Raw genomic sequence first — 57170 nt, 5'->3', positions numbered from 1 at the left:
CAGTTCGTTGACGTGCATGAAACGGTTCTCGAAGATCGTCTCGCTGATCACGCCCACGCCCTCGGCAATGCAGTTGAGCGCCATGAACTGCGCCTGCATGTCGGTCGGGAACGCCGGGTACGGCGCGGTGGTCAGGCCCACCGCCCGCGGCCGCCTGCCGTGCATGTCCAGGGTGATGCTGTCGGCGGTGGTGGAGATCTCCGCGCCGGCCTCGGCCAGCTTGACCAGCACCGCATCGAGGGTGTCGGCGCGCGCGCGGCGCGCGGTGACGCAGCCGCCGGTCATCGCCGCGGCGACCAGGAAGGTGCCGGTCTCGATCCGGTCCGGCAGCACGGTGTGGCGGCCACCGGACAGGCGCTCGACGCCGTGGATGGTGATCCGCGAGGTGCCGGCGCCCTCGACCCGCGCGCCGAGCGCGTTGAGGCACTCCGCCAGGTCGACGACCTCCGGCTCCATCGCCGCGTTCTCCAGCACCGTGGTGCCCTCGGCCAGGGCGGCGGCGGCCATCACGTTCTCGGTGCCGGTAACGGTGACCATGTCGAACACGAAGCGCGCGCCCTTCAGGCGTGGCGCGCGGGCCTTGATGTAGCCGTTCTCCACCGCGATCTCGGCGCCCAGCGCCTGCAGGCCGCGGATGTGCTGGTCGACCGGGCGCGAGCCGATCGCGCAGCCGCCCGGCAGCGACACCTCGGCCGCGCCGTGGCGCGCCAGCAGCGGCCCGAGCACCAGGATCGAGGCGCGCATGGTCTTGACCAGCTCGTACGGCGCCACGTGCTGGTCCACGCTGCGCGGGTCCACCACCAGGCTGCTGCCGCGCGAGAGCGTGCCCTGGTCGAACTCCACCCCGGCGCCCAGTTCGCCCAGCAGCTTGATCGTGGTGACCACGTCGTGCAGGTGCGGGACGTTGAGGATCTCCACCGGCCCGTCGGCCAGCAGGGTCGCGCACAGGATGGGCAGGACGGCGTTCTTGGCGCCGGAAATGGCAACTTCGCCACGGAGCGGCGCGCCGCCGCTGACTACGATCTTCTGCATGGGGATCCGGAAGGGAATGGCGGCGGGGACGGGCTCAGGCCGCCTCGTCGGGAGTGACGGTCTTCAGGGCCAGGGCGTGGATCGCCCCGCCCATCAGCTCGCCCAGGGTCGCGTAGACCATGCGGTGGCGGGCCAGCGGCAGCTTGCCGCGGAAGGCCTCGGCAACGACCGTGGCCTCGAAGTGGACGCCGTCGTCGCCCTGTACCTGCGCGCGGGCGCCCGGTAGGCCGTCCTCGATCATGCGGCGGATGGTGTCGGCGTCCATGGAGCGCTTGGCCTAGAATGAAGCCCCGCATTCTAGCGAATCCGGACGCTCCGGACCGAGCCCGCATGAGCCAGTCCCCCCTTCCGGCGGCACCTGCCGCGCCGGTTCCCGCAGTCGCCGACCCGGCCGGCCTGGTCGCCAGCGGCCGCCGCGTGCTCGAGATCGAGGGCCAGGCGCTGGCGGCGGTCGGCGCGCGCATCGGCGAGGACTTCGCCCGCGCCTGCGCGCTGGTGATGGCCGGCCGCGGCCGGGTGGTGGCCACCGGCATGGGCAAGTCCGGGCACATCGCGCGCAAGATCGCCGCGACCCTGGCCTCCACCGGCACGCCGGCGTTCTTCGTCCATCCGGGCGAGGCCGGGCACGGCGACCTGGGCATGATCACCGACGCCGACGTGGTCCTGGCGATCTCCTATTCCGGCGAATCCGACGAGATCCTGATGCTGCTGCCGGCGCTGCGCCGCCAGGGCAACACCGTGATCGCGATGACCGGCCGCCCGCAGTCGAGCCTGGCGCGCGAGGCCGACGTGCACCTGGACGTATCGGTACCGGCCGAGGCCTGCCCGCTGCACCTGGCGCCGACCTCCAGCACCACCGCCACCCTGGCCCTGGGCGACGCCCTGGCCGTCGCGCTGCTGGAAGCGCGCGGCTTCACCGCCGACGACTTCGCCCGCTCGCACCCGGCCGGCAGCCTCGGCCGGCGCCTGCTGCTGCACATCGACGACGTCATGCACGCCGGCGAGGCGCTGCCGCGGGTCGGCGCCGGCGCCAGCGTGGCCGAGGCGCTGGTGGAGATGAGCCGCAAGCGCCTGGGCATGACCGCGGTGGTCGACGACGCCGGGACGCTGCTGGGCATATTCACCGACGGCGACCTGCGCCGCGCCCTGGACCACGGCGTTGACGTGCGCCAGACCCCGATCGCCGAGGTCATGACCCGCGACCCGCGCACCGTCCGTGCCGGGCGGATGGCGACCGAAGCCGCGCACCTGATGGAGCAGCACCGGATCAACGGCCTGATCGTGGTCGACGCCGACAACCGCGCGGTCGGTGCGCTCAACATTCACGACCTGTTGCGTGCGCGCGTGGTTTAACGGCCCATTCCAGCAAGGTCCCTCCGTGCCCTACGACCCCCTCGCCCACGTCGATGCCGACATCCGCGAACGCGCCGCGCGCATCGGCCTGCTGTGCCTGGACGTGGACGGCACCCTGACCGACGGCCGCCTGTACTTCGACAGCGACGGCAGCGAACTGAAGTCCTTCAGCGTGCTCGACGGCCAGGGCCTGACCCTGCTGCGCCGTTTCGGCTTCCAGGTCGCGCTGATCACCGCCCGGCACAGCGTGGTCGCGCAGAAGCGCGGCGCCGAACTGGGGCTGGAGACCCACATCGGGGTCAAGGACAAGCTGTCGTGCATGGACGCTCTGGCTGCGCGCCACGGCCTGGACCGCGAACGCACCGCCTTCGTCGGCGACGACCTGCCCGACCTGGACTGCCTGCGCGCCGTCGGCCTGGCGGTGGCGCCGGCCAACGCCCACCCTTGGATCGCCGAGATCGTGCACTGGCGCACCCGCGCCCGCGCCGGCGAAGGCGCGGTGCGCGAGGTCTGCGACGTGCTGCTGGCCGCCCAGGGCCACGTCGAGACCCTGCTGCGCGGCGCGCACGCGCACGACGGAAGCCGCGCATGAGCTGGCGCACCGGCCTGGGCCTGGTCCTGCTGGTGGCGGCGATCGCCACCGGCTGGTCGGCCTGGCGCATGCGCGACCGCAGCGAGCCGCCGGCCACGGTCGGGCAGCGCTCGGACTACGTCCTGCGCGACTTCGAACTGGTGGTGCTGCGCGACGACGGCACCGAGTCGCTGCGGCTGCAGGCCCCCGAACTGCAGCGCAACCGCGAGGACGAGAGCGTGGCCATCGTCCAGCCGCTGTTCCTCATGCCCGGCGAGGAAGGCGGCTGGGAACTGCGCGCCGACCGGGGCTGGGTCAATGCCGACGCCAGCCTCGCCCGGCTGGAAGGGAACGTGGCGGGCGACAGCGCCGAAGGCCACGCCGTCCCGACCACCTTCCGCACCGATCGGCTCGAACTGCTCCCCGACCAGCACCTGGCCCGCACCGACGACCGCGTCACCCTGACCCGGCCGGGTATCATGCAGACCGGCGTCGGCTTCCAGGCCAACCTCCAGACCCGGCAATACCAGCTCCTATCCCAGGTCCAGACCCGCTATGACCCTCCCACGCGCCGCTAGCCTGCGGATCCTGCTGGGCTCGGCCCTCCTGTCGGCCGCGCTGCTGCCGGCGCTGGCCCTGGCCAAGGCCTCCGACCGCAACCAGCCGATGACGCTGGACTCGGACCAGTCGGACTGCAACCAGGCCGAGGCGAATGCGCGCTGCGTGTTCACCGGCAACGTGGTCATCACCCAGGGCACGCTGGACATCCGCGCCGACCGCGCCGAGATCGTGCAGCGCAACGGCGAGATCGACCAGGTGCTGCTGACCGGCAAGCAGGCCAGCATGAAGCAGCAGATGGACGACGGCACCACGATGAACGCGCGCGCCGACCGCATCGTCTTCGAACCGCGCAAGGACCTGCTGACCCTGACCGGCAACTTCCAGGTCGAGTCGCCGCGCGGCAGCAACAGCGGCCAGAAAATGGTCTACAACCTGGGCACCGGGCAGATGCAGAGCGGTGGCGACGGCACCCGCGTGCGCACCGTGATCCAGCCGCGCAACGCTGCGCCCCAGCCCGGGAGCGGCAACTGATGCTGGTCGCCGAAGGCCTGCGCAAGCGCTACAAGCAGCGCGAGGTCGTGCGCGAGTTCGGCCTGAGCCTGGACGCCGGCGAGGTGGTCGGCCTGCTCGGCCCCAACGGCGCCGGCAAGACCACCTGCTTCTACATGATCGTCGGCCTGGTCGCCGCCGACGCCGGGCGGATCGTCCTGGACGGCCGCGACATCACCGCCGAGCCGATGTACACCCGCGCCCGCCTGGGCGTGGGCTACCTGCCGCAGGAAGCCTCGGTGTTCCGCAAGCTCAGCGTGGCCGACAACCTGCGCCTGGTGCTGGAGCTGCGCCAGGACCTGGACGGCGACGGCATCGAGCGCGAGCTGTCCTCGCTGCTGGACGAACTGCAGATCGGCCACGTCGCCGACCAGCTCGGCGCCAGCCTGTCCGGCGGCGAGCGCCGCCGCTGCGAGATCGCCCGCGCGCTGGCCGCCCGGCCGCGGCTGATGCTGCTGGACGAGCCGTTCGCCGGCGTCGATCCGATCTCGGTCGGCGAGATCCAGCGCATCGTGACCCACCTCAAGAACCGCGGCATCGGGGTTCTGATCACCGACCACAATGTGCGCGAGACCTTGGGAATCTGCGACCGGGCGTATATCCTCGCCGAGGGAAGCGTACTGGCGCAGGGGGCGCCGGACGCACTGCTGGCCGATCCGGACGTGCGCCGGGTCTACCTGGGGGACCAGTTCCGCCTGTAGGTTCCTGTCCTGGAACCCTCCCCCCAGCCAGCAGTCCCGTCGATCCATACCTGGTAGGGACATGAAGGCACGGCTGCAGACATCGCTCGGACAGCACCTGGTCATGACGCCGCAGCTGCGCCAGGCCATCCGCCTGTTGCAGATGTCCACCCTGGAACTGCAGGCCGAGGTCGCCGAGGCGATCGAGACCAATCCGCTGCTGGAGTGGACCGAGGACGCTCCCTACGATGCGCCGACGCCCACCGACGGCAAGTCCGCCGAGGCGCCCACGGAGGCCGGCGACGGCGCCGACGAGGTCCACGACCGGCGCGACGACGACTGGATGCCCGACGAGGGCGGCTGGGAAGGTGGCAGCGGCGGCGGCGGTGGTGGCGGCACGGACGACGACCGCGAGGACGCGGCCGAACGCATGGCCGAGCCGGAGAACCTGGCCGACCACCTGCTCTGGCAGCTGCACCTGTCGCACCTGTCCGAACGCGACCGCCGCATCGGTGCGGCGCTGATCGACGCGCTGGACGAGGACGGCTACCTGCGCGAGCCGCTGTCGGCGATCGCCGAGACCCTGCTGCCGGAGGTGCATGCCGGCGAGGACGAGATCCTGACCGTGCTGCACCAGCTGCAGCGCTTCGACCCGGTCGGGATCGGCGCGCGCAACCTGGGCGAATGCCTGCACCTGCAACTGGAAGTACTGCCCGACTGTACGCCCGGCCGCGAACTGGCGCTGCGCATCGTCGACGGCCCGCTGGAGCGGCTGCCGCGCAGCGGCATCGCCGGCATCGCCCAGGAACTGCGCTGCCCGGTCGACGAGGTAGAGCAGGCGGTGCAGCTGGTGCGCTCGCTCGACCCGCGCCCCGGCAAGCAGGTCGGCGAGGTGGCCCAGGACAGCTACGTGATCCCCGATTGCGTGGTCTGGCGCCAGCGCGGAGTTTGGAAGGTCGCGTTGTCGCAGCAGGCGATGCCGCGCGTATCGATCCATCGCGGCTACGAGCAGATGATCCGCCGCTGCGGCGAGAGCGACGCCGGCTACCTGCGCAGCCACCTGCAGGAGGCGCGCTGGCTGCTGAAGAGCCTGGAGGCGCGCGGTGAGACCCTGCTCAAGGTGATGCGCTGCCTGCTGCGGATGCAGTCCGGATTCCTCGAGTTCGGCGAACAGGCGCTGCGCCCGCTGACCCTGCGCGAGATCGCCGGCGAGGTCGGCCTGCACGAATCCACCGTCTCCCGCGCCATCGCGCGCAAGTACGTGCGCACGCCGCGCGGCACCCTGCCGCTGAAGGCGTTCTTCGCCTCCGGCATCGACACCGACGGCGGCGGCGAGGCCTCCAGCACCGCCATCCAGTCGATGATCCGCCGTCTCATCGACGACGAGAATCCGCGCAAGCCACTGTCTGACGCCAAGCTGGCCGACCTGCTCAAGCAATCCGGGATTCCGGTGGCGCGGCGGACCGTGGCGAAGTATCGTGAAGCCATGAACATTTCGGCTTCGCACGAGCGGGTCCGGATCGGCTGAGACGAAGGCACGACCGAAGCACCCGCCTGGGGCGGAGCCGCCAACGCGGCAACGACCAAGGAGGTTCATGATGCGCATCGAAACCTATGGCCAGCAGTTGGAGGTCACCCCGGCGCTGAACGATTACGTCGAGACCAAGCTGCAGCGCCTCGATCGCCATTTCGACCAGCCCATCGAGGTCCGCGTCCAGCTCGGGCTGCGCAAGCCGGCGCACCACGCCGAAGCCAACCTCACCGTGCCCGGCCGCACCCTGCACGCCGACGCCGAGGGCGAGAACATGTACGCGGCCATCGACCTGCTGGCCGACAAGCTGGACCGGCTGATCCTCAAGCACAAGGAAAAGCAGCAGGACCACCACGCTCCGCGGGTGGCCGACGTCCTCTGAGGCTCCCCGCCCCGACGGCACCGGTGGCCCACGCGCCACCGGTTTGGGCCACAATGCGGCGCGAACCCCCAGCCGAGGCCCGGGCCGCATGAGGAACGCCAGCATCACCGCGCGCGAACTGTTCGACCAGCAGCAGGAGAAACTGGGCCTGCGCTGGCTGGCCGGCCAGAAGGGCGAGAACCGCGGGATCGAATCGGGCGACACCAACGCGCGCCGCCCCTCGCTGGCCGGCTACCTCAACGCGGTGTACCCGAACAAGGTGCAGATCCTCGGTAGCGAGGAACTGGCCTGGCTGGATTCGCTCGACGCGCGCCTGCGCTGGGAGACGATCGAGAAGATCATCCAGTTCCGCCCGCTGGCGCTGGTGATCAGCAAGAACCAGTCCTGTCCGGAAGACCTGCGCACCGCCGCCGAGGAGAGCGATACCCCGCTGTGGATCTCGCCGCGCCGCGGCCACGAGCTGCTCAACCACCTCTCCTACCACCTCGCCCGCCACCTCGCCCCGCGGGTGACCCTGCACGGGGTGTTCATGGAGATCTACTCGATCGGTGTGCTGATCACCGGCGAGGCCGGATCGGGCAAGAGCGAGCTGGCGCTGGAGCTGCTCAGCCGCGGCCACCGCCTGGTCGCCGACGACGCGCCCGAGTTCACCCAGATCGCGCCGGACGTGCTCGACGGCACCTGTCCCGAACTGCTGCAGGACCTGCTGGAGGTCCGCGGCCTGGGCGTGCTCAACGTGCGCGAGATGTTCGGCGACACCGCGGTGAAGAAGAACAAGTACCTGCGCCTGATCGTGCACCTCACCCGGCCGATGACCGAACCGAACCCGCACGGCTACGAGCGCCTGACCGGCGATTCGGGCACCCGCCACGTGCTCGACCTGGACGTGCCGCTGATCACCCTGCCGGTGATGCCCGGCCGCAACCTGGCGGTGCTGACCGAGGCGGCCACGCGCTTGCACATCCTGCGCACCAAGGGCATCGACCCGGCGGCGATGTTCATCGCCCGGCACAGCAACCTGCTGGAGCGGCGCGGGACATGAGCACGCCGCGGCCCACGCTGGTGATCGTCAGCGGCCTGTCCGGTTCGGGCAAGTCGGTGGCGCTCAAGACCTTCGAGGACCTGGACTACTACTGCGTCGACAACCTGCCGGTGGAACTGCTGCCGGCCTTCGCGCGCAGCATGATGCGCGAGGACGGCCTGCTGCCCGAGCGGATGGCGGTGGGGATCGACGTGCGCAGCCGGCACAGCGACCTGAGCCGCCTGGCCGAATGGCGGACCACCGCCGGATCCCTGGGCGTGGACGCGCGGCTGCTCTATTTCGAGGCCAGCGACGAAGTGCTGCTGCGCCGCTTCGCCGACACCCGCCGCCGGCACCCGCTGAGCCGGCTCGGGCTGTCTTTGCCCGACGCGCTGGCGCGCGAACGCGTGCTGACCACGCCGCTGCGCGAGGAGGCCGACGCGGTGATCGACACCAGCGCGCTCAACGTGCACCAGCTGCGGCGCCAGGTCATCACCGAATTCGCCCTGAGCCATGCGCCGGGGCTGTCGCTGCTGTTCGAGTCCTTCGCCTACCGGCGCGGCGTGCCGGCCGACGCCGACTTCGTGTTCGATGCGCGGGTGCTGCCCAACCCGCACTGGGACGCCGAGCTGCGGCCGCTGACCGGCCGCGACGCGCGGGTGCGCGACTACCTGGACGCACAGCCGGAGGTGGAGGCCTACGTCGCCCAGGTCGCCGGGTTCCTGGACACCTGGCTGCCCGGGCTGCGCAACGAGACCCGCGCCTACGTGACCGTGGCCTTCGGCTGCACCGGCGGCAAGCACCGCTCGGTCTACCTGGCCGAACGGCTGGCCACCCATGCCCGGGCGCAGGGCTGGGACCAGGTCGCCACCTACCACCGCGAGCAGGACTGAGCGGGCCGCCGCCCGCTCCAGCCACGGCGGGGGATCCATGTAGGAGCGGGCATGACCGCGACCCGACGCCTCGACACAGGCGACGCCGCCGTGGTTCCGACGCCCGTGTCGCGGTCATGCCCGCTCCTACAGGAGAGCCCCCAGCGCGCCTTCCCTGGCAAGCTTGCCCGCGACCCGACGCCTGTGTCGCCAGCAAGCTGGGCTCCTACAAGGGCCGGCGGTGCCGGTCCCTGCGCCCCTGACCGGGCTTGTCCCGGGCCGTCCCGGGACCTGCCGCGGGAAAAGCGACACCCCGCGCTGACGCCGGTCATAGCGCTCTGTTAACTTTCCGCCATGGCCTGTGGCATTCTCCTGATCACCCACCCCGGAGTCGGCAGCGCATTGCTGGCGGTCGCCACCGCCCTGCTGCGGAACCTGCCACTGCGGGCGGAAGCCTTCGAAGTGCCGTTCGATGCCGATCTCGACCAGCTGCTGCCGGCCGCCTCCGCGGCGCTGCGCCGGGTCGACGGCGGGGACGGCGTGCTGGTGCTGACCGACCTGTACGGCGCCAGTCCCAGCAACTTGGCCGCGAAGGTGGCCAGGCTGGGGACGCCGGTGCGGCGGGTGGCGGCGCTGAGCCTGCCGATGCTGCTGCGGGTCATGAACTATCCGGAACAGGGACTGGACGACCTGCCCGCCACCGCGGCGGCGGGCACGCGCAATGGAGCGATCATCGACGATGCTTGAACGTGAACTCACCGTCTCGAACCGCCTGGGCCTGCATGCCCGGGCCACCGCCAAGCTGGTGCAGGAACTGGCGCCGTTCCGCTGCGCGGTGACCCTGCAGGCGAAGGGGCGCGAGGTCAACGCCAAGAGCATCATGGGGGTGATGCTGCTGGCCGCCGGCCAGGGCACCCCGATCACCGTGCGCACCGACGGCGAGGACGAGGCCGCCGCCATGGACGCCATCACCTCCCTGTTCGAACGCCGCTTCGACGAGGACGCCTGACCATGGGCGCGCCGGGCCGTCCACGCGCTCGGCCGTCCGTCGTTTCCGCGCCCGCCGGCTCCCCGTCCACGGAGGCGCCGCGGTGAGGCAGGCCTTCGCCGGCCACGGCGCGTCGCGCGGCCTGGCCCTGGGCCGGGCCCGGGTGCGCCTGCCGCACGTGCTGGAGATGGCCGAGCAGCACGTCGCCGCCGCCCAGGTCGGGGCCGAGGCGCGGCGCCTGCACGATGCGCTGGAGGCCGCGCGCGGCGAGATGCGGGCGCTGCGCGAGAAGCTGCAGGGCGCGCTGTCGCGGGAGGCGGTCGAGTTCATCGACCTGCACGCGCTGCTGCTCGACGACCCGGAACTGGTCCAGGCGCTGGACACGCTGATCCGGCAGGAGCGCTATTCGGCCGGCTACGCCCTGCGCGTGCAGCGCGACCGTCTGGCCGCGGTGTTCGAGCGGATGGACGATCCGTACCTGAAGAGTCGGCTCGACGACCTGGACCACATCATCGGCCGGATCAACGCGCACCTGCACCGGCGCGAACCGCTGCCGCGCGGCACCGCCGGCGAGATCCTGGCCTGCGACAACGTCGCTCCGTCCGAACTGGCCCAGTTGCAGGCGCAGGGCGTGGTCGCGATCGTGTCCGCCGCCGGCAGCCCGCTCTCGCACAGCGCGATCCTCGCCCGCAGCCTGCACCTGCCGCTGGTCGTCGGCGCGGCCGGGATGCTGCAGCGGGTGAACGACGGCGACGTGGTGATGGTCGACGGCGAGACCGGCGAGGTCGTGGTCGATCCGGACGCGGACGACCTGCGCCGCTACCACCAACGCGAACTTCAGGACGCGCGTGGACGCCGCGACCTGGAGCGCCTGCGCAGCAAGCCCACCCGCACCCTGGACGGCGTCGACGTCGCCCTGCACGCCAACGCCGAGTCGCGCGAGGACGTGGCCCGCGCGCATGCGCTCGGCGCCGCCGGAGTCGGCCTGTTCCGCACCGAGTTCCTGTTCCTGCAGCGCACCGAACTGCCGGACGAGGACGAGCAGTTCCAGGTCTACCGCGACGCGGTGCTGGGCATGAGCGGCCGCCCGGTCACCTTCCGCACCCTGGACCTTGGCGCGGACAAGGTCGACCGCACCGGCCTGAGCCTGGCCAACGAGGACAACCCGGCGCTGGGCGTGCGCGGCGTGCGCCTGTCGTTGCTGTACGACCACGTGTTCGACACCCAGTTGCGCGCGATCGTGCGCGCCGCCGCCTACGGGCCGGTGCGGGTGCTGGTACCGATGGTCAGCTGCCGCGAGGAAGTGGTGCTGGTCCGGCGCCGGCTGCGCCGCGCGGTGGCGGCGGTGCGCCGGCGCGGGGTGGCGGTGGAGGCACCGCCGCTGGGCGCGATGATCGAGGTGCCGGCCGCGGCCATCGGCGTCCACGGCCTGGCCGACGCGGTCGACTTCATGTCGATCGGCACCAACGACCTGGTCCAGTACCTGCTGGCGGTGGACCGCAACAACGACGCGCTCGGCGACCTGTACTCGCCGCTGCACCCGGGCGTGCTGCGCCTGCTGGCCCATGTGATCGGCGCCGGCGAACAGCACGGCAAGCCGGTGGCCGTGTGCGGCGAGATGGCCGGCGACCCGCGCCTGGCGCCGCTGCTGCTGGCGCTGGGACTCAAGGAGTTCAGCCTGCATCCGTCGAGCCTGCTGGAACTGCGCCGCACGATCCGTGACTGCCGCCTCGGCGACCTGCGCTCGCGTGCGGGCCAATTGCTGCAGGCGCGCGACCGCGCCGCGATCGAGCGCTGGCTGCAGGCGGCCGGGTCCTTGTAGGAGCCGGGTTCAGCCGGCGACCCGACGTCGTCGGCACAAGCGACACCCTCGTCCACCTGACGCCCGTGTCGCCAGCAGGCTGGGCTCCTACAAGAAGCGCGTGGCAGCAGGCCTGTCCGGTCTATACCAATGCAACACATGCGGGCGATAATGCCGGCCATGAACGCCTGACCCGCCGCGCACCTCCACCGCGGCCCCTGCCCGCCACCGGAGACGCGCATGGCCGAAGCCGTCCGCCACGACAAGACCGCGCGCCAGCTGCGCCTGCTGTCCGATGCGCTGGACAGCGGCCGGCTGGGCCCGGTGCGGCGGCTGATCAACACCTTGGCCCCGGCCGAGATCGGCAACCTGCTCGAGTCGCTGCCGCCGGGCAAGCGCGAGGTGGTCTGGGGCCTGGTCGATCCGGAGGACGACGGCGAGGTGCTGGTCCATGTCGGCGAGGAGGTCCGCGAAAGCCTGTTGGCGGACATGGACACCGACGAAATCGTCGCTGCGGTCGAGGACCTGGACATCGACGACCTGGCCGACCTGGTCGAGGACCTGCCGGACACGGTCATCGACGAGGTCCTCAAGTCGATGGACCGCGAGAACCGCGAGCGCCTCGAACAGGTCCTGTCCTATCCGGAGGACACCGCCGGCCGCCTGATGAACCCGGACGTGGTCACCGTGCGCGCCGACGTCAACGTCGACGTGGTCCTGCGCTACCTGCGCCTGCGCGGCGAGCTGCCCGACCACACCGACCACCTGTACGTGGTCAGCCGCCGCCACCAGTACCTGGGCCGGGTGTCGCTGGCCGCGCTGGTCACCCACGAGGACTCGACCCCGATCAACCGCCTGATCGACGACGAGCAGCCGGCGATCGACGTGGGCGAGAGCGCGCAGGAAGTGGCGCGGCAGTTCTCCGACCACGACTGGGTCTCGGCGCCGGTGGTGGACGACAACAACATCCTGCTCGGCCGCATCACCATCGACGACGTGGTCGACATCATCCGCGAGCAGGCCGAGCACCAGGCGCTGGGCGCGGCCGGCCTGGATGAGGACGAGGACCTGTTCTCGCCGGTCAAGCGCGCCGTGCGCGGCCGCGTGGTCTGGCTGGGCATCAATCTGTTCACCGCGTTCCTGGCCGCCAGCGTGATCGGCCAGTTCGAGGTAACCCTGCAGAAGATCGTCGCCCTGGCGGTGCTGATGCCGATCGTGGCCGGCATCGGCGGCAATGCCGGCGTGCAGGTGCTGACCCTGATGGTGCGCGGCCTGGCGCTGGGCCAGGTCGGCGCCAGCAACGCGCGGATCCTGCTGTGGAAGGAGATCCGGGTGGCGCTGATCAACGGCCTGCTGATCGGCGGCATCGTCGGCATCATCGCCTTCGTCTGGTTCCGCAGCCCGCTGCTGTCAGTGGTGATCGCCCTCGCCCTGATCCTCAACTTCTGCGCCGCCGCCGCCGCCGGCGTGCTGCTGCCGCTGCTGCTCAAGCGCATGAACATCGATCCGGCAGTGGCCGGCACCGTGGTCGTCACCGCGGTCACCGACGTGATGGGGTTCTTCTGCTTCCTCGGCCTGGCCACGCTGATCCTGCTGCACTGAGAGCACGCTGGAGCAGGCTGCTGAACGTGTGGACGACCGCAATACCGTCGCCGGGCCGGCGCCGATCACCTGCGGCTATGCTGTCGGTCCCTGCAACCGCCGGCGATGCGATGCGCTCCAAGCCCGTCCTGCTCCTCGCCTCGCGCTGCCTCGCCGCCGTCCTGCTGGCGGTGCTGGTGGCGGCGTGCCAGCCCCGCACGGCACCGCCGCCCGAATCGGCCCGTTTCGTGCAACGCGAGCTCGCGCACGACGGGCGCAGCTACCGCTACTCGGTGTTCGTGCCGGCCGCCGCGCAGCCGCGGCCGCTGCCGGTGGTGCTGTTCCTGCACGGTTCCGGCGAGCGCGGCAGCGATGGCCAGGCGCCGACCCTGGCCGGCCTGGGTCCGTGGCTGCGCGCAAACGCCGCCGCCTTCCCTGCCCTGGTGGTCTTCCCCCAGGTCCCGGAAGGCGAGGAATGGATGGGCGGCAACGCGCGCATGGCGCTGGCCGCGCTGGAGGCGGCCAGCGCCGAGTTCGGCGGCGATCCGGCCCGCACCTATGCGACCGGCATGTCGATGGGCGGCTACGGCACCTGGGAAGTGGCGCTGCTGGCGCCGCAGCGCTTCGCCGCGCTGGTGCCGGTGTGTGGCGGGGTACGGCCACCGCGCCCGGCGCGGCCGACGTTGTACGTGACCGCCGTGGCCGGCGAGATCGATCCGTATGCCGCGCTGGCCGCGCGCCTGGAGCACGTGCCGGCGTGGATGTTCCATGGCGCGCGCGACGACCTGGTCCCGGCCGAAGAGGCCCGGCGCCTGCACCGCGCGGCGCGCGCGGTGGGCGCCGATTTCCGCTACACCGAATATCCCGACGGCGACCACAACGCCTGGGACGCCACCTACGCCGATCCCGCGATGTGGGACTGGCTGTTCGCCCAGCGCCTGCCCTGAGGAGCCTTGCGATGCCCGACCTGGTCGACGACTACTTCCTGCCCGGCTGGCGCACGCGCACGCACGAGTGCGCCGCCTGCGAGTGGCGCGGCGACAGCCGCGACATGCTGCTGCAGCCGCACGAGGAACTGAGCGAGTACCTGTGCCCACGCTGCGAGGACATCGTGCTGGTGGTCCGGCATCCGGACCTGGAACAGGTCCGTGCCGCCGCCGCGGCGGGCCACCCGGAGGCGCAGGAACAACTGGCGCTGCTGCAGGAGTATCTGGACCGGCAGCCGCCCGGGCGCTGACCGCGCTGCGTGAACCGCAACGGACGCATGCCGCTGCGATAACGCCGGCAGGCCTATGATGGCCCCTCGATACCGCGAGGCCGGCCAGATGGGCAAGCCCTCCCACGAGCATCCCGCAGCGGACGCCTCCTTCGAACCCAACGACGCGCCGGCCGGCGGCTGGGGCGCGCTGGGCGCGGTGGCGCGGGCGATCCGCGCGCAGATGTCGGTGACCCGCTCGGTCGAGGCGCTGCACCGGGTCAACCAGCCGGCCGGCTTCGACTGCCCGGGCTGCGCCTGGCCGGATCCGCGCCATGCCTCCTCGTTCGAGTTCTGCGAGAACGGCGCCAAGGCGGTGGCCTGGGAAGCAACGGCCAAGCGCGCCACCCCGGAGTTCTTCGCAGCGCACACGCTGTCGGAGCTGTGGCAGTGGAACGACCACGCGCTGGAGGACGCCGGCCGCCTGACCCACCCGATGGCCTACGACCCCGCGCAGGACCGCTACGTCCCGGTGTCCTGGGAGGAGGCCGCCACGCGCATCGGCGCGGCCCTGCGCGCCCTGCCCGACCCGGCCATGGCCGAGTTCTACACCTCCGGCCGCGCCTCCAACGAGGCCGCGTTCCTGTACCAGCTGTTCGTGCGCGAGTACGGCTGCAACAACTTCCCCGACTGCTCGAACATGTGCCACGAGGCCAGCAGCGTGGGCCTGCCCGAGGCGATCGGCGTCGGCAAGGGCACGGTGCAGCTGGAGGACTTCGAGCACGCCGACGCGGTGTTCTGCATCGGCCACAACCCCGGCACCAACCATCCGCGCATGCTCGGCACCCTGCGCGAGGTTTCGCTGCGCGGCGTGCCGATCGTCGTGCTCAACCCGATGCCCGAGCGCGGCCTGGAGCGCTTCACCTCGCCGCAGGACCCGGCCGAGATGCTGACCGGCCGCTCGGTGCGGATCGCCTCGACCTACTTCAAGCCGCGGATCGGCGGCGACGTGGCCGTGCTCAAGGGCATGATGAAGTGGTTGCTGGAGGCCGACGCGGACGACCTGGCCGCCGGCGGCAGCGGCCTGCTCGACCGCGGCTTCATCGCCGGACATACCACCGGCTTCGAGGCGCTGGCCGCCGACCTGCGCGCGACCTCCTGGGAAAGCATCGAGCGCAAGTCCGGCCTGGGCCGCGGGGAGATCGCCATCGCCGCCGGCATCTACGCCCGGGCCGAGCGCGTGATCGTCTGCTACGGCATGGGCATCACCCAGCACCGCCATGGCACCCAGAACGTGCAGCAGCTGGCCAACCTGCTGCTCCTGCGCGGCAACATCGGCAAGCCCGGCGCCGGCATCTGCCCGCTGCGCGGCCATTCCAACGTGCAGGGCGACCGCACCGTCGGCATCACCGAGCAGCCCAATGCCGTATTACTGGATGGCATCCGCCGCACCTACGGCTTCGAGCCGCCCACCGCGCACGGCCACGACTCGGTGGCGGCGGTGAAGGCGATCGCCGAAGGCCGTTCGAAGGCGCTGGTGTGCCTGGGCGGCAACCTGGCCGTGGCCATGCCCGACCCGCAGGCCACCTTCGCCGCCATGCGCAAGCTCGACCTCGCCGTGCATATCGCCACCAAGCCCAACCGCTCGCACCTGATCCCGGCCCGGCAGTCGTTCCTGCTGCCCTGCCTCGGCCGCACCGAGCTGGACGTGCAGGCCGGCGGCCCGCAGTCGGTGACGGTGGAGGATTCGATGTCGATGGTGCACGCCTCGCAGGGCCGGCTGAAGCCCGCCTCCGACCAGCTGCGTTCGGAACCGGCGATCGTGGCCCTGCTGGCGCGGGCGACGCTGCCGGCGTCGAAGGTCGACTGGGAAGGCATGGTCGAGGACTACGACCGCATCCGCGACGGCATCGAGGCGGTGCTGCCGATCTTCAAGGACTACAACGCGCGGATCCGCGTGCCCGGCGGCTTCCACCTGGAGAACGCCGCCGCGCAGCGCCGCTGGAACACCCCCGATGGCAAGGCCCGCTTCCTGGTCGCGCGCGGCCTGGACGAGGACCCGCCGCCGGCCGCCGACCTGCTGGTCCTGGCCACGGTGCGCTCGCACGACCAGTACAACACCACCGTCTATGGTTTCGACGACCGCTACCGCGGCATCCACGGCGGCCGCGACGTGGTGTTCGTCAATCCGGACGACCTCGCCGCGCTGGGCCTGGCGGCCGGCACGCGCGTGGACGTGGCGGCCTGCCGCGCCGACGGTACACCGAGCGGCCGCGTGGTCCATGGCCTGCAGGCGGTAGCGTTCGAGATCGCCCGCGGTTCGGCGGCGATGTACTACCCGGAAGGCAACGCGCTCATCGGCCTGGACGACCACGATCCGCGCTCGGGCACGCCCGGCTACAAGTCGGTGCCGGTGCGGCTGACGGCCGCCTCCCTCCGCGACGGCGATGGCGCCTGAGCCGCACGCCGGCCGCGGACGGCGCACGGTCACCATCCACGCCGAAGCCGGCGGGCACCGCGCCGAAGACTGGCTGGCCGAGGAGGCGCCGGTGGAACTGCGCTACAACGGCCGCTCCTTCGCGGTGATGATGGCCACGCCGCTGGACCTGGAGGACTTCGCCTGGGGCTTCTCGCTGAGCGAAGGCCGCATCGGTCGCGCAGCGGACATACGCGCGGTGGACGTGCAACCGCGGCTGGAAGGCTTCGTGGTCGACATCGACGCGCCATCGGCCACCGTGCCGGAGGACGGAAGCGACCGGCTCCTGCCGGGCCGCAGCGGCTGCGGCCTGTGCGGCAGCCGCCAGCTCGAGGAGGTGCTGCAGGCGCCGCCGATGGTGCCCGAGGGACCGGTGCTGGACACCGCCGCGCTGCAGCGGGCCAGCGCGGAACTGGAACGCTTCCAGCCGATCAACGCCACCACCGGCGCGATGCATGCGGCGGCCTGGGCTTCGGCCGACGGCACGATCCTGCAGGTGCGTGAGGATGTCGGCCGGCACAATGCCCTGGACAAGCTGCTCGGCGCGCTGGCGCGCGAAGGCGCGGACCTGCGCGGCGGCTTCGTCCTGGTCAGCAGCCGGGCCAGCTACGAGATGGTGACCAAGGCCGCGCGGCTGGGCGTGGGCCTGCTGGCGGCGGTGTCGGCACCGACCGCGCTGGCGGTGGACCTGGCGCGCGGCTGCGGCCTGACGCTGGTCGGCTTCGTGCGGCCCGGGCGCCAGGTCGTGTACAGCCATCCGCAGCGGCTGGGCGGGTGATGCTACGCCCGGGAAGCTTGCCCCTGGCGACGTCCAAACGAACCAGCCCCGTCGTCCCGGCGCAAGCCGGGACCCAGCGACTTCAGCTCTCGCTGCAAGGCGTCCTGGAGCCAAGCCACTGGGTCCCGGCTTGCGCCGCGACGACGGAGCGTGAGAACGGGTCCGGTGCCTGGGGCGGGAGAACGGATCAGCACCCCAGGCGCCGGATCAGCTCCGCGGTGACCGGGTCGGCCGCGCCGGTCTCCCCGCGCAGCGCCGGCAGCAGGGTGTTGGCGACCTGCTTGCCCAGCTCCACGCCGAACTGGTCGAAGGCGTTGATGCCCCACACCACCGACTGCACGTAGACGCTGTGCTCGTACAGCGCCAGCAGCGCGCCGAGCGACTGCGGGGTCAGCGCGTCGAGCAGGATCGTGGTGCTCGGCCGGTCGCCCGGGTAGGCGCGGTGCGGGTCGTCGCTGGCCTGGCCGTTGGCCAGCGCCTCGGTCTGCGCCAGCAGGTTGGACAGCAGCGCGTCGTGGTTGGCCGCGTACGGATCGTCGTTGCGCACGGTGCCGACGAAGTCGGCCGGCACGATCCCGGTGCCCTGGTGCAAGGCCTGGAAGAAGCTGTGCTGCACGTCGGTGCCGGCCCCGCCCCACCACACCGGCACGGTGTCGGCGGCGACCGGGCTGCCGTCCAGCTCCACCCGCTTGCCCAGCGACTCCATCACCAGCTGCTGCAGGTAGGCCGGCAGCAGCGCCAGGCGCTGGTCGTAGGTCAGCACCGCGTGCGAGGCCAGGCCCAGCGCGTTGCGGTTCCACACCGCGGCCAGGCCGTGGCGCACGGCGAGGTTGGATTCCAGCGGTGCCTCCAGCACGTGCGCGTCCATCAGCGCCGCGCCCGCCAGCAGCTGCTCGAAGCGGTCGAAGCCGATCGCCAGCGCGATCGGGAAACCGACCGCCGACCACAGCGAGTAGCGCCCGCCGACCCAGTCCCACATCGGCAGCACGCGCCCGGCGGCGATGTCGAACGCAGCGGCGGCGCGCTCCGGGTTGGCGCTGACCGCGTAGATGCGCTCGCTGCCGCCAAGCCAGTCGCGGACGATCGCGCCGTTGAGCAGGGTCTCCTGGGTGCCGAAGGTCTTGGAGATGAAGACCGCCGCGGTACGCGCCGGGTCCAGCGGCGCCAGCGTGCGCTGCGCGGCCGAGCCGTCGACGTTGGAGAGGAAGTGCACGCGGAAGCGGCCCGGCAGCGGCCCGCGCAGGGCGTCGGCCACCAGCCGCGGGCCCAGGTCCGAGCCGCCGATGCCGACGCTGACGATGTCGCTGACCTCGCTGGCCTCCAGCGCCTCGATCAGGCCGCGCATCCGCTGGCGGACGTCGGCAGCGGTGCGATAGGCCTCGCGCGCGGCCGGCGCCGGCGACAGGTCGCCGCGCAGCGCGGTGTGCAGCGCGGCGCGGCCCTCGGTCACGTTGACCTTGTCGCCGTCGAACAGGCGCCGGAACGCCCCGGGCAGGTCGCGCTCCCGGCCCAGCGCCAGCAGCGCGTCCCAGGCCTGGGCGTCGTAGCGCTGGCGGGCGAAGGTCGCGTACAGCGGGCCGACCTGCAGCGCCTGCGCGGCGATCCGCTCCGGTTCGTCCTTCAGCAGCTGCGCGATGCCGGTGCCGGAAAGGCGCGCGGCATGGGACTGGAGACGTTCGAAACCGGAAGCGGATGCGGTCATCAGGCGGCCTGCTTGGGAATGCTGTGGTTGGTGTGGGTGATGCGGTTGGCGGCGTCCACGTACACCAGGTTGGGCTGGAACGCGGCGGCCTCGGCTTCGCTCAGCCCGGCGAACGCGGCGATGATCACCAGGTCGCCGACCTGCACGTGGCGCGCGGCGCCGCCGTTGAGCGAGACGACCCCGCTGCCCTCGTCGGCGCGGATGGCATAGGTGGTGAAGCGGCTGCCGTTGGTGACGTCCCACACGTGCACCTGCTCGAATTCGCGGATGCCGGTGGCGTCGAGCAGCAGCCCGTCGATCGCCACCGAGCCTTCGTAGTTCAGCTCCGAATGGGTGACGGTGGCGCGGTGGATCTTGGCTTTCAGCAGGGTCAGTTGCATGGGACGTCCAACTCTCGGTCGTGGATGGTAGCAACGCGGCGGGCGTTGCACCGGAAACAAAAATCGGTGGCGGCATCGCCGCCGGCGGCCTCAGAACTCGAGGTTGTCGATCAGCCGGGTCGTGCCCAGCCGCGCCGCCACCAGGGCCACGCGCGGACCGGCCTCGCCGTCGTCCGGCCCGGACAGGTCCGGGCGGCGCAGCGCGGCGTAGTCGACCGCGAAGCCGACCGCCTCAAGCTGCGCGCGCGCCTGCGCCTCGACCACCGCGCGCGGCGCGCCGTCCAGGTGCGCCTGGCGCATGTCGCGCAGCGCGCGGTGGATGGCCGCCGCGCGCGGGCGCTGGTCCGGCCCCAGGTACTGGTTGCGCGAACTCATCGCCAGGCCGTCGGCCTCGCGGACGATGCCGCCGCCGATGATCTCGATCGGGAACTGCAGGTCGGCCACCAGCTGCCGGATCACCGCCAGCTGCTGGTAGTCCTTCTTGCCGAACGCGGCCAGGTCCGGCTGGACCTGGTTGAACAGGCGGCTGACCACGGTGCAGACGCCGTCGAAGTGCCCCGGGCGGCACTCGCCCTCCAGCACCGCGCTCACGCCCGGCACGTGCACCTTCGAGGCGAGCTCCACGCCGAAGGGATACATCGACTCCACCGTCGGCAGCCACAGCACGTCGCAACCGGCGCCTTCCAGCCCGGCGGTGTCGGCGGCCGGCGTGCGCGGATAGCGGGTGAAGTCCTCGCTCGGCCCGAACTGGGTCGGATTGACGAACACGCTGGACACCACCCGGTCGGCATACTGCCGGGCCAGCATCACCAGCGAATAGTGGCCGGCATGCAGGTTGCCCATGGTCGGCACGAAGCCCACCCGCAGGCCCTCGCGCTTCCAGCCGCGCACGCGCTCGCGCAGGGCGTCCAGTCCGGTGATGGTCTCGATCATGTTCTTCGGGGGCGCTCAGGCGTAGGCGTGGTCGGCGTCGGGGAAGCTGCCGTCGCGCACCGCGTCGGCGTAGGCGCGCACCGCGCCGGCCACCGATCCGCCCTCGGCGAGGAAATCCTTGACGAAGCGCGGCCGGCGATGGCCGCTGTCCAGGCCCAGGAAATCGTGCAGCACCAGCACCTGGCCGTCGCAGTGCGGGCCGGCACCGATGCCGATGGTCGGGATCGGCACCGCGGCGGTGATCCGCTGTGCCAGCGCGGTGGGCACGCATTCGAGCACCAGCAACGAGGCGCCGGCCTCGGCCACCGCCTGTGCGTCGGCCAGCAGCCGCGCCGCGGCCTGCTGCTCGCGGCCCTGCACCTTGAAGCCGCCGAGCTTGAGCACCGACTGCGGGGTCAGGCCCAGGTGCGCGCAGACCGGGATGTCGCGCGCGGCCAGGAACCGGATCACGTCGAGCTTGGGCCCAGCGCCTTCCAGCTTGACCATCTGCGCGCCGGCCTGCAGCAGCGCCACCGAGGCGTCCAGCGCGCGCTCGGGGGTCGCGTCGGACTGGAACGGCAGGTCGGCCAGCAACAGCGCCCGGGTCAGCGCACGGGCCACCGCAGCGGTGTGGTAGGCCACGTCGGCCACCGTCACCGGCAGGGTCGAGCCGTGGCCCTGCACCACCATGCCCAGCGAATCGCCGACCAGGACCAGGTCGATGCCGTTGCGGTCCAGGGTGCGGGCGAACCCGGCGTCGTAGGCGGTCAGCATCGCCAGGCGGCGCCCCTGGCGCTTGGCCTCGGCCAGCGCCGGCACGGTCCAGGGCTTCTGCTCGGCATGTACGCTCATCGGCGGCTTCTCATCAGGACGCGTCTCATCGGGCGGACCCGGTTCGGCAAGCCGGGGATTATCGCCCACGGCCAGGGGAAGAGTGAGCCCGTCAGCCAGCCGGACGGATCAGTCGATTCTGGCCGGATCGGCCAGTGGCACGATGCCCTCGGCATCGACCCCGCGCAGGGCGTCGGCGACCGTACCGTGGCCGGGGAACGGCTCGGCCGGGGCGATCTCCGCCAGTGGCACCAGGGCGAAAGCGCGCTCGTGCAGGTGCGGATGCGGCACCCGCAGCCCGGGCAGGTCCACGACCCGGCCGGCGTACAGCAGCAGGTCCAGGTCCAGCACGCGCGGTCCCCAGCGGCGGGACGCGGTCGTGGCCGCACGGTCGCGGCCAGCCTCGCGCTCGATCCGCAGCAGTTCCTGGAGCAGCTTTTCGGGCTCCAGCCCGGTCTTCAGCAGGGCGGCGGCGTTGACGAAGTCCGGCTGGTCGACCTGGCCCCAGGCCGGGGTCCGGTACAGCCGCGACAGCGCCAGCACCCGCGTGTCCGGCAGCCCGGTCAGCGCTTCGGCGGCGCGGCGCACGGCCGCCTCTGGATTGCCGAGGTTGGCGCCGAGACCTATGCAGGCGTGGACCGGCGCGCTCATTCGGCCGAGGCGGCGGCCGACGGGCGGCGGCGCCGGCGGCGGCGCTTGCGCTCGGGCGCATCGCCGGCCTCGCCGGCGGCGCTGGCCGCCTCCAGGCTCGCCGACAGCTCGTCGCCGGAACTTTGCTGGGCCTGCTTCCAGAACTCCACGTCGCCGGCGTGCGAATCGGACGCGGCCAGGCGCAGCACCAGGAAGTCGTAGGCGGCGCGGAAGCGCGGGTGCGTAAGCAGGCGGAACACCCGCTTGCGCTGGCGCGAGGCGAAGCGCGTCTGCAGCAGCCAGATCTCCTGCATCGGCAGCGAGAAGCGCTTGGGCAGCGCGATCGTCTGCACCTGGTGCAGGGTGACCCGGTCGGCAGCGCGGCGCTGCGCTTCCTCGGCATGCATGCCTTGCGCCTGCAGCCCGGCCAGGGCGCGGCAGTAGGCCGGCCACAGCAGCAGCGCGAACAGGAAGGCCGGCGACACCGGCTCGTCGGCGGCCACCCGTGCATCGGTGTTGCTCAGGCCCTGCAGCAGCATCCGCCGCAGGGCGCCGCTGCGGTTGGAGCGCAGCGCCGCCGCCGTTTCCGGCAACACCGCGCCGAGCAGGCCGTGGGCCTCCAGGCCCTCGAAGCTGGCCACCGCGTGCCCGGACAGGAACAGCTTGAGCATTTCCTCGAACAGGCGCGCCGGGGCGGCCTCGCCCAGCAGCGACGCCAGCAGCGGGATCGGCGCGGCGGTCGCCGGCTCGATGCTGAAGCCGAGCTTGGCCGCCAGCCGCACCGCGCGCAGCATCCGCACTGGGTCCTCGCGGTAGCGGGTCTCCGGGTCGCCGATCAGGCGCATGGTCCGCGCCTGCACGTCCTCGAATCCGCCGGTGTAGTCGCGCACCGAGAAATCCTCGATCGCGTAGTAGAGGGCGTTGCAGGTGAAGTCGCGGCGGATCGCGTCGTCCTCGATGCTACCGTAGACGTTGTCGCGGACCAGCCGCCCGTCTTCGAGCTCGCGGTCGCCGCTGCCGTCGTCGACGTTGGCGCGGAAGGTGGCGACCTCGATGATCTCCCTGCCGTAGACCACGTGGGCCAGGCGGAAGCGGCGGCCGATCAGGCGGCAGTTGCGGAACAGCTGCTTGACCTGCTCGGGCGTGGCGTCGGTGGCCACGTCGAAGTCCTTGGGGTGCAGGCCCAGCAGCAGGTCGCGGACCGCGCCGCCGACCAGGTAGGCGCCGAAACCGCCTTCGCGCAGGCGGTAGAGCACGCGCAGCGCATTGGGGCTGATGTCCCGGCGGGAAATCGTGTGCTGGTCGCGCGGGATGCTGCGCAGGATGGGCTGCGGGAGGGAGTGCGGATTGATGGGCATGCTTCCGTGAACGGGATCGGTCCGGCCGGATTGCCGTCCGGCGGGCGCGTGAATATACTAGCGCGCCTTCGCCGGCGACACCCGCAACGCTCCCTTCGTCTAGTGGTTAGGACGTGGCCCTCTCAAGGCTAAAACAGGGGTTCGAGTCCCCTAGGGAGCGCCATCCCGCCGGCCGGAGACAGGAAAAACCCCGCTGATGCGGGGTTTTTTTGTGGTTCTTCTCCCGACTCCGGGAAGGCCGCCCGGATCCCGGGGCGGCGGCAGGGGCCGTCGCAAGGCCTCGAAGCAAGAGCGTCGGCTTCGGCCTGGGCCGCCGTCCCCCAGGGGGCTGGCGCATCGCTCCGCTCCGGCGTCCTGCCTCCGAGTCGCGACCGCAGCACATCCATGTGCTGCTTGCGCCAGCCCCTTGGGGGACGACGTCCTCGGGCGGCGTTACGGCAGTGGCCTCGATCGGTGGAGCAAGCGCAAAAGCCCCCTCCCCGGCCCTCGGGCCTCGGGCCTCGGGCCTAGCCTGCAGGCGTTCTTCGGGCCGCGCGCCAATGGCTCGCAAACGGCCCGCTTCCCCCTTCGCCTGCGGCGAAAGGGAGGGGGAGCCAACGGCCGGGCAGCTTGTTTACGGCCGCACGGCTTGCTCTTGTAGGAGCCGGTCTTGCCGGCGACACGGGTGTCGCGACCACGAAGGCGTCGCTTGTGCCGACGGCGTCGCGTCGCCGGCTGAACCCGGCTCCTACAACAGCCACGGCGCGGCCGCTCTTCTGTAGGAGCCGACTTCAGTCGGCGACACGTGCGTCGGGACCATGAGGGCGTCGCCTGGGCCGACGGCATCGGGTCGCGGGCAAGCCGGCTCCTACAGAACAGCGGACGGCGCAACGACGGCTGTTGCTTCCCGGCGCCGGAACGGAGCCACGACCCCAAAGTTCCCGAAGACGTGGCGGTGCGGGTGTGTTGCGGCAGCGGCCAGGGATGGCCGCGTCGGCGAGTCGGCGCACGGAGGTGCCGTCGAGCCGACCGCAACACACCCGCACTGCCGCGGCTCAGCCCGAAGCCGACCACCCCAGACGCTCTTGCGGTTGCGGTTGCGGTTGCGTCGCCTTGGCCGTCGCGGCCTCGGTCCCGCAGGGCCGTGGCGGCTGGTGCCGCCACGGCCGGCCGGGAGCACTTCAGCCCTCCATCTGCTCCAGCGCCTTGCCCTTGGTCTCGTGCACGTAACGCATGACGAAGAACACCGACACCACCGCGAAGAAGGTGTAGATGCCATAGGCACCGGCCAGGCCGATGCCCGCCAGCAGCATCGGGAAGGTCCAGGTGATCAGGAAGTTCGCGGTCCACTGCGCCAGGCCGGCCACCGCCAGGCCCGAACCGCGGATCTGGTTCGGGAACATCTCGCCCAGCATCACCCACATCACCGGGCCCCAGGACAGGTTGAAGAAGATCACGTAGACGTTGGCCGCCACCAGCGCCAGCACGCCCATCGACCCGGACAGCTGCAGCTTGCCGGCCGCGTCCACGCCGCCGGACGCGAACGCCCAGGTCACCAGCGCCAGGCTCACCGCCATGCCCACCGAGCCGACCCACAGCAGCGGCTTGCGTCCGACCTTGTCGATCAGGGCCACGGTGACCAGGCAGGCGCCGATGCTGAGCGCGCCGGACAGCACGTTGATCAGCAGCGCATCGTTCTCGGAGAAGCCCACCGCCTGCCACAGCACCGCGCCGTAGTAGAACACCACGTTGATGCCGACGAACTGCTGGAACGTGGCCAGGCCGACACCCACCCACACGATCGGGCGGATCCTGCCGGTGACCTTGCTGACCAGGTCCGACAGCCGCGGGCGGTGGTGGTCCTTGGCCAGCGAGGCATCGATCTCCACCAGCGTGCGCTCGCCAACGGCCGGGCCGTACAGCCGCGCCAGCACCGCCGACGCCCGTTCGCGCAGGCCGCGCGCCACCAGGTAGCGCGGGCTTTCCGGGATGAAGAACAGGGCGACCAGGAACACCGCCGCCGGCACGATCTCCGCCCAGAACATCCAGCGCCAGGCCTCGAAGCCCCACCACAACGGCTCCACCGACGAACCGGCGTGCCGTGCCAGCAGGTAGTTGCTCAGGAACGAGGCGAACAGGCCGGAGATGATCGCGATCTGCTGCACCGTGGCCAGCCGGCCGCGGTAGCGCGCCGGCGCCACCTCGCTGATGTAGGCCGGCGCCATCACGCTGGCCGCGCCGACGGCGAAGCCGCCGAGCACCCGGTAGAACACGAACTCCAGCGACGAGGTGGCGATGCCCGAGCCCCAGGCCGACACCAGGAAGAACACCGCCGCCCACAGCTGCATGGTGCGGCGGCCGTAGCGGTCGGCCAGGGTGCCGGCGAACCACGCGCCGATCGCGCAGCCCAGCAGCATCGAGGCCACGTTGAAGCCGGTCACCGCCGCGTCGGAGCCGAAGGCCAGCTTCAGGCCGTCGACGGTGCCGTTGATCACGCCGCTGTCGTAGCCGAACAGGAAACCGCCGATCGTGGCCACCAGGCTGATCAGGATGATGAAACGGGTGTTCTCTCCCGCATGCGCGGCCGTCTGGCCGGCGATGGATGGACTGCTCATTTCAACCCTTGTCGTCGTATTGGTCTTCCGCACCGGCAGGCCGGTGCGCCCTCCCCCAACGGTCCACCCACGCGGACCGCCCACCACCAGGGTCCGCCCTCACGGACCCGCCTCCCCGCGACGGCGCCGCTTGCCGCGGTGCGCCGCCACACCCACCCGCACGATCACCGCGGGCCGACGCGGCACAGCTTACCGTCAATGTCAGCGCTGTCGTCACCTTCCGCCGGCACATGCGCGCACCCGACCACGGCGGTCATCTGCATGCGGCATCGCAGCGAACTGATCCGGATGAAACCATCGCGTCGTCGCTGCACCACGGCCTCGCCCGCTGCGGCCACGCCGCGATGGCGCAGCGGCCGCTCATCCCCGCAGCAGCTTCCCGCCGCGCCAGGCCAGCGTCGCTGGTTGTCCCGCGACCAGTTCCAGTTCCAGCGGCTGCCCGCGGTACTCCAGCCGGTAGCGCCCGCCGCGGTCGCTGGCGATGCGCACCTGGTGCAGCTGGCCGCGCGCCCAGTCCAGGTCCACGACCGCCGCGCCGCGCACGCGCAGTCCGCGCACCTGGCCGTCCGGCCACGCCTGCGGCAGCGCCGGCAGCAGGAACACCGTGCCGCCCCAGCTCTGCAGCAGCATCTCGGTGATGCCGGCGGTGCCGCCGAAGTTGCCGTCGATCTGGAACGGCGGATGCGCGTCGAACAGGTTCGGGTAGGTCCGCGACGGGCTGATCAGCATCGCCAGCACCTTGTGCGCGCGCTCGGCGTCGCGCAGCCGTGCCCACAGGTTCAGGCGCCAGCCGATGCCCCAGCCGGTGGCCTCGTCGCCGCGGATCTCCAGCGAGCGGCGGGCGGCGGCGGCCAGCGCCGGGGTGTCGCGCAGGTTGATCTGGCTGGACGGGTGCAGCGCGTACAGGTGCGAGACGTGGCGGTGGTCGAGCTCCGGGGCGTCCATGTCCCAGTCCTGCTGCCACTCCTGCAGCTGCCCGGCGCGGCCGATGCGGTGCGGCGGCAGCCGCTCGCGCAGCGCCGCCAGCCGGCCGGCCAGTTCCGCGTCCACGCCGAGCAGGCCGGCGATCTCGATGCACTGGCCGAACAGGTCGCGCAGCAGCTGCGCGTCCATCGACGGGCCGGCGCACAGCGTGGCGCCGAACGGATGCACGTTCTCCGGCGAGATCGACGGCGCGGTGACCATCGCCCCGGTACCCGGGTCCTCGACCAGGGTGGCGGCGAAGAACTCGGCCGCGCCGCGGAACAGCGGCCAGACCTTCTCCAGGTAGCCGGGTTCGCGGCCATAGTCCCACCGGTCCCACAGGTGCTGCAGCAGCCAGGCGCCGCCGGTCGGCCACAGGCCCCACTCGGCGCCGTCGATCGGCGCGGTGCGGCGCCACAGGTCGGTGTTGTGGTGGACCACCCAGCCCGGGGCGTCGTACATGCTCCGCGCGGTGTCCGCACCGGCCTCGGCCAGCTCGGCGACCATGCGTTCCAGCGGCTCGACGCACTCGGCCAGCGCGTTGGCCTCGGCCGGCCAGTAGTTCATCTCGGTGTTGATGTTGATCGTGTACTTGCTCTCCCACGGCGGCGACAGCAGGTCGTTCCAGATGCCCTGCAGGTTAGCCGGCTGGGTGCCGGGCCGCGAGCAGCAGATCAGCAGGTAGCGGCCGAACTGGTGGTACAGCGCCGCCAGTTCCGGGTCGCCACCTTCGGCGAAGCGGGCCACGCGCGCGTCGGTCGGCAGGCCGGCGACCGCCTCGGGAGAACGCCCCAGGTCGATGGACACGCGATGGAACAGCCGCTGGTGCTCGGCCACGTGCGCCGCCAGCAGGTCCTCCCAGGACTTGCCTGCCGCCGACTGCAACTGGCTGCGGGTGATGGCCTCCGGGTCGCCGCCGATGTCGTCGAAGCGGCGGAAGCCGGTGGCGGCGGTCAGCAGCAATACCACTTCATCGGCGCCGGTGACCTCGATGCGCTCGCCCAGCCGCCGCATCTTCCCGCCTTGCGGCAGCACCCGCAGGCGCGCGGCGAAGCGCAGCCGGCCCTCGATGCCGAACGCGTCGCCGTTGCGGCCGCGCAGCAGCAGGCCGCCGTCGCCGTCGGCCTCGACCGCGGAAACCGCGTGGTCGCTGGCCAGGCCGATGCGCAGTCCGATCCGCCCCGGCCTGTCGCCCGAAATGCGCATGGCCAGGCACTGGTCCACCGGCGAGACGAACACCTCGCGGGTGTGCTGCAGGCCGCGCGCCTCGAAGGTGCTGGTCGCCAGTGCACGGTCCAGGTCCAGTTCGCGCCGGTAACCGTTGACGTAGGAAACCTCGAGGAAATCCAGCAGCAGGTCGCCCAGCGGCTGGTAGGGCATCTGCTTCTTCGGCTGGCCCATCATGCTCGCGTTGGCCAGCGCCTCGGCCTCGGCATAGCGCCCGGCGAAGATCAGCCGGCGCACCTCAGGCAGCGTGGCCAGTGCCTCCGGCGGTGTCGGGTCGTAGGGTCCGCCCGCGTACAGCGTGTCCTCGTTTAGTTGCAGCCGCTCGGACTTGCCGCCGCCCCAGACCATCGCGCCGAGCCGGCCGTTGCCCAGCGGCAGCGCCTCGACCCACTGCGTGGCCGGGCGCGGATACCACAGGCGCAGCGCGTTGGCGGGGCCGGCCGCACCACCGCCCGCGACCATGCCACTGCGTCCCGCGTTGGCGGCGGCAACGCCGGTGGCCGGAACCGCGCCCGCCCCGGCGACGGCCAGGGCCGCCGCCGTCGCCTTGAGCAGTTCGCGCCTGCTCAGGTCCATGCTACCGGCCCTGACTCAGGCACCCGGGCGGCGCACGGTCACCGCCCTGCCGGTGTAGCGCAGGCTGCGGTCGGCGGCCGGCTCCAGCGCGCCTGCATCGCCGCGCGGGCCGTCGATCCAGCGCACCCGGATCTCGCGCTCCGTGCGCATGCCCGGGTACGACCCCTCGCGCGCGCCGATCGACAGTTCGCCGGTGGCCTCGTTCCAGGCCAGCGGGATGCGGCTGAACTGGCCGCGCTCGTAGCCGTAGTTGCGGCCGTCGTCCTCGTACAGCGAGAAGCGGCCGTCGGCGCCGGTGTAGACCTCGATGGTCAGCGGCGCGCCCGGCCGCTCGTCCACGTACTGCTGGACCAGCGTGCGCGGCACGATCGAGCCGGCCCGGACGAACAGCGGCATGCGCTGCAGCGGCGCGGCGGCCTCGATCGTCTGCCCACCCTCGTGGCGGCGGCCCGTTTCGAAGTCGATCCAGCTGCTGCCTGCCGGCAGGTACACCGGGCGGCCGGTGGCCTTGAACTCGACCACCGGCGCGACCAGGAACGCCGGGCCGAACAGGTACTGGTCGGCGATGCCGCGCACCTTCGGATCGCCGGGGAAATCCATCGACAGCGTGCGCAGGAGCGTGCCGTCGTTGTGCCAGGTGTCGGCGGCCAGGGTATAGACGTAGGGCAGCAACGTGTAGCGCAGCTTCAGGTAGTGCACGAAGCTGTCGTAATGCGGCGTGCCTTCGGGGGCGATCTCCCAGATCTCGCGGTACGGGAACTGGCCGTGCAGGCGGAACACCGGCACGAACGCGCCGTACTGGAACCAGCGCAGGTTCAGCTCGCGCCACTCGGCCAGGTGCGCCGGGTCCTTGTCGCTGTAGCGCTGCTCCGGCGAGAAGCCGCCGATGTCGAAGCTCACGTTCGGCGCGCCAGCCATCGAGGCGTTGACCAGGCCGGCGATCTGCTCGCGCAGGTCGTCCCAGCGCGGCACGATGTCGCCGCTCCAGAACGCGGAGGCCGTCCGCTGCTGCCCGGCGAAGAACGCGCGCGAGAGGATGAACACGCGCTTGTCCGGATCGACTTCGCGCGAGCCGCGGAACACGCCCTCCGCGTGCACCAAGGGATAGGAATTGAAGTATTCGACCGAGGGACCGAACGCGGTCGGCGTGGTCCGCGCCTTGCGCTCGCCGATGTCGATGTTGCTGTGCAGGTCCGGTTCGCTGGCATCCAGCCACCAGGCGTCGAAGCCCTTGCGGTTCAGCTTTTCGTTGACCTGGCGCCAGAAGATGTCCTGCGCCTGCTTCGAGTAGGGGTCGTAGAACGAGCTCAGGTAGCCCTCGCCGATCCAGTCGCGCTCGCCGACCTCGACGTTGCGCCGGTACATGTGGCCGGCCGCGTCCAGCTCCTTGTAGTTGTCGGTGGTCGGATAGAACTTCGGCCACACCGAGATCATGATCTGTGCGTTGCGGTCGTGGACATGCTTGACCATCCCCTCCGGGTCGGGGAAGGTCTCCGGGTCGAAGTCGTGCGAGCCCCAGGCGTCCTGTGGCCAGTAGGACCAGTCGAGCACGATCGCGTCGATCGGCAGCTGGCGGCGGCGGTACTCGTCCAGCGCGCCGGTCAGTTCTTCCTGGGTCTTGTAGCGTTCGCGGCTCTGCCAGAAGCCGTAGGACCACTTCGGCAGGATCACCGACTTGCCGGTGAGCTGGCGGTAGCCGGCGATCAGTTCGTCGCCGTTGCGGCCGGCGACCACGTAGTAGTCGATCATCTGCCCGGCCTCGGACCAGATCGACAGGTCCCTGGCCTCGTCGGCCGGCAGCGGCTCGCGGTGCAGCAGGGCGATGTAGGCCGGGTCGATCGCGTCCCATTCCACGCGCAGGGCGTGCTGCCGGCCCGGCGCCAGTTCCAGCGCGAACTCGTGGTGCCACGGGTTCCAGTTCTGGCGCCAGCGGTCGATCACCTGTTCGCCGTCGACGTACACCCTGGCGTACTCGCTGTTGTACAGCGAGAAGGTGTGGCGGCCCGGCTTCTTCGCCTCGATCGTGCCTTCCCAAACCACCCGGGTGCGGCCGCCCTGGGCGGTGTTCCAGCCGGCCTTGGGCAGGTTGTCCAGGTCCTTGATGTACTGGTAGTTGATCTGCGACTCGCGGCGGACCACCTTGTCCTTGCCGTCGATCGAGTAGCGCGCGGTCAGCGCGCCCGGCTTGCCCTTGGCGTCGCGCAGCAGCAGGCTCTCGTCCAGCGGGCGCAGCCCGCGCGGATCGCCGAAGCGGGTGATCGCGTTGTTGTCCCAGAGGATGCCGTAGTTGCGCGTGGACTGGACGAACGGGATCGCATTGTCGATGTTGTGCTGGAGCAGTTCGACATCACGGCCCTTCAGGTCCATCCAGCCCTGCTGGTGCAGGCCGGTGCCGTAGAACGACTCGTCGTCCGGCGAGACGAAACGCTGGCGCACGCTGACCAGTGGCCGGCCCTCGGCCTCGAACGGGGTGAAGCTGCGGCCACCGCGGGTTTCCTCGAGCAGCGGCCTGCCGTCGCCGTCGAAGAAACTCACCCGGCCGTCGGCCAGCGCGATTTCGGCGGCGATGCCCGCGGCGGTCAGCCGCACCGCATCGGCGGTCTGGCCGACCTCGAACCTGGGCGTGCCCGGCACCGGCACCCGCATCAGGCTGGGGCTGCGCTGGAAGTCGCCGTCCAGGTCGGCGCTGATCCGCACGATGCGATCGCTGACCACCTGCACGCGCACGTCGGCGGCCTGGCCGTCGGCCGGGCGCACGATCACGCCGTCGGCCTGCCGCTCCACGGTCTGCGCGGCGGCGGCCAGCGGCAGCAGCGCCATCACCAGCACCGCCCGCGCGGCCGGCTTCGTCTGTCCCCTCATGCTTGTTCCTCCCTTGCGGCGCCCGCGGACGCCATCGCTTCTGTCAGTAGGTCGCCAACTTCACCCGCAACAGCTGCGGGGCGTCGGAAAAGTTCAGTCCGTAGTCGGTCTGGTCGCCGTTCCAGCGGCGGTGGAACACCCATTCGCCGTCGACGTAGGTGCCCTCGTCCACGTACTCGTAGGTCTGCCGGTCGGCCAGCGCCGGATCGCCGGCCACCAGGTTGATCCGCGCATGCGCGCCGGTGACCAGGAACTCGTCCGGCCCCAGCTGCACCACCAGCGCGCGCCCGACCGGCTCGGGATTGCCCGGCGGCTCGCCCTGGAACCAGAACTGCGGCACGCCGTAGGTCACCACCGCGTTCCAGCGGTCGTCGATCCGCAGCGTCTGCACCGCCTGCCCGGGCTGCTCGGCGGTGCCGTGCACCTTGCCTTCCAGGCTGGCGCGAGCGATCACCCGCGCCGCCGGCGCCACCAGCCGGTAGTTGAGCGCGAACGGCTCCAGCGTCTCGGGCGTGACCTCCTTCGCGCCCAGCGGCCAGTTGCTGTAGTGGCTGAAGTCGATGCCGAACGGCGACCAGCCGATCGCCTGTTCGCCCAGCGCGGAGAAGAAATAGCGGGCGTACTCGGCGCGGTTGCCGGTCTCGGCCACGAACAGCGGGTTGTCCGCGCGCGCGTAGCGGTCCAGCACCGTGGTGTAGTGGCTGTACTCGGGCATGTAGATGTCCGGCGCCAGCAGGTCGATGTGCGGGGCGGCGGCCTTGTAGATGCCGAGTACGTTGTCGGTCGGCCCGCCGCTGGCGTACTGGCCCGGCTGGCCGGGATTGAACGGCCCGCGCAGGGCGGCGTTGACCAGCATCGGCAGCGGGTAGGCCGCCTTGCCCGCCGCCGCGACCTGGTCGATGTAGTGGGCGATGTGCCAGGCGTGGAAGAACTCATCGGCATCGTCGCCGAACACCTCGCGCCAGGTCCCCGGCGGTTTGCCCAGCCGCTCCAGCAGCGCCTGCGGCACCGGTCCCTCGAAGTGCCGCTGCGCCAGCGGCGAGAAGTCGCGCACGCTGCCGTAGGTGCCGGGCTCGTTCTGCGGCTGGACCATGATTACGGTGCGCTGCGGATCGGCCGCCTTCAGGTGCTGCATCAGAGCGACGAAGGCCTTGCGGTCGGCCTCCAGCGTGGCCTCGCCGTGCGGCGAAAGCGAGTTGAGCGTGCGCCCGTCGGCGGTGACCACGCGCGGGAAGCGTTCGTTGTCCAGCTTCACCCATCTGGGCGCGTAGTGCGGCGCGTTGTTCTTCCAGGTGGCGAACCACAGCAGGATCAGGCGCTGGTCGTGCTCGCGCGCCTGCTTCAACAACTCGTCGACGAAGGAGAAGTCGAACCTGCCCTCTTCCGGCTCGATCTGTTCCCAGGCGATGGGCACCATCACCGTGTTCGGCTTGACGATGTCGATCGCCGGCCACACCTGGTCCAGCGCCCGCGGCCAGTTGCTGGAGTTGTTGACCTGCGCGCCGAGGATCAGGAACGGCTCGCCGTCGACCAGCAGCGCGTGGCGGCCGTTCTCGGTAACGATCCGAGGGATCGGCGCCTCACCGGCGGGCCGTTCCCCCGCGGCCCGCTTCGAGGCCGCCGCACTGCCGCCGGTGGCAGCGTCGCCGGCATCCCGGCCGTCGCGGGCACCGCACGCGGCCAGCAACAGGGCCAGCAATGCCGTCGCCACTGCCCGCCAGTGCCGCGCTTTCCGGATCGTCGTCCCGTGCTGCATCCGCTGTTCCTCCGCCATCCGATGATCATCCGCCCCGCTCACCACGCGCCGCTCCGGAACGGAGACGCCGGCAGGCCATCCTGGCCGACCAGGTCGGCCTGCGCCGGGTTGTCGCTCCAGGCGTAGCGCGCCACCACTGGCCTGGCCACCGCGTCGCTGCGCAGGACCACGCGGTCGCCGACGATGCGCGCCTGCGCCGGATGGAAACGCCGGTCCGCGCCGGCCACCTGGAAGCCCTGCGGCGCGCCGCCGCCGCGGGCCGCCAGCACGCCGCCGGGTGCGTCGAAGCGCAGCACCAGTTCGCCACCCTGTGCGCTCGCCTCGCGGAACACCGGTCCGTGGTGGACGACCCGGTCGTCGCCGTAGGCCACCCGTCGCGCCGCCAGCGCCAGCCGTTGGCCGACCGTGCGCTTGTCGCGCGGATGGATGTCGTCGGCCTCGCCCACGTCGATGGTCACCGCCTGGCCGGTGGCCGGCAGCGCCAGCGCGGCCGACTGCGATTCGCGCAGCGTCGCCCACGGGCTGTCGACGACAATGCCGCGGGCGTCAAGGCGGTCGCCGCCTGAATCGAACGCGGCCAGCTGCGCCCACAGGAAAGGCATGTCCGGCGCGGCCCACTTCGCACGCCAGCCTTCGATCAGGGTCCTGAACAGTTCGCGGTAGCGGTAGGCGCCGTGCTCACTGGCATTGCTCTCGCCCTGGTACCAGATCACACCGGCCAGCGGATACGGCAGCAGCGGATGGACCATCGCGTTGTACAGCAGGGTGTCGACCTGGTTCTTGTCGTCCGCGCTGGAGACCGTCACCGCCGCGGTGCGGAACCGCCAGTCGCCGGCCAGGCTGCGGCGCTGCCCGCCGACCGGTTCCACGTAGAGTTCCGCGGCGCTGCCGGCGATGCCGCCGCCCCCGCCGCCGTCCTCCACCCGCACCGCGATCGTGTTCAGGCCCGCACGCAGCACCGCGGCCGGGACTTGGTACACGCGCGGCACGTTGTAGCCGTTGGCGATGCCGCCCACGCGCTGGCCGTTGATCCAGGTCGTGTCGCTGTCGTCGATCTGGCCCAGGCCCAGGACCACGCCGGCGGCCGCCTCGCGCTCGCTCAGCTCGAACGTGGTGCGGTACCAGGCCACGCCGTCCATGCCGGGGTAGCCCTGCGCCTCCCACAACGACGGCACCCGGATCGTGCTCCAGCCGCTGTCATCCAGCTGCGCGGCGGCGAACGCCTCCGACGCCGGATCCACCGCCGGCCAGGCCGCCAGCCTGGCCCGCGTCTGCGCCTCGATCCGCTGGTCGATCGCGCGCCGTTCGCGCAGCTTCACCTCCAGCGCGGCCGCGTCCAGGCCCAGCATCGACGCGTCCATCCAGGCCTCGATCGAGCTGCCGCCCCAGGTGCTGTCGATGATGCCCACCGGCACGCCCAGCGTCTGGCGCAGTTCGCGGGCGAAGGCGTAGGCCACTGCCGAGAACTCGCCGACGCTGGCCGGCGAAGCCGGTTGCCACTGTCCGCCCTGCAACTGGGGCTGCGGCGTTTCCGCCCAGGATTTCGGAACCTTGAAGTGGCGCAGCGAGGCGTCGCCGGCGACGGCTATGTCCTCCTGCGCGTGCAAGGTCTGCGCGACCGGCCACTCCATGTTCGACTGGCCCGAGGCCAGCCAGACTTCACCGACCAGCACGTCGCCGATGCGCTTCTCCTCGCCACCGGCGCGTACCAGCAGTTGGTAAGGGCCGCCGGCGGCGTGCGCGGGCAGCCGCAGCGACCAGCGCCCGTCGGCGCCGGCCACGGCCTGCGCGCTGCTGCCGTCGAACTCCACCCGCACCTGCGCGCCGGGCGCCGCCCGGCCCCAGACCGGCAAGGGCCGGTCGCGCTGCAGCACGGCGCCGTCGGAGAACAGCAGCGGCAGCTCCAACTGCGCCGCCAGCGCCGTCAACGGCAACGCCAGCCAGACCAGCACCGCGAGCAGGATGCGCTTCCTCATGGTGCCGGTTCCCCGTAGACGATGCCGCGGCCGCCGGTGGCCAGGTATACGCGGCCGGGCACGCGCGCGTCGCCGGTGAGCATGCGCACGCTGCCGAAGCGGTGCTGCGGATCGTCGATCCGTACCCAGCGCTTGCCGTCGTCGTCCGAACGGTACAGCCCCGTCACGCCGCCGACCTCGCCGAACACGAACAGGGTGGGCGCATCGCGCCCCGGCTTCGGCGCGCCGAGCCCGGCGGCGTAGGCGTTGTCCACGCCGCCCAGGCGCACAAGCCGGCCCCCGCCCCAGCGCAGCAGCCCCTTCCAGGACGCGGCGAAATACACCACCCCGCTGGCATCCGGCGCCGGCAGCAGTTCGCCGCGGAACCAGTCGCCGATCGCACCGACGCCGGCATCCACCTGCTCGAACGCGACTCCGCCGTCACCGCTGACGAACAGGTCGCCACTGACCGGGTCGAAGCCGTACCACAGTGCCGGCGTCACCCGGTCGGCCGCGACCACGGCGCTGGCCGGCAGGCCGCGCACCTTCTGCCAGCGTCCGCCGAAATCGTCGGTCAGCCAGTGGCTGCCCTCGCGCGTGTGCCAGATCACCCGGCCTCCGTCCGCGGCAATGGCGATGCGGCCGGCGCCCTTGCCGTCGCCCGGTTCCGTGGCGAACGCGGTCCAGCTGGCGCCGCCGTCGCGCGACCAGGCGGCGCGCACCACCGCCGGGTCGGCGTGGTGCAGGTGCCCGCTGCGCACCAGCAGCTGCGGCTGGCGTCCGGCGTAGTCCAGGCTCTCGGTGTTGCTGTAGCGCGGCGGCGCGGCGAACTGCACGGTGGTGCGCTGCAGGTCGTCGTGGCGGAAACCGTCGATGTCGCCCAGGCCGCTGACCAGCAGCGCGCCCTGCGGCGGGCTGACCAAGTCCAGCGGCACGGTTTCCTCCAGGCCGGCGGTTTCGAACGTCCAGTGCACGCGCCCGCCGCGGTCCAGCGCGGTCATGTCGCGCGAGGCCCACAGGCCGTAGCCGGTGACGAACAGCACCCGGTCCGGCTCGTGCGGATCGATCTCGATGTCGGCCAGCCAGTGCGGCCTGGCCTGCGCGGTCCACGGCGAGGCCGCGTGGTCGAACTCCGAGCGCGCGAACACCGGCGTCCAGCTCCTGCCGCCGTCGGTGCTGCGGTAGACGTCGTCGCCCGGCGTCCAGCGGTTGAAGGTGGTGGCCACGATCACGTCCGGATCGCGCGCATCGACCGCCACCGCGCCCCAGCCGAAACCGTCGCCGCTCGGGTCGGTGGACTGCGGCGCGGGGGTGATGTCGGTCCACGCGCCGCTGGCGGGCGAGAACCGCCACACCGCGCCGTCGTTCATGCGGTCCGGACCGGGCTCGTCGCCGTAGCTGACCAGCAGGTCGCCGCGCGCGTCGCGGACCAAGTGGTTGGGGCGCAACCCGGTGGGCTGGCCAGGCACCGGGTTCCAGGTCCGGCCGGCGTCGTCGGAACGGAACAGGCCGCCATCGCGGCTGGAGACGCCGGCATACACCACCGGCGTCGGCGCGCCGGGCCGGCCGCTGGCGGGATCGAATGCCACCGCCACGATGCCGATGGCCTGCCTGCGCCAGTTGCTCGCAGCCGCCGATTCGGAAGTGGCCAGCGCGGGGAAGCCGTCCACCCGCTTCCAGCGCGCGCCGTAATCCTCGCTGCGCCACAGGCCGTGCGCGCGCGAGCCGAGCAGCAGCACCCGCCCGTCGTTCGAGTCCACCGCCAGGCGTTCGCCGTTGCCGCGGCCCAGCTCGTTGCCGCCGAGCTTGAACGGCAGGTCGGCGCGCTGGAAGCTGGCGCCGCGGTCGGCCGAGCGCAGGATCGCGCCGTTGCCGGCGCGCTCGTGGGTGTAGGTGCCGGCCGCCAGGTACACGCGCTGCGGATCGAGAGGATCCAGCGCCACGCTCTCGATGCCGGTGAGGTTGGCGTCGGCATGGCCGAGCCCGTCGGTCAGCGGGATCCAGCGGCGCGCCGCCGCGTCCCAGCGGTAGGCGCCACCTACGTCGGTACGTGCATAGGCCAGCCCGCGTTCGGACGGATGCAGGACCAGCCCGGTGACGAAGCCACCGCCGCCGATGGCGACGTTGCGCCAGACATACGGTTCGGCCTTGCTGGCGGCCGAGGCCGTGCCGCCGTGCCAGGTGAGCACGGCCAGCAGCAACGCGATGCGGCGCAAGTGCTGTTCCCTCCCAGGACAGTGCCATGCGTGTGGATCTGTGGCCGCGGGACGGACCCGCGACCGTGGATGCAGGCCAACACGGCCTGCGCGACGGCATCCTGCCCGAGCATAGGCGAGGCATCCATGCCGGGCCAATGACTTCTTTCGCGGAAACTATTCCGCGATGGAATTGCGCAGATCTTCGCGCCGGTCGATCGGCGCGCTGCGGCTCCAGACCGCAGCATGCGCCGGAAGGAAGGGGCAACGCCCCTTCCCTGGTGCCTGCGCAGCTAGAACGTGATCCGCACGGTTGCCGCGTAGCGCCTGTCGTTCACGTACCACGAGGTGACGTGCCGGCCGGCGCCGTTCTGCTGCATGATCGTGCGCTGCTCGGCGTTGTTGAGGTTGTTCATCTCCAGGCCGATCTGCACGTTGTCGCTGAAGCGGTAGAAGATCGAGCCGTCCAGCTGGCCGTAGTCGTCGCTGTACACCGGCAGCTTCCAGTTGATCCCGCCGTCACCGCCGTTGTAGCCGTTGGGACCGACCGCCAGCAGGTATTCGCTGCGCCAGTTGTAGGCGAGGCGCAGCTGCCACGGCCCCTTCTCGTAGAAGACGGCCACGTTGTACGCGTGCTCGGACAGGCCGTCGGCCGGCAGATCGCCCATCGGGGTGCCGTCGGTATCCATCGGGATCACGTCCGGGTCGTCCGGGACATTGGTCGAACTGTCGATGTAGGTGTAGTTCGCCGACATGCCGAGGCCGTCGAACGGCCCCGGCAGGAAGGTGAAGAACTGGTTCCAGCCGAGCTCGGCGCCGGTGATCCGCGCCGTGCCGATGTTCACCGGACGGGTGATCAGGTAGTCGTACGTGTTGCCGTCGGCGCCGGGGAACGGGACCAGTTGCGACTGGCGACGGAAGTAGTCCTTGATGTCCTTGTGGAACAGGTTGATCCAGGCCATGCCGCCGTGGTCCGGATCGAAGTACCACTCCAGCGACAGGTCGTACTGGTTGGCCTTCATCGGCTCCAGGTACGGGTTGTCGTAGGAGCTGCCGGTCAGATCCAGGTCGGTGACCGGCAGCGCGCTGCCGTCGTCCGGCGGGGTGACGCCGGGCCTGGTGCTGGCGCTCAGCACCTGGTAGGCCTGCATGTCGCCGAAGTCCGGACGGGCGATGGCCTTGGATGCGGCGAAGCGCACGATCAGGTCGTCGACCGGCTCCCAGCGCACGTTCACGCTGGGCAGGACGTCGGTGTAGGAGTTCTTGGCGCTGATCGGCTCGGCCTCGCCGGCGCCGAGGAACGGCGCGTAGGGCACGTCCGGGTAGATCAGATAGCCGCTGGCCGAATTCCGTGTGCGCACCACGCGCACGCCGAAGTTGCCGTCCAGCATCGCCTCGTCCACGCCGAAGTTGACCATCGCGTAGATGGCCTGGGTGTCCTCGGACTGGAGGTTGCTCCACTCCGGATCGTCCAGGCTGCGCGGGGTGAACGGACCTTCGCCGTAGCAGCATAGGTAGAACGGGGCCGCGGCGTCGTGGATGTCCTGGTAGCTGCCGGGGAAGCCGAGCGCGGTGGCCAGCACCGGTGCGTAGAAGGCGCCCGGCGTGCTGGCGCCGCCGCGGTAGAAGTTCTTGAAGGTGTTGAGGTTGACCAGGCTGGAATTGACCGTGGCGTTGAGGTCGAGCGGGGGCATCGGGCCGTCGCCCGGCAGCGCCCACCAGCGCATCCAGGTCTGGAACACCGGCTGCCAGTTGTAGCTGGTGTCGCGGCCGGTGGCGTCGCGCTCGGTCAGGCGCACGCCGACGCTGAACGCCTTGAAGAAGTCGCCGCCCAGCTGGTGCTTGAGGTCGGCGCGCCAGGCCAGCTGGTCGGCTTCGTTGTCGACCAGGTTCTCCATGGTGAAGCCCCAGTAGTAGTTCGCTGGGTTGGCCGTGAACTGCTCGTTGACGCCGATGGACGGCACCCCGCCCAGGGCGACGCCGATGTACGGCACGTCCACGCCCAGGGCCACGGTGGAATCCAGCTTGCGGGTGTCGGCCTTGATGTACTGCAGGTCGGTCGAGAATTCGGTGCTGTCGCTGAACACCCACTTCAGGCCGATGGAGTAGTCGGCGGTCCTGGAATCGCGGTCGGAGGCGCGGATGTCGGTGCCCATCGGCACGCCGCCGGCCTGGGTGAGGCGGCCGGAGCGGAACACGTTGCTGTTCAATTCATAGGGCTGGCTGGCGTCGATCATCACCTGGGTCGGGTCGTTCTGGACGAAGATCGCGTCCTCGTACCAGAGCTCCTGGTAGGTGCTCTGGAAGGCGGTGGCAAAAAGCTCGACCCGGTCATTGGGGCGCCACTGCATCGCCAGGTAGGCGCCGCTGCGCTCGCGGTCGTACTGCAGCGTGCGCCAGTCGGCGCCACGCGGCAGCCACAGTTCATCGCCGCTGCCGTCACCGTCCACGTCGCTGTTGCTGTTCCTGAAGAACGGACGCACGAACAGGCCGTCGGTGCGGGTGGCCAGTTCCGAGTGCGCCACATCGACCAGGATGCCGAAATCGCCGCCGCCGGTGTCCCAGCGGTTGCTGTAAAGGACCGAGGCCGACGGCCTGACCTGCCCGGCGAAGTCGCCGCGGTTCACGCTGAAGCTGGCGGCCAGCTTCTCGCCCTCGAAATCGAACGGCAGCCGCGTGCGCAGGTCGACGGTGCCGCCCAGGCCGCCCTCGATCATCTGCGCGGTCTGGTTCTTGTACACGTCGACGCCGGCCATCAGTTCGGACGGCACGTCCTGGAAACTCAGGCCGCGGCCGCCCGACGCGGAGAAGCTGTCGCGGCCATTCAACTCGGAGCGCACCTGGGTCAGGCCGCGGACCTGCACGCCATTGCCCTCGGCCGAGAAGTGCTCGGGGTCGCCGACCGACAGGAAGTGGTCGATGGTCACGCCGGGGATGCGCGACAGGGTCTCGGTGATGCTGCGGTCCGGCAGCGCGCCGATGTCCAGCGCGGTCACCGAGTCGACGAAGGTGTCGGCGTCGCGCTTGATGTCCTGCGCCCGCTGGATGGAGCCGCGGATTCCGGTGACCACGACCTGGTCGAATTCGGTGACTGCCTGGTCGTCGCCCCTGCTGGCCGCCTCCTGCGCATACGCGGGCGCGGCAAGCAGCAACGCCAGGCTGATCGCCAGCGTGCTGCGGCGGCAGTTGCCGATACCGGGACGCGCGGACGCACGCCCGGGCCGATGGCGGATCTGGTGCTTGGACATACGTTCCCTCCCAGGACACGCGTTGCAAGCGGAAGCGCACGGTCGCTTCCGGACAGGTTGTGGTTGCACGCCGGCCGTTGCAGGGCGGGCCGGACCGGTCCAGTCGTTCGATTGCGGATCGCCGATGGATCGTCTGCGCTCGCAGACTACGGGCCGTCGCTATGCCGGACCAATGAAAAAGCGGGATCGATGTATTCCTGATCAAACTACCTTCACACGCGCATCGGTCGCGGAAGGCAAGACGTAAAGAACACGACAAAGAAACAAGGTTCTTCTCCCGACTGCGGGGAGGGCCGCCCGTGCTGGGTCAGTGGCAGGGTCGCAAAGCGAAAGGCGTCGGTTCGATGGGCCGCCATCGCTACGGCCGCTTGGAGCAGAAGCGCTGGCTTCGGCCGGGGGCCGCCGTCCTGCCGAGGTATGGCTTACCCCTCGGTCGGGCATCCTGCCCTCAACTCGGGGCCGTGGCACATCACTGTGCCACTTGCGCCATACCCCGGCAGGACGACGTCCTCGGGCGGCGTTGTGGTCGTGGCTTCTATGGTCTGGCGAAAAACCGCCGCCCGATGGTTCCGGGTTTCCTGTAGGAGCCCAGCTTGCTGGCGACCCGGGTGTCGGAATCACGAGGGCGTCGCCTGTGCCGAGGTCGTCGTGTCGCCGGCTGAACCCGGCTCCTACAGAACGGCGCGGCAGCAAAATGACGGCTGTTGCTTGGGGACGCCGGAACGGAGCCACGACCCCGACGTCCCCGAAGACGTGGCAGTGCGGGTGTGTTGCGGCAGCGGCCAGCGATGGCCGCGTCGGCGAGTCGGCACATGGATGTGCCGCCGAGACGACCGCAACACACCCGCACTGCCGCGGCTCAGCCCGAAGCCGACCACTCCAGGCGCTCCTGCAGCTGCAGCTGCCTCAGCCATCTCGCCCCCTCCCCTCGAACGGACCAAGAACCCAAGAAAAAGCCCGCGCGGTTGCCCGCGCGGGCCAATGGGTGGGGACCTTGGGAGATCGGACAGCGTGCCGCGACTACCAGCGCGCGCGCAGCACGGCCGAGTAGCGACGGTCGTTCATGAAGTACGAACGGGTGTACAGCGTCTCGTCCAGGTAGCCGTCGTCGTACAGACGCGGCCCCATCAGCACCTTGGTGATCGAATCGGTGAGGTTGTTGGCCTGCACGCCGATCTGGATGTTGTCGTTGATGTTGTAGAAGAACGAACCGTCCAGCTGGCCGAAGTCGTCCGCCCACATCGGCAGTTGCAGGTTGGTCTCGCTGGCGGTCAACAGGTAGCGCGAACGCCAGTTGTAGGCCAGGCGCAGCGACCACGGCCCCTTCTCGTAGATCCCCACCACGTTGTAGGAACGCCTGGACAGGCCTTCCAGCGGCAGGTCGTCGACCTGCGGGCGGCGCGCATCCGGATCGTTCGGATCGGGGTTCATGTTGCGCCCACCCGAACTGTCCACGAAGGTGTAGTTGGTCTGGACGCCGATCCCGGGCAGGAAATCGAAGAACTGGTTCCAGCCCACCTCGAAGCCCTGGATCTTGCCGCTGTCCAGGTTGTGCGGACGGGTGACCGCCCAGAGGATGCCGTCGATCTCCTCGTCCCGCGTCTCGGAGACGAAGTAGCCCTTCACGTCCTTGTAGAACACGGTCGCGTAGAGCATGTCCGCCGGCCCGAAGTACCACTCCAGCGCGGTGTCGAGCTGGTTGGCGCGCATCGGCTGCAGGGTCGGATTGCCGGCGGTGCCGGCGAAGCCCTCCAGGTACTCGAAGCCACAAGGAGTACCGTCGTTCTGTTGCGGCTGGCAGCTTTCGTCCACGCCGACCCGGAGCGGCAGCCACGAGGTCATCTGCCGGAACTCAGGCCGGGCGATGGCCTTGGACGCCGCGAAGCGCCACTGCAACTGCTCGTTGAGGTGCACGCGCAGGTTCAGGCTGGGCAGCACGTCGGTGTAGCGGCCGGAACTGTCGATGCCGAAGTAACTGCCATCGAACCTCTCGCGGACCTCCTCGGTGAGCCTGAGCTGGCCGCTCAGGTTGGGCAGCTGGCCGTAACCGTCGCTCTGGGTGCTGGTCTGGACGATGCGCACGCCGACGTTGCCGTCCACGCCGCGGCCGCCGAGCAGGCTGTCGTTCTCGAAGTACAGCACGCCGTACGCGGCCTGGGTGTGTTCCTGCTGGTTGTTGGTGTCCTGCGGGTTGAACACGGCCGGCAGCCAGCCCTGGCCGCCCGCGGCCAGGCGCGCGGCATACAGCGGCGGGAAGGCGGCGCCCGCGTTCTCCAGTTCCACGATCGCGTCGTTCGGGTACCACAGGTTGCCCGGCACGTTGACCTGGCCGCGGAAGAAGTTGCCCATCGAATACAGCCCGGAATACTGGGGCAGGTGCGCATTCAGCCACGCCAGCTGGTTGCCGCCGTCCCACGAACCGAACTGCCCGGTAGCGCCCGGGTCGAGCGTGGCCCAGGTCGCGCTGACCGGCATCCAGTTGTCCCAGCCGCTGTCCTTGTTGATCTGCTCGCGCGAGGTGGCGCGCACGCCGAAGCGGGCGAAGCGCAGCCAGCTGCTGTCGTCGAAGGTGTACTCCCAGTCCAGCCGGCCGCTGTATTGCTTGCCGCGGTTGTCCTGCAGGTTGTCCATGTTCGCCAGCCACGAGTACGAGGCCGGGTCCTGCAACTGCTCGCGTTCGGCGGCCAGCTGCAGCGACGGGTACCTGCCGGTCAGGTCCAGGTAGACGTTGCTGAGGAAGGTGTTGACGATGACGCTGAAGTCTACCGGCTTGCTGGACGACTGCACGTACTGGAAGTCGCCGCGCATGACCAGGTTGTCGGTGATGAAGTGGCGGAAGCCGGTCGACCAGTCGCTGGTCACCGTCTCCTGCCTGGACAGGCGGTTGGTGGTGCGGAAGGCGAGGCTGTAGGGCTCCAGGCCGCAGCACAGTTCGGTGATGCTGGGATCCCAGGGCTGGCTCCAGTCGATGCTGTCCCAGTCGATGTTCACCCAGTCGATTTCCTGCCGCGCGCGCGTCGCATAGCCGGACTGGAACACCCCGTTGGCGTCGTAACTGAACCGGGTGCCGGGCGCCGGCAGGATGTCGTTGTCGCGCCAGGCACCGTCGGCGCCCTGCAGCTGGTCGCCGAAGGTCATGGAGTGCTCGCGCCACTGCATGTTGTACTTCGAGCGCAGGAACTGGGTGTAGACCTCGGTGTTGTCGTTGGGACGCCACTGCATGGCGAGCGCGAGGCCCTCGCGCTTGCGCTCGAAGTCCAGGGTGCGCCAGTTGACGCCGCCCGGGATATAGACCCAGTCGAAGTTCGTGCCCTCCAGCAGCGCCGCGTCGTTGCGGCGCTGGAAGGCTTCGACCTGGATGCCGTCCGAGCGGGTGGCCAGTTCCGAGTACGAGAGGTTGGCCAGGAAGCCGAACTCGCCGCCGTTGGCGGTCTGCCAGCGGTCGCTGAACAGGAACGAGGCCGACGGATTCCCGCGCTTGGCGAAGTCGCCGTAGTTGTAGTCGACGCTGGCGGCGACCTTGCGGCCGGCCTCGTCGAACGGCATGCGCGTGCGCAGGTTGACCGTGCCGCCCAGGCCGCCCTCGATGATGTCGGCCGAGGGATTCTTGTACACGTCCACGCCGGCCATCAGCTCGGAGGGCACTTCCTCGAAGCTCAGCCCGCGGCCGCCGTTGGCACTGAAGACGTCGCGGCCGTTGAGCTCGCCGCGCACCTGGGTCAGGCCGCGGATCATCACGCCGCTGCCCTCGGCCGAGAAGTGGTCGGGATCGTCGCGCGCCAGGAAGTTGGTGACGGTCACGCCGCTGACGCGCTTGAGCGTCTCGGTGACGCTGCGGTCCGGCAGCGCGCCGATGTCCTGCGCCGTTACCGAATCGACGATCTGGTCGGCGTCGCGCTTGATCTCCTGCGCGCGCATCAGGCTGCCGCGGATGCCCCGGACCTCGACGGTCTGGAAATCCTGCGCCTCGGCGGCGCTCTCCGCCGTGTTGGCGGCCTCGGACTGCGCGCCTTCCTGAGCGTGGAGCGCCCCCGCCGGCAGCGCCAGCGCGATGCCCAGGGCGAGAGTGGAACGGACTAGACGGACAGGCAGGCGCGTGCTGGCGGCCGTTGCGGCGCGTGGGTGCTTCGACATCACTGTTCCCTCCCCAGGACACTGACGGATCGAATGTTCTCGAGTTGTGTGCCGGCAGCGCCGGCGGCCGGGAAGACCAGCGCTGTCATTTCGCCCCTGCAACTGGGCGAAATGCGGCTTGTGTCACTGGAAGCTCCCCGGACGCACCTTATGCACGCCCGGTCACGGATTGCCAATAAGGAAATTGGAGCCCAAATATTCCGTTATGGAATAGAACGGTCCTGCTGCAGGCCGGCCCCTGGGTAGAGCCGCCGCGCAGTGGCCCGCAAGGCCTCCAGCACCCGTTCGGCAGCAGGCGACAGCAGGTGCCCACGGCGGCGGATGATCCCGAACGACTCCATCCCCACCCCCAGTTCCAGCGGCAGCACCGACAACTGCTGGGCCTGCACGTAGGGCGCGACGGATTCCACCGGCAGCGCTGTCAGCAGGTCGCTGACCCGGAGCAGGTTGATCATCACCGGCAGCGAGGAGGTCTCGATCGTGTTGTGCGCGCCCAGCAGGCCGTGCTCCAGGAACATGGTCTCCAGCCGCGAGCGCAGCACACTGTCGGGAGGCGGCAGGATCCAGCCGTAGGGCGCCAGTTCCCCGTGCCGGACCCGGGCGCGGCCGTCCAGCGGGTGGCCGCTGCGGACGATCACCGAGTGCGGTTCCTCGGCCAGGGGTTCGAACTCCAGGTCCACCCCGCCCTGCGGGTCCATGATCCGGCCGATCACCAGGTCCAGCTGGCCGTCGAGCAGCTTGGCCACCAGCGGCCGGCTGTAGTCCATCTCGATCCGCACCAGGATGTCCGGGTGTTCGCGCTTGACCTCGGCCACCGCCTGCGGCACCAGGTTGGTGCCGGGATTGACCACCGTCCCGATCGAGGCCTGGCCCATGCGGCCGTCGCGCAGCGCCGCGATCTCCTCCTGGGCGCGGCCGATTTCCAGCAGCGCGGTGCGGGCGCGGCGGATCAGCACCTGCCCGTACCAGGTCGGTTCGACCCCGCGGGCGTGGCGGTCGAACAGCGACACCCCGAGCAACCCTTCCATCTCGGCCAGCAGCTTGGAGGCCGCCGGCTGGGTCATGCGCGCGGCCTCGGCGGCGCGCAGCACCGAGCCCTGTTCCTCCAGATGCATCAGCAGCAGCAGGTGCCGCGTCTTCAGCCGCGACGGATTGAACCAGTGCGTGGCGGCGGTCGGCTTGCCCATTTCCCCTCCCAGAGAACTATTCAGGCTGGGAATAGATTACGGCGAAAATTTCATTTGCCCAACATAACTGGCCGGGCGAGGCTAGCGCCGCTCGATTCGCCCGAAATCCGCGGTCCACCGTGCGATGGCGGGCATCAACGGCCCGGGAGGCCCAAGGCATGCTCCAGTACACGGGGGTGCGCATGAACGCGCGCCCGGCGGACGCGACCGCCCGCCATCGCCGCCAGGCCGGCCGGCACAGGACCGCCGCCCTGCCGCCCGCCGCCCGATGACGAGACTGGCCATGAACGACACCGCCACCCACGGGGGCCGCCTGCCCCAGGTCCCGTTCCGCCTGCCGCTGATCGCGATCCTGCGCGGCATCACCCCGGCCGAGACCGGCGAACACCTCGACGCGCTGGTCGAGGAAGGCTACGACGCGATCGAGATCCCGCTGAACTCGCCGGACTGGGCCCAGAGCATTGCGACCGCCGTGCGCGAGCACGGCGGCCACGCCTGGATCGGCGGCGGCACCGTGCTGCGCCCGGCCGAGGTCGACACCCTGCAGCACCTGGGCGCGCGCTTCGTCGTCACCCCCAACGTCAATCCCGCGCTGATCCGCCATGCGGTGGCGGCCGGCATGCAGGTGGTCGCCGGTTTTGCCACCGCCAGCGAGGCCTTCGCCGCGCTCGACGCCGGCGCGCACATGCTCAAGCTGTTCCCGGCCTCGACCTACGGCCCCGGCCACGTGCGCGCGCTGCGCGCGGTGCTGCCGACGGTGCCCCTGTTCGTGGTCGGCGGCGTCACCCCGCACACCCTCGGCGACTTCCTCGCCGCCGGCAGCAGCGGCGCCGGCATCGGCGGCGAGCTCTACCGGCCCGGCCAGCCGGCCGAACGCACGCGCACCCACGCGCGCGAATTCCGCCTGGCCCACTCCGGCCATCTCCGATGAAAGCCCGCCGATGAAGATCAGCCGCCTCACCACCTACCACGCCGCGCCGCGCTGGCTGTTCCTCAAGGTCGACACCGACGAGGGCGTCGCCGGCTGGGGCGAGCCGGTGGTCGAGGGCCGCGCCCGCACGGTCGAGGCGGCGGTGCACGAACTCGGCGACTACCTGGTCGGCAAGGATCCGGCGCGGATCAACGACCTGTGGCAGACCCTGTACCGCGGCGGCTTCTACCGCGGCGGACCGGTGCTGATGAGCGCCATCGCCGGGATCGACCAGGCGCTGTGGGACATCAAGGGCAAGGCGCTGGGCGTGCCGGTGTACCAGCTGCTCGGCGGCCTGGTCCGCGAGCAGATGAAGACCTACCGCTGGGTCGGCGGCGACCGCCCGGCCGAGCTGGTCGAGCAGATCCGCGGCTACCGCGCGCTCGGCTTCGACACCTTCAAGTTCAACGGCACCGAGGAACTGCGCCTGGTCGACAGCCCGCGCGCGGTCGACGCGGCGCTGACCCGGGTCGCCGCGGTGCGCGAGGCGTTCGGCGACGCGATCGACTTCGGAGTCGACTTCCATGGCCGCGTCGGCGCGCCGATGGCGCGCGTGCTGCTGCGCGAACTGGAACCGTACCGGCCGCTGTTCGTCGAGGAGCCGGTGCTGCCGGAACAGGCCGAACACTACCCGCGCCTGGCCGCGGCCAGCGCGATCCCGCTGGCGGCCGGCGAGCGCATGTATTCGCGCTTCGAGTTCAAGCGCGTGCTGGAGGCCGGCGGGCTGTCGATCCTGCAGCCGGACCTGTCGCATGCCGGCGGCATCAGCGAATGCGTGAAGATCGCGGCGATGGCCGAAGCCTACGACGTGGCACTCGCACCGCACTGCCCGCTCGGCCCGGTGGCGCTGGCCGCGTGCCTGCACGTGGACTTCGTCGCGCACAACGCGATGCTGCAGGAGCAGAGCATCGGCATCCACTACAACCAGGGCGCCGACCTGCTCGACTACGTCCTCAACCGGGACGACTTCTCGTGCGAGGACGGCCACATCCGCGCCCTGCCGCGCCCCGGGCTGGGCGTGGAGATCGACGAGGAGCGCCTGCGCCGGGCCCACGCCGACCCGCCCGACTGGCGCAACCCGGTCTGGCGCCATGCGGACGGCAGCGTCGCCGAATGGTAGAACGGCGATGATGGACATCGCCGGATCGACGCCCGCCCGCCTGACCGTCGCCTCGCACTGCGCGCACGGCGAAGGCGTGCTGTGGTGCGAGCGCCGCCAGGCGCTGCTGTGGGTCGACATCGACGGTTCGCGGCTGTGGCTGCACGTGCCCACGGACGGCGCCACGCGCAGCTGGGCCCTGCCCGACCGTCCCGGCTGCATCGGCCTGGCCGGCTCCGGCGAACTGCTGCTGGTGCTGGCCAAGGCGCTATACCGGGCCAATTTGGACGCGGCGGCGGCCGGCGACGCGCCCCTGGCACTGGTGCACCTGGCCGACGTGGAGCCGCACGAGGGGCGCACCCGCAGCAACGACGGCCGCGCCGACCGCCATGGCAACTTCGTGTTCGGCACGATGGACGAGTCCGAGGACAAGTCGGCGATCGGCGCGTTCTACCAGTACTCGGCCCGGCACGGCCTGCGCATGCTCGACCTGCCGCGCGCGGCCATCCCCAACTCGATCTGCTTCTCGCCCGACGGACGCACGCTGTACTGGTGCGATTCCCTGCAGCCGAGGATCCTGTGCTGCGACTACGAGCCGGGGGCGGCGCGGGTCGGTGCGTCGCGCGAGTTCGCCCGCGTCGACCTGCCCGGCGCGGCGGCGGACGGTTCCACCATCGACACGGAAGGTTGCCTGTGGAACGCGCAGTGGGGCGGATCGCGCGTGGTCCGCTACCGCCCGGACGGCGGCGTCGACCGGATCGTGCCGGTGCCGGTGCCGCAACCGTCGTGCTGCGCCATCGGCGGCGCCGGCCTGGACACGCTGTTCGTGATCACTTCGCCGCAAGGGATGGACGCGGCGTCGCGGGCGCAGGCGCCCGAATCGGGCAGCCTGTTCGAGGCACCGCTCGGCCGCGCCCTGGGCCTGCCCGAAGCGCGGGTGGTACTGCCGTGATCGCGGTCGACTGGGGCGGCAGCCGCCTGCGCGCCTACTGGCTGGATGCCGACGGCGCCGTGCTCGAGCGGCGCCGCAGCGACGAGGGCGCACTGGCCTGCCACGGCCGCTTCGGCAAGGTGCTCGGCGCACTGATCGCCGGCTGGGACGATCCGCTGGTGGTGATGGCCGGCATGGTCGGCGCGCGCGGCGGCTGGATCGAGGTGCCCTACGTGCGCTGCCCGGCCGACGCCCCCGCGCTGGCCGCCGGCATGCTGCGCCTGGACGCCTCGCGCGAAGCGTCGGGACTGGTCCGGCGCCAGTTGTGGTGCGTGCCCGGGATGGCCGACCACACCACGCCGGTCGGCGACGTGATGCGCGGCGAGGAAACCCAGATCGTCGGATTGCCGGATACCCTCGGCCGCGGCACGCACACCGTGTGCCTGCCCGGCACGCACAGCAAGTGGGTGCGGGTGCGGGACGGCGCCATCGTCCACATCTCCACCGCCCTGACCGGCGAGCTGTACGGGCTGCTGCGCGCGCACAGCATCCTCGGCCGCAGCATCCCCGACGGCGAGCCGGGACTGGATACCGAGGCCTTCGATGCCGGCCTGGAATGCAGCCGCGACCCGGCCAGCGGCCTGCTCCACGACCTGTTCGGCGTGCGCACTGCCTCGCTGTTCGGCCATTTCCCGCCGCCGGCGCTGGCCTCCTACCTCTCCGGCGTGCTGATCGGGCACGAATTACAGGCCGCGCTCGCCGGCTTGCCGGCGCCGGTGCACCTGGTCGGAAACGAAGCATTGGTCGAACGCTACGCGCATGCGCTGCAGGCGCGCGGCATCGCCGTCCACCGCCATCCCGAAGAACTGGCGGCGGCGGGCATGCATCGCCTGGCCAGAGCCCGCGGCCTGGCGTGACACGCACGCGGGGCGACGGCGGGCGGCCGCTGGACTAGAATGTCGCGCCCGTTCTTTCCGCTTCACGGCCGTCCGCCATGCCCTTCGTCGTCACCGAAAACTGCATCAAGTGCAAGTACACCGACTGCGTGGAGGTGTGCCCGGTCGACTGCTTCCACGAGGGCCCCAACTTCCTGGTGATCGACCCGGACGAGTGCATCGACTGCACCCTGTGCGAACCGGAATGCCCGGCCAACGCGATCTACCCGGAGGACGACGTCCCCGCCGGGCAGGAGGGCTTCGTCACCCTCAACGCCGAGCTGTCCAAGGCCTGGCCGGTGATCACCGTGCGCCAGGAACCGCTGGCGGACGCAGCCGAGTGGGACGGCAAGCCGGGCAAGCTGCCACTGCTCGAGCGCTGAGCCGCGGCGCCAAAAAGGGGTCAGGTTCATTTTCCCCGGAAAATGAACCTGACCCCTTTTTGGCGGGCTTTTTGGTCTTGAAGAAAAAGGCGCCCGTAGGCGCCTTCTCCGTCGTGGTCCGCCGGCCTCAGCCCCTGGCCAACGCGGCCTGCAGCGCGGCGATCAGCTGCCGCGGCGCCTCGGCGGTGGCCGGCACGCCGCGCGGATCGACCGCCGACACGTACACGCCGTTCTCGACCGCGACCACGCGCACCAGGAAATCGAGGCCCTGGTAGTTGACATCGTAGGTACCCAGCAGCTGCGCGCGGCTGGCGATCGTCACGCCCTCGATGCCTTCCAGCGCGGTGCCGATCTGGGCGAACACCGTGTCCCGGTTGCCCGCTACGGTGAAGCCGCTCGGCGACGCCGCCGGCGCGGCGCCCGGTGCCGACGCGCGCTGCCCGCCGGCCGGCGGCAGCGCCATCGCGCCGGAGGCGTCGGGCAGGGTCAGGTCGGGCGGCACCTCCAGCGGGCGCTGCTCGACCGCGAGCGCGTAGTCGCCCTTGGGGCCCTTGCGGAACCAGGAACAGCCGCCGAGCGTCGCGACCACGGTGGAGGCCAGCAGCACGGCCGCGGCGGCACGGGCAAGGCGGGAAGTCTGGGACATCGATGCTCTCCGGGAGTGTCTGGATCAGGCCGCGAGCGATTCGCGGCCACTGTGTGCTTCAAGTTCGCGGGCCAGCGCCGCGACGCGCCGGGCCTCGGCCTGGTGCCGCGCCGAAAGCGGCAGCAGCGGCAGGCGCAGGCCCTGGCCGTAGCCGAGCAGCCGCAGCAGCGCCTTGACCGGGATCGGGTTGGGTTCGACGCCGCAGAACCCGTGCAGCGGCGCCAGCCGCGCGTCCCACTCGCCGGCCGCGGCGGCATCGCCGCCACGGGCCAGGTCGCACAGGCGCCGGTAGGCGGCCGGAGCGGCATTGGAAGCGACCGAGACCAGGCCGTCGGCGCCGGCCAGCAGCGAACGCCCGGCCGAACCGTCGTCGCCTCCGAGGACGCTGAAGCCCGGACCACACAGCGCCACCAGCGCGGCCACGCGCGCCGGATCGGCCACCGCTTCCTTGATCCCGACGATGCGCTCGTGCGCGGCCAGCTCGGCCACCGTCTCCGGCAGCAGGTCGCCGCCGGTGCGGCCGGGCACGTTGTACAGGACCACCGGCAGCCCGCCCTGCTCGGCCACGGCGCGGTAGTGCGCCAGCAGCCCGGCCTGGGTCGGGCGCACGTAGGGCGGCGTCACCACCAGCGCCGCATCGGCGCCGCCAGCGGCCGCGCGACGGGTCTGGGCGATGGTGCGCGCGGTGCCGGACAGGCCGGTACCGGCCAGCACCGGCACCCGGCCGGCGACGGTCTCCACCGCGATGCGCAGCAGGGTGTCGAATTCGGCGTCCTCGAGCATCGACGCCTCGCCGGTGGAACCGGCGACGACAATGCCTTCCACGCCGCTGGCGAGCTGCCATTCCAGCAGCCTGCGCCAGGCGTCGAGGTCCAGTGCGCCGGCTTCGTCGAACGGAGTCGCAAGCGCGGTGATCAGGCCGGTGGGATGCAAAGCGTCTGGCTCTGGATTCTGCGGCTCGCGCTTGGCGCAGGCCGGTTTTCAGGGAGGCCCGATCATACTTGCGGCGCGAAAGCACGGGCAAGTATGCTGGCTGCGCGGCGCGGCCCCGGACGGCCCGCCATTCAGCCTACGCAAGACCTGCCGGAAGCCGACTTGACCGACACCCCGCCCCGGCCTTCGCCGAACGAAAACCACCTCCTGATCAACGCCTATACGACGCATCCGGAGTCGCCGCTGCTCGCGGTGACGCGCCGCATCGCCGACAGCGGCTGCAATCTGGTGGACGCGCGGCTGGCCACGGTGGGCCGCGACGTGTCGATGACCGCGCTGGCCACCGGCTCCTGGGACGCGGTGGCCAAGCTCGAGGCGATGCTCGGCCGGCTCGACCGCGAGGAAGGCCTGAAGCTCAACTGGTACCGCACCGGCGCCAAGCAGAGCCAGTCCAACCTGCTGCCGTACATCGTCGAGGTGGTGGCCGCCGACAAGCCGGGCATCCTGTTCCAGCTGGCCGACTTCTTCGATCGCCAGGGCATCACCATCGAGAACCTGCAGAGCACCCGCTACCGGGCGATGCAGACCGGCGCGGAAATGTTCTCGGCACAGGTGACCATCGGCGTGCCCTCGAACATGCACATCGCCGCGCTGCGCGACGACTTCCTCGAGTTCTGCGACCACCTGAACCTCGACGCGATCATGGATCCGATGAAGTTCTGAGCAGGAGCGCGATTCCGGCAAGATGAAACAGCCCAAGCTCGACCGCTCCACCCTGAAACTGCCGCTGGCGCTGTCCGGCGACCGCACCGCCACCCTCGCCGACTTCGCCGGCCGCTGGCTGGTCCTGTACTTCTATCCCAAGGACAGCACGCCCGGCTGCACCACCGAGGGCCTGGACTTCAACGCGCTGCTGCCGGCGTTCCGCAAGCTCGGCGCCGAAGTGCTGGGCGTCTCGCGCGACTCGCTGAAGTCGCACGACAACTTCTGCGCCAAGCAGGGCTTCGCATTCCCGCTGGTCAGCGACGCCGACGAGGCGCTGTGCCGTGCCTTCGACGTGATCCACGAGAAGAACATGTACGGCCGCAAGGTGCTGGGCGTGGTCCGCAGCACCTTCCTGGTCTCGCCCGATGCGCGCGTCGCGCGCGAATGGCGCGGGGTCAAGGTCTCCGGCCACGCCCAGGCCGTGCTCGACGCGCTTAAGGCCGAAACCGCACAGTGACCGCCATTCCCGCCACCCCGCGCCGTCGCCCTGCCCCGCAGGCCGCGACGGCTCGCCCCTGTCCGGCGCCCGCGCGTTCCGCGCGCGCGGCGCCCTGCTGCAGCCCTCCCACCAGGAAGCCACGATGACCCGAGGCAAGCGCATCTACGTGCTGGATACCAACGTGCTGATGCACGATCCGACCGCGCTGTTCAAGTTCGAGGAGCACGACATCTACCTGCCGATGCAGGTCATCGAGGAACTGGACAACGCCAAGAAGGGCACTTCCGAGGCCAGCCGCAACGCGCGCCAGGTCAGCCGTTTCCTAAACGAGCTGGTCGAGGCCGCCGGCCTTGAGCGCCTGGCCGACGGCATCCCGCTGGCGCAGCCGAAGGGCGTGCAGCTGCGCGGCCGCCAGAGCGCGGGCCTGCTGCACTTCCAGACCAGCCACTTCGATGCCGGCAAGAGCTTCGGCGCGGTCATTCCCGACAACGCCATCCTCGGCGCGATCCTGGCGCTGAAGGAACAGACCCCGGCCGAGATCCCGGTCGTGTTCGTGTCCAAGGACATCAACCTGCGGATCAAGGCGGCCATCGCCGGGATCGTGTCGGAGGACTACGAGAACGACCGCGCACTGGACGACTTCAGCCTGCTCTACACCGGCGCCACCGAACTGCCCGAGGACTTCTGGGATCGCCACGAGCAGGACCTGCGCTCGTGGTCGGACAAAGGCCGCACCAGCTACGAGGTGAGCGCGCGCGAGGACGAGGACTGGCATCCCAACCAGTACCTGTACCTGCCCGGCGAGGACGAGGTCGAACTGCGCGTGGCCAAGGTCGAGGGCGGCAAGGCCACGCTTACCCTGGTCGACGACTTCCGCAGCGGCCAGCACGCGGTGTGGGGGATCAGCGCGCGCAACCGCGAGCAGAACTTCGCGCTCAACGCGCTGATGGACCCGGACATCGACTTCGTCACCCTGCTCGGCACCGCCGGCACCGGCAAGACCCTGCTGGCGCTGGCCGCCGGCCTGGCCCAGACCATGGACCAGCAGCGCTACCGCGAGATCATCATGACCCGCGCCACGGTCAGCGTCGGCGAGGACATCGGCTTCCTGCCCGGCACCGAGGAGGAGAAGATGACCCCGTGGATGGGCGCGCTGACCGACAACCTGGAAGTGCTGACCCACAACCAGGACGGCGGCGCCTGGGGCCGCGCGGCCACCAACGACCTGCTCGCCTCGCGGATCAAGATCCGCTCGATGAACTTCATGCGCGGCCGCACCTTCCTCTCGCGCTACCTGATCCTGGACGAGGCGCAGAACCTCACCCCCAAGCAGATGAAGACCCTGATCACCCGCGCCGGCCCCGGCACCAAGATCGTGTGCCTGGGCAACGTCGAGCAGATCGACACCCCGTACCTGACCGAAACCACCTCGGGCCTGACCTACGCGGTGGACCGCTTCAAGAACTGGCCGCACAGCGCGCACATCACCCTGCGCCGCGGCGAGCGCTCGCGCCTGGCCGACTTCGCCTCCGAAGTGCTGTAGCCGGGGCGGAGCGCGCAGGCCGGCATGGGCATCCAGCTGCCACGCTGGGTCTGGGTGGGTGCGGTCACGCTGGCGTGCATCGCCGGCATGGTCAACGTGATCGGCTACCTGGGCTTCGAGCACCAGGCGATCAGCCACCTCACCGGCACCACCAGCCTGCTCGGCGCGGCGCTGGCCGCGGGCGACTGGCGCGCGGCCGGACACCTGTGGGGCGTGCTGATCGCGTTCTGCCTGGGCGCCACGATCAGCGGCCTGGTGATCCAGGACAGCACCCTGCGGCTGGGTCGCCGCTACGGCGTGGTGCTGGCGCTGGAATCGCTGCTGCTGGCCGCGGCAGTGCCACTGTTCGTGCGCGAGCAGGTGCTGGGCGCATGGCTGGCGGCGATGGCCTGCGGCCTGCAGAACGCGATGGTCACCGCCTACAGCGGCGCGGTGGTGCGCACCACGCACCTGAGCGGCATGTTCACCGACCTGGGCATCGGCCTGGGCCACCTGATCCGCGGCATGCCGTTGCCGGTACGCCGACTTACCCTCAGCGGCCTGATCATCAGCGGCTTCCTCGGCGGCGGCATCCTCGGTGCCTGGCTGTTCCGGAGCCTGCACTACCACGCCCTGCTCATCCCGTCCGCGCTGACCGGCCTGACCGGGATCGGCTATGCCGGCTACCGGCAGTGGGCGTTGCTGCGGCAGCGCCGCAACGGCGCGCAGTCCATCCACCCGGACTGAGCGGCTTCGCGGCCGCGCAGGCGGACCGGTGCACAATAGCCGCATGAACGCTCCGCGACCCGATGCCAGGCCCATCTCCGTCCTGACCATCGCCGGCTCCGATTCCGGCGGCGGCGCCGGCATCCAGGCCGACCTCAAGACCTTCGCCGCGCACGGCGTGCACGGGCTGTCGGCGCTGGCCGCGCTGACCGCGCAGCACACCCGCGGCGTCACCGCGGTGCACGTGCCGCCGACGGACTTCCTCGAGGCGCAGATCGACGCCTGCTTCGACGATTTCCGCATCGGCGCGGTCAAGCTGGGCATGCTCGCCAGCGCCGAAGTGATCGATGCCGTGGCACGCGCGCTGGAACGCCACCGGCCCACGCACGTGGTCGTCGATCCGGTGATGGTCGCCACCAGCGGCGCGCGCCTGCTGCAGGAAGACGCGCTGGACGCGCTGCGCACGCGGCTGCTGCCGCTGGCCACGGTGGTCACACCGAACCTGCCGGAAGCCGAGCTGCTGCTGGGCTGGAAGATCGGCGACCTGGCCGCCATGTCCGCCGCCGCCTCGGCGCTGCGGGCACTGGGCGCACCGGCGGTACTGCTCAAGGGCGGCCACCTCGCCGGTCCGGGCGAAGTGGTCGACATCCTGGCCGACGCCGAGGGCGAGCAGCGCACCGCGCACCCGCGCCTGCGCCTGGACGCGCACGGCACCGGCTGCACCCTGGCCTCGGCGGTGGCCGCCAACCTCGCCCGCGGGCTGCCGCTGCGCGAGGCCTGCGCGGCGGCGGTGGACTACGTGCACGCGGCGCTGCGCGGCGGCTATCGGCCCGGTCGCAGCGAGGTGCTGGTGCTCGACCATTTCGCGGCGATGCCCGGCCGATGAGCGCCGCCATCGACGAGGCGACGGCCATCGCCGCCGACGGGCACCGCTGGACGCTGCAGGCGCAGGTCCCCGACCGGCCGCGCGCGCGCCTGCTCTGGCTGCCCGCGCTGGGCGTGGCCGCGCGCCACTATCTGCCCTTGGCCGCTGCGCTGGCCGCGCACGGCATCGCCACCCATCTGCACGAGTGGCGCGGCAACGGCAGCAGTTCGCTGCGTCCCTCGGCCACGCACGACTGGGGCTACCGCGAACTGCTCACGCTGGACCTGCCGGCCAGCATCGCCGCCCTGCCCGCCGACGGCGCGCCGCTGCTGCTCGGCGGGCACAGCCTCGGCGGCCAGCTGGCCTGTTGCTTCGCCGGTCAGCATCCGGACGCCATCGCCGGCCTGCGGCTGGTGGCCACCGGCACGCCGTACTGGCGCAGCTTCCCCACGCCGCGAAGTTGGCTGCTGCCTCCGGTGTACCGCTTCCTGCCGTGGCTGGCGCGGCGACGGGGCGTGCTTCACGGGCGCCGGCTCGGCTTCGGCGGCACTGAAGCGCGCGGACTGATCGCGGACTGGGCGCGGGTCGGCCTCACCAACCGCTATGCGGCGGCCGGCCTGGAACGCGACCTGGAGGCCGGCATGGCACGCGTGCGTGCCCCAGCCTGCGGCGTGGTGCTGGCCGCGGACTGGCTGGCGCCGCACTCGTCGTTGCAGGCACTGTTGGACAAGCTGCCGCAGGCGCCGTCGCGGATCGTGCGGCTGGATGCCGCCGACCTGCAGGCGCCGGCCGACCATTTCGGCTGGATGAAGCAGCCGGCCGCGGTGGCCGCGGCACTGGCGGATGGATCCGTCCGCCAAGGAAGCACCGGTACCGATTGACGGCCGCCGGCAGCTCACGCATAATTCCGCGCCTTGAAACGCGCCCGTAGCTCAGCTGGATAGAGTACCTGGCTACGAACCAGGCGGTCGGGAGTTCGAATCTCTCCGGGCGCGCCATTTCAGAGGGCCGGCGACATGATCGCCGGCCCTTTTTTTTTGGTTCTTCTCCCTACTCCCGGGAATGCCGTCCGGCC

Annotated in this window: 47 protein-coding genes and 2 tRNA genes (1 of these 49 running past the window's edge); 30 read left to right on the top strand and 19 right to left on the bottom strand. The window is 71.0% G+C overall.

All coding sequences use genetic code 11. The features are described 5' to 3' along the window. On the bottom strand, positions 1 to 1032 hold the 5' portion of the coding sequence (gene murA / locus WQ53_RS13415; protein ID WP_052633218.1) for a UDP-N-acetylglucosamine 1-carboxyvinyltransferase. 243 nt of this gene lie to the left of the window's left edge; only the first 1032 of its 1275 coding nucleotides appear in the window; it begins with the start codon at positions 1030 to 1032; the stop codon falls past the left edge of the window. Between the two features lie 34 nt (positions 1033 to 1066). Further along, entirely contained in the window at positions 1067 to 1297 is a 231-nt protein-coding gene (locus WQ53_RS13410) for a BolA family protein (RefSeq protein WP_052633216.1), read from the bottom strand. A gap of 65 nt (positions 1298 to 1362) precedes the next feature. Here WQ53_RS13410 and WQ53_RS13405 point away from each other — a divergent pair, with 65 nt between their 5' ends. The 17 genes from WQ53_RS13405 (at position 1363) to fdhD (ending at position 17371) form a co-directional block, all read left to right on the top strand. Then, a complete protein-coding gene (locus WQ53_RS13405; RefSeq protein ID WP_052633214.1) occupies positions 1363 to 2385 on the top strand; it encodes a KpsF/GutQ family sugar-phosphate isomerase in 1023 nt (340 codons plus the stop codon). A 25-nt stretch (positions 2386 to 2410) separates the two neighbouring features. Further along, a complete protein-coding gene (locus tag WQ53_RS13400; protein ID WP_052633212.1) occupies positions 2411 to 2977 on the top strand; it encodes a KdsC family phosphatase in 567 nt (188 codons plus the stop codon). Next, a complete protein-coding gene (gene lptC, locus WQ53_RS13395) occupies positions 2974 to 3534 on the top strand; it encodes an LPS export ABC transporter periplasmic protein LptC (protein ID WP_052633210.1) in 561 nt (186 codons plus the stop codon). The genes WQ53_RS13400 and lptC overlap by 4 nt, the downstream gene beginning before the upstream one ends. Beyond that, positions 3512 to 4048, top strand: coding sequence for a lipopolysaccharide transport periplasmic protein LptA (lptA, locus tag WQ53_RS13390; RefSeq protein ID WP_052633208.1), 537 nt, complete (start codon positions 3512 to 3514; stop codon positions 4046 to 4048). The genes lptC and lptA overlap by 23 nt, the downstream gene beginning before the upstream one ends. After that, positions 4048 to 4767, top strand: coding sequence for an LPS export ABC transporter ATP-binding protein (lptB, locus tag WQ53_RS13385; RefSeq protein WP_052633206.1), 720 nt, complete (start codon positions 4048 to 4050; stop codon positions 4765 to 4767). Before lptA ends, lptB begins: the two co-directional genes overlap by 1 nt. Positions 4768 to 4828: 61 nt before the next feature. After that, positions 4829 to 6274 carry an RNA polymerase factor sigma-54 gene (locus tag WQ53_RS13380; RefSeq protein ID WP_052633204.1) on the top strand — a complete coding sequence of 482 codons (1446 nt, stop codon included), beginning with the start codon at positions 4829 to 4831 and terminating at the stop codon, positions 6272 to 6274. A 70-nt stretch (positions 6275 to 6344) separates the two neighbouring features. Next, positions 6345 to 6659 carry a ribosome hibernation-promoting factor, HPF/YfiA family gene (gene hpf, locus WQ53_RS13375; RefSeq protein ID WP_052633202.1) on the top strand — a complete coding sequence of 105 codons (315 nt, stop codon included), beginning with the start codon at positions 6345 to 6347 and terminating at the stop codon, positions 6657 to 6659. 88 nt (positions 6660 to 6747) lie between these two features. Then, positions 6748 to 7701: an HPr(Ser) kinase/phosphatase gene (gene hprK / locus WQ53_RS13370; RefSeq protein WP_052633200.1), complete on the top strand. Its 954-nt coding sequence runs from the start codon at positions 6748 to 6750 to the stop codon at positions 7699 to 7701. After that, positions 7698 to 8573 carry an RNase adapter RapZ gene (gene rapZ, locus WQ53_RS13365; protein ID WP_052633198.1) on the top strand — a complete coding sequence of 292 codons (876 nt, stop codon included), beginning with the start codon at positions 7698 to 7700 and terminating at the stop codon, positions 8571 to 8573. Before hprK ends, rapZ begins: the two co-directional genes overlap by 4 nt. 333 nt (positions 8574 to 8906) lie before the next feature. Continuing rightward, positions 8907 to 9299, top strand: coding sequence for a PTS sugar transporter subunit IIA (locus WQ53_RS13360; RefSeq protein ID WP_052633196.1), 393 nt, complete (start codon positions 8907 to 8909; stop codon positions 9297 to 9299). Next, positions 9292 to 9561 carry an HPr family phosphocarrier protein gene (locus WQ53_RS13355; protein WP_052633195.1) on the top strand — a complete coding sequence of 90 codons (270 nt, stop codon included), beginning with the start codon at positions 9292 to 9294 and terminating at the stop codon, positions 9559 to 9561. Before WQ53_RS13360 ends, WQ53_RS13355 begins: the two co-directional genes overlap by 8 nt. An 82-nt stretch (positions 9562 to 9643) precedes the next feature. Next, a complete protein-coding gene (ptsP, locus tag WQ53_RS13350; protein WP_052633192.1) occupies positions 9644 to 11362 on the top strand; it encodes a phosphoenolpyruvate--protein phosphotransferase in 1719 nt (572 codons plus the stop codon). A 219-nt stretch (positions 11363 to 11581) separates the two neighbouring features. Next, positions 11582 to 12943 (top strand): magnesium transporter, encoded by a 1362-nt coding sequence (gene mgtE / locus WQ53_RS13345; RefSeq protein WP_052633188.1) that lies wholly within the window; start codon positions 11582 to 11584, stop codon positions 12941 to 12943. A gap of 110 nt (positions 12944 to 13053) precedes the next feature. Continuing rightward, positions 13054 to 13869: a dienelactone hydrolase family protein gene (locus WQ53_RS13340; protein WP_052634090.1), complete on the top strand. Its 816-nt coding sequence runs from the start codon at positions 13054 to 13056 to the stop codon at positions 13867 to 13869. 11 nt (positions 13870 to 13880) lie between these two features. Further along, positions 13881 to 14159 (top strand): hypothetical protein, encoded by a 279-nt coding sequence (locus WQ53_RS13335; RefSeq protein ID WP_052633186.1) that lies wholly within the window; start codon positions 13881 to 13883, stop codon positions 14157 to 14159. A gap of 88 nt (positions 14160 to 14247) precedes the next feature. Further along, positions 14248 to 16575 (top strand): FdhF/YdeP family oxidoreductase, encoded by a 2328-nt coding sequence (locus tag WQ53_RS13330; RefSeq protein ID WP_052634089.1) that lies wholly within the window; start codon positions 14248 to 14250, stop codon positions 16573 to 16575. Beyond that, on the top strand, positions 16565 to 17371 hold the full coding sequence (gene fdhD / locus WQ53_RS13325; protein ID WP_052633184.1) for a formate dehydrogenase accessory sulfurtransferase FdhD: 807 nt from the start codon (positions 16565 to 16567) through the stop codon (positions 17369 to 17371). Before WQ53_RS13330 ends, fdhD begins: the two co-directional genes overlap by 11 nt. A gap of 187 nt (positions 17372 to 17558) precedes the next feature. On the opposite strand, the gene pgi is transcribed toward fdhD, so the two are convergent. From pgi to pcnB, 6 genes are all read right to left on the bottom strand, one after another. Next, the gene (gene pgi / locus WQ53_RS13320; RefSeq protein WP_052633182.1) at positions 17559 to 19073 is read right to left on the bottom strand and encodes a glucose-6-phosphate isomerase; all 1515 of its coding nucleotides are present in this window, start codon (positions 19071 to 19073) and stop codon (positions 17559 to 17561) included. Continuing rightward, positions 19073 to 19453: an aspartate 1-decarboxylase gene (gene panD, locus WQ53_RS13315; RefSeq protein ID WP_052633180.1), complete on the bottom strand. Its 381-nt coding sequence runs from the start codon at positions 19451 to 19453 to the stop codon at positions 19073 to 19075. Before panD ends, pgi begins: the two co-directional genes overlap by 1 nt. A 90-nt stretch (positions 19454 to 19543) precedes the next feature. Next, the gene (gene panC, locus WQ53_RS13310; protein ID WP_052633178.1) at positions 19544 to 20386 is read right to left on the bottom strand and encodes a pantoate--beta-alanine ligase; all 843 of its coding nucleotides are present in this window, start codon (positions 20384 to 20386) and stop codon (positions 19544 to 19546) included. A gap of 15 nt (positions 20387 to 20401) precedes the next feature. Next, on the bottom strand, positions 20402 to 21217 hold the full coding sequence (gene panB / locus WQ53_RS13305) for a 3-methyl-2-oxobutanoate hydroxymethyltransferase (RefSeq protein ID WP_052633175.1): 816 nt from the start codon (positions 21215 to 21217) through the stop codon (positions 20402 to 20404). Positions 21218 to 21325: 108 nt separating this feature from the next. Then, positions 21326 to 21847, bottom strand: a complete 522-nt coding sequence (gene folK, locus WQ53_RS13300; RefSeq protein ID WP_052633174.1) for a 2-amino-4-hydroxy-6-hydroxymethyldihydropteridine diphosphokinase — start codon at positions 21845 to 21847, stop codon at positions 21326 to 21328. After that, positions 21844 to 23184 (bottom strand): polynucleotide adenylyltransferase PcnB, encoded by a 1341-nt coding sequence (gene pcnB / locus WQ53_RS13295; protein ID WP_052633172.1) that lies wholly within the window; start codon positions 23182 to 23184, stop codon positions 21844 to 21846. The genes folK and pcnB overlap by 4 nt, the downstream gene beginning before the upstream one ends. 88 nt (positions 23185 to 23272) lie before the next feature. Between pcnB and WQ53_RS13290 the strand changes: the two genes are divergently transcribed. Continuing rightward, positions 23273 to 23347, top strand: a tRNA-Glu gene (locus tag WQ53_RS13290). A 997-nt stretch (positions 23348 to 24344) separates the two neighbouring features. Here WQ53_RS13290 and WQ53_RS13285 read toward each other — a convergent pair. From WQ53_RS13285 to WQ53_RS13245, 9 genes are all read right to left on the bottom strand, one after another. Further along, positions 24345 to 25778, bottom strand: a complete 1434-nt coding sequence (locus tag WQ53_RS13285) for a sugar porter family MFS transporter (protein WP_052633170.1) — start codon at positions 25776 to 25778, stop codon at positions 24345 to 24347. Positions 25779 to 26138: 360 nt separating this feature from the next. Then, positions 26139 to 28544 (bottom strand): glycoside hydrolase family 95 protein, encoded by a 2406-nt coding sequence (locus WQ53_RS13280; protein ID WP_052633168.1) that lies wholly within the window; start codon positions 28542 to 28544, stop codon positions 26139 to 26141. Between the two features lie 15 nt (positions 28545 to 28559). Continuing rightward, the gene (locus tag WQ53_RS13275) at positions 28560 to 31406 is read right to left on the bottom strand and encodes a TIM-barrel domain-containing protein (RefSeq protein ID WP_052633165.1); all 2847 of its coding nucleotides are present in this window, start codon (positions 31404 to 31406) and stop codon (positions 28560 to 28562) included. Positions 31407 to 31449: 43 nt separating this feature from the next. Next, positions 31450 to 33162, bottom strand: a complete 1713-nt coding sequence (locus WQ53_RS13270) for a DUF5597 domain-containing protein (RefSeq protein ID WP_052634088.1) — start codon at positions 33160 to 33162, stop codon at positions 31450 to 31452. 38 nt (positions 33163 to 33200) lie between these two features. Beyond that, entirely contained in the window at positions 33201 to 35138 is a 1938-nt protein-coding gene (locus tag WQ53_RS13265) for a sialate O-acetylesterase (RefSeq protein WP_052633162.1), read from the bottom strand. Beyond that, positions 35135 to 37408, bottom strand: a complete 2274-nt coding sequence (locus tag WQ53_RS13260) for a cellulase (RefSeq protein WP_428992293.1) — start codon at positions 37406 to 37408, stop codon at positions 35135 to 35137. The genes WQ53_RS13265 and WQ53_RS13260 overlap by 4 nt, the downstream gene beginning before the upstream one ends. Positions 37409 to 37605: 197 nt before the next feature. Next, on the bottom strand, positions 37606 to 40560 hold the full coding sequence (locus WQ53_RS13255) for a TonB-dependent receptor (protein ID WP_052633158.1): 2955 nt from the start codon (positions 40558 to 40560) through the stop codon (positions 37606 to 37608). 1020 nt (positions 40561 to 41580) lie between these two features. Then, entirely contained in the window at positions 41581 to 44694 is a 3114-nt protein-coding gene (locus WQ53_RS13250; RefSeq protein WP_052633156.1) for a TonB-dependent receptor, read from the bottom strand. A gap of 203 nt (positions 44695 to 44897) precedes the next feature. Next, positions 44898 to 45881 (bottom strand): LysR substrate-binding domain-containing protein, encoded by a 984-nt coding sequence (locus tag WQ53_RS13245; RefSeq protein WP_052633153.1) that lies wholly within the window; start codon positions 45879 to 45881, stop codon positions 44898 to 44900. Positions 45882 to 46164: 283 nt separating this feature from the next. Here WQ53_RS13245 and WQ53_RS13240 point away from each other — a divergent pair, with 283 nt between their 5' ends. From WQ53_RS13240 to fdxA, 5 genes are all read left to right on the top strand, one after another. Continuing rightward, the gene (locus tag WQ53_RS13240) at positions 46165 to 46812 is read left to right on the top strand and encodes a 2-dehydro-3-deoxy-6-phosphogalactonate aldolase (protein WP_052633146.1); all 648 of its coding nucleotides are present in this window, start codon (positions 46165 to 46167) and stop codon (positions 46810 to 46812) included. A gap of 10 nt (positions 46813 to 46822) precedes the next feature. After that, complete coding sequence (gene dgoD / locus WQ53_RS13235) at positions 46823 to 47971, top strand: galactonate dehydratase (protein ID WP_052633143.1); 1149 nt, start codon at positions 46823 to 46825, stop codon at positions 47969 to 47971. Positions 47972 to 47981: 10 nt separating this feature from the next. Next, entirely contained in the window at positions 47982 to 48902 is a 921-nt protein-coding gene (locus WQ53_RS13230; RefSeq protein WP_428992251.1) for an SMP-30/gluconolactonase/LRE family protein, read from the top strand. Then, a complete protein-coding gene (locus tag WQ53_RS13225) occupies positions 48899 to 49798 on the top strand; it encodes a 2-dehydro-3-deoxygalactonokinase (protein ID WP_052633137.1) in 900 nt (299 codons plus the stop codon). The genes WQ53_RS13230 and WQ53_RS13225 overlap by 4 nt, the downstream gene beginning before the upstream one ends. A 77-nt stretch (positions 49799 to 49875) precedes the next feature. Beyond that, positions 49876 to 50199 carry a ferredoxin FdxA gene (fdxA, locus tag WQ53_RS13220; protein ID WP_052633134.1) on the top strand — a complete coding sequence of 108 codons (324 nt, stop codon included), beginning with the start codon at positions 49876 to 49878 and terminating at the stop codon, positions 50197 to 50199. A 127-nt stretch (positions 50200 to 50326) separates the two neighbouring features. Here fdxA and WQ53_RS13215 read toward each other — a convergent pair whose 3' ends face one another. Further along, positions 50327 to 50845: a hypothetical protein gene (locus tag WQ53_RS13215; protein WP_052633132.1), complete on the bottom strand. Its 519-nt coding sequence runs from the start codon at positions 50843 to 50845 to the stop codon at positions 50327 to 50329. 24 nt (positions 50846 to 50869) lie between these two features. After that, the gene (gene dapA / locus WQ53_RS13210) at positions 50870 to 51778 is read right to left on the bottom strand and encodes a 4-hydroxy-tetrahydrodipicolinate synthase (protein WP_052633129.1); all 909 of its coding nucleotides are present in this window, start codon (positions 51776 to 51778) and stop codon (positions 50870 to 50872) included. A gap of 93 nt (positions 51779 to 51871) precedes the next feature. Between dapA and WQ53_RS13205 the strand changes: the two genes are divergently transcribed. The 7 genes from WQ53_RS13205 (at position 51872) to WQ53_RS13175 (ending at position 57093) form a co-directional block, all read left to right on the top strand. Beyond that, the gene (locus WQ53_RS13205) at positions 51872 to 52501 is read left to right on the top strand and encodes a glycine cleavage system protein R (RefSeq protein ID WP_173427216.1); all 630 of its coding nucleotides are present in this window, start codon (positions 51872 to 51874) and stop codon (positions 52499 to 52501) included. A 22-nt stretch (positions 52502 to 52523) separates the two neighbouring features. Continuing rightward, on the top strand, positions 52524 to 53000 hold the full coding sequence (locus WQ53_RS13200; protein ID WP_052633123.1) for a peroxiredoxin: 477 nt from the start codon (positions 52524 to 52526) through the stop codon (positions 52998 to 53000). A 124-nt stretch (positions 53001 to 53124) separates the two neighbouring features. After that, positions 53125 to 54525, top strand: a complete 1401-nt coding sequence (locus tag WQ53_RS13195) for a PhoH family protein (protein ID WP_052633120.1) — start codon at positions 53125 to 53127, stop codon at positions 54523 to 54525. A gap of 24 nt (positions 54526 to 54549) precedes the next feature. Further along, positions 54550 to 55251, top strand: coding sequence for a YoaK family protein (locus tag WQ53_RS13190; RefSeq protein WP_052633117.1), 702 nt, complete (start codon positions 54550 to 54552; stop codon positions 55249 to 55251). A gap of 43 nt (positions 55252 to 55294) precedes the next feature. Continuing rightward, complete coding sequence (gene thiD, locus WQ53_RS13185) at positions 55295 to 56116, top strand: bifunctional hydroxymethylpyrimidine kinase/phosphomethylpyrimidine kinase (RefSeq protein WP_052633115.1); 822 nt, start codon at positions 55295 to 55297, stop codon at positions 56114 to 56116. Further along, positions 56113 to 56976: an alpha/beta fold hydrolase gene (locus WQ53_RS13180; protein ID WP_052633112.1), complete on the top strand. Its 864-nt coding sequence runs from the start codon at positions 56113 to 56115 to the stop codon at positions 56974 to 56976. Before thiD ends, WQ53_RS13180 begins: the two co-directional genes overlap by 4 nt. A gap of 40 nt (positions 56977 to 57016) precedes the next feature. Next, positions 57017 to 57093: transfer RNA gene (locus WQ53_RS13175), tRNA-Arg, on the top strand. Positions 57094 to 57170 lie beyond the last annotated feature (77 nt).

Origin of the sequence: Pseudoxanthomonas suwonensis, from assembly GCF_000972865.1 — a bacterium.
GTDB lineage: Bacteria > Pseudomonadota > Gammaproteobacteria > Xanthomonadales > Xanthomonadaceae > Pseudoxanthomonas > Pseudoxanthomonas suwonensis_B.
This window is presented reverse-complemented; position numbering and strand designations above follow the sequence as displayed.

What these genes read in the sequence shown, in the direction of transcription:
- WQ53_RS13410 (WP_052633216.1), bottom strand. Translation starts at nt 1,297, where the DNA reads ATGGACGCCGACACCATCCGCCGCATGATCGAGGACGGCCTACCGGGC.
- WQ53_RS13405 (WP_052633214.1), top strand. Translation starts at nt 1,363, where the DNA reads ATGAGCCAGTCCCCCCTTCCGGCGGCACCTGCCGCGCCGGTTCCCGCA.
- lptC (WP_052633210.1), top strand. Translation starts at nt 2,974, where the DNA reads ATGAGCTGGCGCACCGGCCTGGGCCTGGTCCTGCTGGTGGCGGCGATC.
- lptA (WP_052633208.1), top strand. Translation starts at nt 3,512, where the DNA reads ATGACCCTCCCACGCGCCGCTAGCCTGCGGATCCTGCTGGGCTCGGCC.
- lptB (WP_052633206.1), top strand. Translation starts at nt 4,048, where the DNA reads ATGCTGGTCGCCGAAGGCCTGCGCAAGCGCTACAAGCAGCGCGAGGTC.
- WQ53_RS13380 (WP_052633204.1), top strand. Translation starts at nt 4,829, where the DNA reads ATGAAGGCACGGCTGCAGACATCGCTCGGACAGCACCTGGTCATGACG.
- hpf (WP_052633202.1), top strand. Translation starts at nt 6,345, where the DNA reads ATGCGCATCGAAACCTATGGCCAGCAGTTGGAGGTCACCCCGGCGCTG.
- hprK (WP_052633200.1), top strand. Translation starts at nt 6,748, where the DNA reads ATGAGGAACGCCAGCATCACCGCGCGCGAACTGTTCGACCAGCAGCAG.
- rapZ (WP_052633198.1), top strand. Translation starts at nt 7,698, where the DNA reads ATGAGCACGCCGCGGCCCACGCTGGTGATCGTCAGCGGCCTGTCCGGT.
- WQ53_RS13360 (WP_052633196.1), top strand. Translation starts at nt 8,907, where the DNA reads ATGGCCTGTGGCATTCTCCTGATCACCCACCCCGGAGTCGGCAGCGCA.
- WQ53_RS13355 (WP_052633195.1), top strand. Translation starts at nt 9,292, where the DNA reads ATGCTTGAACGTGAACTCACCGTCTCGAACCGCCTGGGCCTGCATGCC.
- mgtE (WP_052633188.1), top strand. Translation starts at nt 11,582, where the DNA reads ATGGCCGAAGCCGTCCGCCACGACAAGACCGCGCGCCAGCTGCGCCTG.
- WQ53_RS13340 (WP_052634090.1), top strand. Translation starts at nt 13,054, where the DNA reads ATGCGCTCCAAGCCCGTCCTGCTCCTCGCCTCGCGCTGCCTCGCCGCC.
- WQ53_RS13335 (WP_052633186.1), top strand. Translation starts at nt 13,881, where the DNA reads ATGCCCGACCTGGTCGACGACTACTTCCTGCCCGGCTGGCGCACGCGC.
- WQ53_RS13330 (WP_052634089.1), top strand. Translation starts at nt 14,248, where the DNA reads ATGGGCAAGCCCTCCCACGAGCATCCCGCAGCGGACGCCTCCTTCGAA.
- fdhD (WP_052633184.1), top strand. Translation starts at nt 16,565, where the DNA reads ATGGCGCCTGAGCCGCACGCCGGCCGCGGACGGCGCACGGTCACCATC.
- pgi (WP_052633182.1), bottom strand. Translation starts at nt 19,073, where the DNA reads ATGACCGCATCCGCTTCCGGTTTCGAACGTCTCCAGTCCCATGCCGCG.
- panD (WP_052633180.1), bottom strand. Translation starts at nt 19,453, where the DNA reads ATGCAACTGACCCTGCTGAAAGCCAAGATCCACCGCGCCACCGTCACC.
- panC (WP_052633178.1), bottom strand. Translation starts at nt 20,386, where the DNA reads ATGATCGAGACCATCACCGGACTGGACGCCCTGCGCGAGCGCGTGCGC.
- panB (WP_052633175.1), bottom strand. Translation starts at nt 21,217, where the DNA reads ATGAGCGTACATGCCGAGCAGAAGCCCTGGACCGTGCCGGCGCTGGCC.
- folK (WP_052633174.1), bottom strand. Translation starts at nt 21,847, where the DNA reads ATGAGCGCGCCGGTCCACGCCTGCATAGGTCTCGGCGCCAACCTCGGC.
- pcnB (WP_052633172.1), bottom strand. Translation starts at nt 23,184, where the DNA reads ATGCCCATCAATCCGCACTCCCTCCCGCAGCCCATCCTGCGCAGCATC.
- WQ53_RS13285 (WP_052633170.1), bottom strand. Translation starts at nt 25,778, where the DNA reads ATGAGCAGTCCATCCATCGCCGGCCAGACGGCCGCGCATGCGGGAGAG.
- WQ53_RS13280 (WP_052633168.1), bottom strand. Translation starts at nt 28,544, where the DNA reads ATGGACCTGAGCAGGCGCGAACTGCTCAAGGCGACGGCGGCGGCCCTG.
- WQ53_RS13275 (WP_052633165.1), bottom strand. Translation starts at nt 31,406, where the DNA reads ATGAGGGGACAGACGAAGCCGGCCGCGCGGGCGGTGCTGGTGATGGCG.
- WQ53_RS13270 (WP_052634088.1), bottom strand. Translation starts at nt 33,162, where the DNA reads ATGCAGCACGGGACGACGATCCGGAAAGCGCGGCACTGGCGGGCAGTG.
- WQ53_RS13265 (WP_052633162.1), bottom strand. Translation starts at nt 35,138, where the DNA reads ATGAGGAAGCGCATCCTGCTCGCGGTGCTGGTCTGGCTGGCGTTGCCG.
- WQ53_RS13255 (WP_052633158.1), bottom strand. Translation starts at nt 40,560, where the DNA reads ATGTCCAAGCACCAGATCCGCCATCGGCCCGGGCGTGCGTCCGCGCGT.
- WQ53_RS13250 (WP_052633156.1), bottom strand. Translation starts at nt 44,694, where the DNA reads ATGTCGAAGCACCCACGCGCCGCAACGGCCGCCAGCACGCGCCTGCCT.
- WQ53_RS13245 (WP_052633153.1), bottom strand. Translation starts at nt 45,881, where the DNA reads ATGGGCAAGCCGACCGCCGCCACGCACTGGTTCAATCCGTCGCGGCTG.
- WQ53_RS13240 (WP_052633146.1), top strand. Translation starts at nt 46,165, where the DNA reads ATGAACGACACCGCCACCCACGGGGGCCGCCTGCCCCAGGTCCCGTTC.
- dgoD (WP_052633143.1), top strand. Translation starts at nt 46,823, where the DNA reads ATGAAGATCAGCCGCCTCACCACCTACCACGCCGCGCCGCGCTGGCTG.
- WQ53_RS13230 (WP_428992251.1), top strand. Translation starts at nt 47,982, where the DNA reads ATGGACATCGCCGGATCGACGCCCGCCCGCCTGACCGTCGCCTCGCAC.
- fdxA (WP_052633134.1), top strand. Translation starts at nt 49,876, where the DNA reads ATGCCCTTCGTCGTCACCGAAAACTGCATCAAGTGCAAGTACACCGAC.
- WQ53_RS13215 (WP_052633132.1), bottom strand. Translation starts at nt 50,845, where the DNA reads ATGTCCCAGACTTCCCGCCTTGCCCGTGCCGCCGCGGCCGTGCTGCTG.
- WQ53_RS13205 (WP_173427216.1), top strand. Translation starts at nt 51,872, where the DNA reads ATGCTGGCTGCGCGGCGCGGCCCCGGACGGCCCGCCATTCAGCCTACG.
- WQ53_RS13200 (WP_052633123.1), top strand. Translation starts at nt 52,524, where the DNA reads ATGAAACAGCCCAAGCTCGACCGCTCCACCCTGAAACTGCCGCTGGCG.
- WQ53_RS13195 (WP_052633120.1), top strand. Translation starts at nt 53,125, where the DNA reads ATGACCCGAGGCAAGCGCATCTACGTGCTGGATACCAACGTGCTGATG.
- WQ53_RS13190 (WP_052633117.1), top strand. Translation starts at nt 54,550, where the DNA reads ATGGGCATCCAGCTGCCACGCTGGGTCTGGGTGGGTGCGGTCACGCTG.
- thiD (WP_052633115.1), top strand. Translation starts at nt 55,295, where the DNA reads ATGAACGCTCCGCGACCCGATGCCAGGCCCATCTCCGTCCTGACCATC.
- WQ53_RS13180 (WP_052633112.1), top strand. Translation starts at nt 56,113, where the DNA reads ATGAGCGCCGCCATCGACGAGGCGACGGCCATCGCCGCCGACGGGCAC.